At 70.3% G+C, this 45,970-nt stretch carries 43 protein-coding genes and 6 pseudogenes; 24 read left to right on the forward strand and 25 right to left on the reverse strand.

The genetic code is table 11. From position 1 onward, the window contains the following. Window positions 1–329: 329 nt before the first annotated feature. Window positions 330–872, forward strand: a complete 543-nt coding sequence (locus ASC56_RS31140; RefSeq protein WP_055494940.1) for an MBL fold metallo-hydrolase — start codon at window positions 330–332, stop codon at window positions 870–872. A 37-nt stretch (window positions 873–909) separates the two neighbouring features. Next, window positions 910–1,965: an LLM class oxidoreductase gene (locus ASC56_RS31145; RefSeq protein ID WP_234377126.1), complete on the forward strand. Its 1,056-nt coding sequence runs from the start codon at window positions 910–912 to the stop codon at window positions 1,963–1,965. Window positions 1,966–2,006: 41 nt separating this feature from the next. Here the strand turns inward: ASC56_RS31145 and ASC56_RS31150 are convergent, their stop codons facing one another. Next, the gene (locus ASC56_RS31150) at window positions 2,007–2,618 is read right to left on the reverse strand and encodes an NADPH-dependent FMN reductase (RefSeq protein WP_055494941.1); all 612 of its coding nucleotides are present in this window, start codon (window positions 2,616–2,618) and stop codon (window positions 2,007–2,009) included. Between the two features lie 13 nt (window positions 2,619–2,631). After that, window positions 2,632–2,982, reverse strand: a pseudogene (locus tag ASC56_RS31155) (aldo/keto reductase); the annotation flags it as partial. A 454-nt stretch (window positions 2,983–3,436) separates the two neighbouring features. Between ASC56_RS31155 and ASC56_RS42880 the strand changes: the two are divergent. Beyond that, window positions 3,437–3,568 carry a hypothetical protein gene (locus tag ASC56_RS42880; RefSeq protein ID WP_267887644.1) on the forward strand — a complete coding sequence of 44 codons (132 nt, stop codon included), beginning with the start codon at window positions 3,437–3,439 and terminating at the stop codon, window positions 3,566–3,568. A gap of 126 nt (window positions 3,569–3,694) precedes the next feature. On the opposite strand, the gene ASC56_RS40770 is transcribed toward ASC56_RS42880, so the two are convergent. After that, the gene (locus ASC56_RS40770; protein ID WP_159039736.1) at window positions 3,695–3,859 is read right to left on the reverse strand and encodes a hypothetical protein; all 165 of its coding nucleotides are present in this window, start codon (window positions 3,857–3,859) and stop codon (window positions 3,695–3,697) included. Between the two features lie 150 nt (window positions 3,860–4,009). Further along, window positions 4,010–4,300, reverse strand: coding sequence for a DUF2267 domain-containing protein (locus tag ASC56_RS31165; protein ID WP_234377127.1), 291 nt, complete (start codon window positions 4,298–4,300; stop codon window positions 4,010–4,012). 123 nt (window positions 4,301–4,423) lie between these two features. On the opposite strand from ASC56_RS31165, the gene ASC56_RS31170 reads away from it, so the two are divergent. Then, window positions 4,424–5,848 (forward strand): NAD-dependent succinate-semialdehyde dehydrogenase, encoded by a 1,425-nt coding sequence (locus ASC56_RS31170; protein WP_055494943.1) that lies wholly within the window; start codon window positions 4,424–4,426, stop codon window positions 5,846–5,848. 167 nt (window positions 5,849–6,015) lie between these two features. Further along, the gene (locus tag ASC56_RS43250) at window positions 6,016–6,276 is read left to right on the forward strand and encodes a hypothetical protein (RefSeq protein WP_159039737.1); all 261 of its coding nucleotides are present in this window, start codon (window positions 6,016–6,018) and stop codon (window positions 6,274–6,276) included. 39 nt (window positions 6,277–6,315) lie between these two features. On the opposite strand, the gene ASC56_RS31175 is transcribed toward ASC56_RS43250, so the two are convergent. Further along, on the reverse strand, window positions 6,316–7,386 hold the full coding sequence (locus ASC56_RS31175) for an NADH:flavin oxidoreductase/NADH oxidase (protein ID WP_055494944.1): 1,071 nt from the start codon (window positions 7,384–7,386) through the stop codon (window positions 6,316–6,318). 655 nt (window positions 7,387–8,041) lie between these two features. Between ASC56_RS31175 and ASC56_RS31180 the strand changes: the two genes are divergently transcribed. Then, window positions 8,042–8,539, forward strand: a complete 498-nt coding sequence (locus ASC56_RS31180; protein ID WP_055494945.1) for a hypothetical protein — start codon at window positions 8,042–8,044, stop codon at window positions 8,537–8,539. Window positions 8,540–8,547: 8 nt separating this feature from the next. Here the strand turns inward: ASC56_RS31180 and ASC56_RS42270 are convergent. The 3 genes and pseudogenes from ASC56_RS42270 to uvrA form a co-directional block, all read right to left on the reverse strand. After that, window positions 8,548–8,868 (reverse strand): annotated as a pseudogene (locus ASC56_RS42270) (transposase); the annotation flags it as partial. 38 nt (window positions 8,869–8,906) lie between these two features. Beyond that, window positions 8,907–9,311 carry a transposase family protein gene (locus ASC56_RS42275; RefSeq protein WP_234377136.1) on the reverse strand — a complete coding sequence of 135 codons (405 nt, stop codon included), beginning with the start codon at window positions 9,309–9,311 and terminating at the stop codon, window positions 8,907–8,909. A 297-nt stretch (window positions 9,312–9,608) separates the two neighbouring features. Beyond that, window positions 9,609–12,077 (reverse strand): excinuclease ABC subunit UvrA, encoded by a 2,469-nt coding sequence (gene uvrA, locus ASC56_RS31195; RefSeq protein WP_055494947.1) that lies wholly within the window; start codon window positions 12,075–12,077, stop codon window positions 9,609–9,611. Between the two features lie 620 nt (window positions 12,078–12,697). Here uvrA and ASC56_RS31200 point away from each other — a divergent pair. Next, window positions 12,698–12,973: pseudogene (locus ASC56_RS31200) on the forward strand (hypothetical protein); the annotation flags it as partial. A 300-nt stretch (window positions 12,974–13,273) separates the two neighbouring features. Here the strand turns inward: ASC56_RS31200 and ASC56_RS31205 are convergent. Together ASC56_RS31205 and ASC56_RS31210 are read right to left on the reverse strand one after the other, a co-directional pair. Next, complete coding sequence (locus tag ASC56_RS31205; protein ID WP_055494948.1) at window positions 13,274–13,573, reverse strand: hypothetical protein; 300 nt, start codon at window positions 13,571–13,573, stop codon at window positions 13,274–13,276. Window positions 13,574–13,931: 358 nt separating this feature from the next. Continuing rightward, window positions 13,932–14,762 (reverse strand): hypothetical protein, encoded by an 831-nt coding sequence (locus ASC56_RS31210; RefSeq protein WP_055494949.1) that lies wholly within the window; start codon window positions 14,760–14,762, stop codon window positions 13,932–13,934. A 311-nt stretch (window positions 14,763–15,073) separates the two neighbouring features. Here ASC56_RS31210 and ASC56_RS31215 point away from each other — a divergent pair, with 311 nt between their 5' ends. Then, entirely contained in the window at window positions 15,074–15,436 is a 363-nt protein-coding gene (locus ASC56_RS31215) for a hypothetical protein (RefSeq protein WP_234377129.1), read from the forward strand. Here the strand turns inward: ASC56_RS31215 and ASC56_RS31220 are convergent. Then, on the reverse strand, window positions 15,428–15,880 hold the full coding sequence (locus ASC56_RS31220) for a hypothetical protein (protein ID WP_055494950.1): 453 nt from the start codon (window positions 15,878–15,880) through the stop codon (window positions 15,428–15,430). The genes ASC56_RS31215 and ASC56_RS31220 overlap by 9 nt on opposite strands. Then, window positions 15,881–17,167, reverse strand: a complete 1,287-nt coding sequence (locus ASC56_RS31225; protein ID WP_079102811.1) for an FAD-dependent monooxygenase — start codon at window positions 17,165–17,167, stop codon at window positions 15,881–15,883. Window positions 17,168–17,431: 264 nt separating this feature from the next. Between ASC56_RS31225 and ASC56_RS42280 the strand changes: the two genes are divergently transcribed. The 7 genes and pseudogenes from ASC56_RS42280 (at window position 17,432) to ASC56_RS31245 (ending at window position 23,215) form a co-directional block, all read left to right on the forward strand. Next, window positions 17,432–17,665, forward strand: a complete 234-nt coding sequence (locus ASC56_RS42280; protein WP_234377130.1) for a hypothetical protein — start codon at window positions 17,432–17,434, stop codon at window positions 17,663–17,665. Then, a complete protein-coding gene (locus tag ASC56_RS42285; protein WP_234377131.1) occupies window positions 17,662–17,823 on the forward strand; it encodes a hypothetical protein in 162 nt (53 codons plus the stop codon). The genes ASC56_RS42280 and ASC56_RS42285 overlap by 4 nt, the downstream gene beginning before the upstream one ends. Continuing rightward, a complete protein-coding gene (locus ASC56_RS31230; protein ID WP_234377132.1) occupies window positions 17,808–18,866 on the forward strand; it encodes an amino acid permease in 1,059 nt (352 codons plus the stop codon). Before ASC56_RS42285 ends, ASC56_RS31230 begins: the two co-directional genes overlap by 16 nt. Window positions 18,867–19,145: 279 nt before the next feature. After that, window positions 19,146–20,825 (forward strand): chloride channel protein, encoded by a 1,680-nt coding sequence (locus tag ASC56_RS31235; RefSeq protein WP_199836113.1) that lies wholly within the window; start codon window positions 19,146–19,148, stop codon window positions 20,823–20,825. 313 nt (window positions 20,826–21,138) lie between these two features. Next, a pseudogene (locus tag ASC56_RS42290) lies at window positions 21,139–21,345 on the forward strand (DUF4396 domain-containing protein); the annotation flags it as partial. A 232-nt stretch (window positions 21,346–21,577) separates the two neighbouring features. Further along, window positions 21,578–22,360, forward strand: coding sequence for a DUF4142 domain-containing protein (locus ASC56_RS31240; RefSeq protein ID WP_055494952.1), 783 nt, complete (start codon window positions 21,578–21,580; stop codon window positions 22,358–22,360). Window positions 22,361–22,469: 109 nt separating this feature from the next. Further along, window positions 22,470–23,215: pseudogene (locus ASC56_RS31245) on the forward strand (DUF4142 domain-containing protein). 35 nt (window positions 23,216–23,250) lie between these two features. Here ASC56_RS31245 and ASC56_RS31250 read toward each other — a convergent pair. The 6 genes and pseudogenes from ASC56_RS31250 to ASC56_RS31270 form a co-directional block, all read right to left on the reverse strand. Then, on the reverse strand, window positions 23,251–23,742 hold the full coding sequence (locus tag ASC56_RS31250; RefSeq protein WP_234377133.1) for a hypothetical protein: 492 nt from the start codon (window positions 23,740–23,742) through the stop codon (window positions 23,251–23,253). 426 nt (window positions 23,743–24,168) lie between these two features. Next, complete coding sequence (locus ASC56_RS31255) at window positions 24,169–24,708, reverse strand: MarR family winged helix-turn-helix transcriptional regulator (protein ID WP_055494978.1); 540 nt, start codon at window positions 24,706–24,708, stop codon at window positions 24,169–24,171. 90 nt (window positions 24,709–24,798) lie between these two features. Then, window positions 24,799–25,215 (reverse strand): annotated as a pseudogene (locus ASC56_RS38625) (PP2C family protein-serine/threonine phosphatase); the annotation flags it as partial. A 628-nt stretch (window positions 25,216–25,843) separates the two neighbouring features. Beyond that, a complete protein-coding gene (locus ASC56_RS31260) occupies window positions 25,844–27,469 on the reverse strand; it encodes a multicopper oxidase family protein (RefSeq protein WP_234377134.1) in 1,626 nt (541 codons plus the stop codon). Window positions 27,470–27,634: 165 nt separating this feature from the next. After that, window positions 27,635–28,939: an MFS transporter gene (locus ASC56_RS31265; protein ID WP_055494953.1), complete on the reverse strand. Its 1,305-nt coding sequence runs from the start codon at window positions 28,937–28,939 to the stop codon at window positions 27,635–27,637. A 1-nt stretch (window position 28,940) separates the two neighbouring features. Next, a complete protein-coding gene (locus ASC56_RS31270) occupies window positions 28,941–30,026 on the reverse strand; it encodes a GNAT family N-acetyltransferase (RefSeq protein WP_055494954.1) in 1,086 nt (361 codons plus the stop codon). Window positions 30,027–30,328: 302 nt separating this feature from the next. Here ASC56_RS31270 and ASC56_RS31275 point away from each other — a divergent pair, with 302 nt between their 5' ends. Genes ASC56_RS31275 through ASC56_RS31310 form a run of 8 tightly spaced genes read left to right on the forward strand, consistent with a single transcriptional unit; the run spans window position 30,329 to window position 37,518 of the window. Next, window positions 30,329–31,684 carry a DegT/DnrJ/EryC1/StrS aminotransferase family protein gene (locus ASC56_RS31275; protein WP_055494955.1) on the forward strand — a complete coding sequence of 452 codons (1,356 nt, stop codon included), beginning with the start codon at window positions 30,329–30,331 and terminating at the stop codon, window positions 31,682–31,684. Next, complete coding sequence (locus ASC56_RS31280; protein ID WP_199836111.1) at window positions 31,681–32,532, forward strand: transketolase; 852 nt, start codon at window positions 31,681–31,683, stop codon at window positions 32,530–32,532. The genes ASC56_RS31275 and ASC56_RS31280 overlap by 4 nt, the downstream gene beginning before the upstream one ends. After that, window positions 32,529–33,566, forward strand: a complete 1,038-nt coding sequence (locus ASC56_RS31285; protein WP_055494956.1) for a transketolase family protein — start codon at window positions 32,529–32,531, stop codon at window positions 33,564–33,566. Before ASC56_RS31280 ends, ASC56_RS31285 begins: the two co-directional genes overlap by 4 nt. Continuing rightward, window positions 33,563–33,742, forward strand: coding sequence for a hypothetical protein (locus tag ASC56_RS31290; protein ID WP_055494957.1), 180 nt, complete (start codon window positions 33,563–33,565; stop codon window positions 33,740–33,742). The genes ASC56_RS31285 and ASC56_RS31290 overlap by 4 nt, the downstream gene beginning before the upstream one ends. Window positions 33,743–33,745: 3 nt before the next feature. Continuing rightward, complete coding sequence (gene lysX / locus ASC56_RS31295) at window positions 33,746–34,615, forward strand: lysine biosynthesis protein LysX (protein WP_079102812.1); 870 nt, start codon at window positions 33,746–33,748, stop codon at window positions 34,613–34,615. Further along, window positions 34,612–35,634 carry an N-acetyl-gamma-glutamyl-phosphate reductase gene (argC, locus tag ASC56_RS31300; RefSeq protein WP_055494958.1) on the forward strand — a complete coding sequence of 341 codons (1,023 nt, stop codon included), beginning with the start codon at window positions 34,612–34,614 and terminating at the stop codon, window positions 35,632–35,634. Before lysX ends, argC begins: the two co-directional genes overlap by 4 nt. Window positions 35,635–35,641: 7 nt before the next feature. Beyond that, on the forward strand, window positions 35,642–36,451 hold the full coding sequence (locus tag ASC56_RS31305; RefSeq protein ID WP_079102813.1) for a [LysW]-aminoadipate kinase: 810 nt from the start codon (window positions 35,642–35,644) through the stop codon (window positions 36,449–36,451). Further along, window positions 36,448–37,518, forward strand: a complete 1,071-nt coding sequence (locus ASC56_RS31310) for a M20/M25/M40 family metallo-hydrolase (protein ID WP_055494959.1) — start codon at window positions 36,448–36,450, stop codon at window positions 37,516–37,518. Before ASC56_RS31305 ends, ASC56_RS31310 begins: the two co-directional genes overlap by 4 nt. A gap of 76 nt (window positions 37,519–37,594) precedes the next feature. On the opposite strand, the gene ASC56_RS31315 is transcribed toward ASC56_RS31310, so the two are convergent. The 4 genes from ASC56_RS31315 to ASC56_RS31330 form a co-directional block, all read right to left on the reverse strand. Further along, a complete protein-coding gene (locus tag ASC56_RS31315) occupies window positions 37,595–38,440 on the reverse strand; it encodes an AfsR/SARP family transcriptional regulator (RefSeq protein WP_055494960.1) in 846 nt (281 codons plus the stop codon). 273 nt (window positions 38,441–38,713) lie between these two features. Beyond that, window positions 38,714–39,067 (reverse strand): cupin domain-containing protein, encoded by a 354-nt coding sequence (locus ASC56_RS31320; RefSeq protein ID WP_055494961.1) that lies wholly within the window; start codon window positions 39,065–39,067, stop codon window positions 38,714–38,716. 68 nt (window positions 39,068–39,135) lie between these two features. Further along, window positions 39,136–40,587 carry an MFS transporter gene (locus ASC56_RS31325; protein WP_055494962.1) on the reverse strand — a complete coding sequence of 484 codons (1,452 nt, stop codon included), beginning with the start codon at window positions 40,585–40,587 and terminating at the stop codon, window positions 39,136–39,138. A gap of 68 nt (window positions 40,588–40,655) precedes the next feature. Further along, window positions 40,656–41,066, reverse strand: coding sequence for a DUF3291 domain-containing protein (locus ASC56_RS31330; protein WP_055494963.1), 411 nt, complete (start codon window positions 41,064–41,066; stop codon window positions 40,656–40,658). Window positions 41,067–41,181: 115 nt separating this feature from the next. Between ASC56_RS31330 and ASC56_RS31335 the strand changes: the two genes are divergently transcribed. Then, window positions 41,182–41,799, forward strand: coding sequence for a MerR family transcriptional regulator (locus tag ASC56_RS31335; protein ID WP_055494964.1), 618 nt, complete (start codon window positions 41,182–41,184; stop codon window positions 41,797–41,799). Window positions 41,800–41,816: 17 nt separating this feature from the next. Here the strand turns inward: ASC56_RS31335 and ASC56_RS31340 are convergent, their stop codons facing one another. The 3 genes from ASC56_RS31340 to ASC56_RS31350 all read right to left on the reverse strand — a co-directional run bounded on the left by ASC56_RS31340 (window position 41,817) and on the right by ASC56_RS31350 (window position 45,858). Then, window positions 41,817–43,118 (reverse strand): NAD(P)/FAD-dependent oxidoreductase, encoded by a 1,302-nt coding sequence (locus ASC56_RS31340; protein WP_055494965.1) that lies wholly within the window; start codon window positions 43,116–43,118, stop codon window positions 41,817–41,819. 83 nt (window positions 43,119–43,201) lie between these two features. Continuing rightward, on the reverse strand, window positions 43,202–43,927 hold the full coding sequence (locus ASC56_RS31345; protein ID WP_055494966.1) for a 4'-phosphopantetheinyl transferase superfamily protein: 726 nt from the start codon (window positions 43,925–43,927) through the stop codon (window positions 43,202–43,204). Between the two features lie 134 nt (window positions 43,928–44,061). Next, window positions 44,062–45,858: an acyl-CoA dehydrogenase family protein gene (locus tag ASC56_RS31350; protein ID WP_055494967.1), complete on the reverse strand. Its 1,797-nt coding sequence runs from the start codon at window positions 45,856–45,858 to the stop codon at window positions 44,062–44,064. Window positions 45,859–45,970 lie beyond the last annotated feature (112 nt).

Raw genomic sequence — 45,970 nt, forward strand, 5'->3', positions numbered from 1 at the left:
GTGGCTGCACCTCCCTCAAGACTGCCAGTCCCCGCCCGGTGTGACAGCCGGCGCGGCGTTGATCTTGCCGGTCGAAGGGTTCCGCGTCAGCCGTCGCCGTCCAGCGGTCCCTCCAGGGCGTGCCGGACTTGCCGCACCGCGCCCTGCGAGGTCCACTGGCGTAGAGGGCTTCGCCGGGAAGGGGGCGTCCCATGAAACCGCCGGTACGCGATCCGATCACGCGCTTGGTGCGCCATGACGGCCGGCTCCCGGCGGTGACGTCCCGATGGCCGCCCACGTCGAACACCTGCTGACGGTCGGCAGCCTGACCGGGGGCGCACGGCGTCCCCGTGCAGCTGGAGAACAACGTGTGGATCGTCGGCGACGACGAACAGGTCCTCGTGATCGACGCCGCCCACGAGCCCGATCTCATCGCGGAGGCGGTCGGCGACCGCCGCCTTGTCGGGATCGTGTGCACGCGCGCGCACAGCGGCCACGTCGATGCGGCCGTGGAGCTGTCCGAACTGACCGCGGCACCCATCCTGCCGCACCGCGACGACCTCAGGCTGTGGCACGACATATACCCGGACCGCACCCCCGACGACGACCTCACCGACGGCCGGCAGATAGACGTCGCGGGAACGGAACTGACGGTAGGTCACACTCCCGGGCACACGCCGGGCTCCGTCACGCCGCGTCGAGCGCCGCCACACGTACCTGGACTCCGACGTGTGCGTCGGGACCATGCCGATCAGCCGCACCGTGCAGGCCGTCGTCCTCGTCGCGACGGCAGCGGTGACGGACGCTGGTCCGGCACCGCTGGCCCGGTGGGGGCTCAGGGGGCGGTGGTCCCGCCGCCCGCCTCCGGTTGGGCAACCTCAGCACGCGTCTGATGCGCCCGGACTCGGCATGAAATCGCCGGAGAATCGCATGACACAATCGACAGTTCCTTCAGCCGGCGCACCCGTGGACGTCGAAGGCGGAGCGCAGCGGCCGTTCTCCGAGCACGCCGCCATGGCCAGGGCGTATCCCGGCGGCAGGATGACCGTGGGCGCCATCACGCCCCTGGAGGGCTTCGACGGGCCCGTGCCGTCCCTGGCCGGGCACATCGAGCGGATCCAGCAGGCCGAGCGGGCCGGCTTCGCCTCGGTGTGGGTCCGGGACGTGCCACTGCTGGACCCGAGCTTCGGGGACGCCGGGCAGGTCTTCGACCCGTGGGTGTACCTGGGGCAGCTCAGCGCCCGCACCACCTCGATCACACTGGGGACCGCCAGCATCGTCATGCCGCTGCGGCATCCATTGCACACCGCCAAGGCGGCCGCCTCGGTGGACCAACTGTCAGGCGGACGGCTCCTGCTCGGGGTGGCCACCGGTGACCGGCCCGTGGAGTTCCCGGCCTTCGGTCAGGACCCGGGCGGCCGGGCCGAGAGGTTCCGGCAGTCGCTGGAGTACTTCCGTGTCGTCCTCGAGCACCGTTTCCCGCACGTGGAGTCGCCGCTCGGCCGGATGCACGGCACCGATCTGCTGCCCAAGCCGGTGTACCGGCGGATCCCCGTACTGATGACGGGACGCGGCAGGCAGGACGTCCGGTGGATCGCCGACAACATGGACGGCTGGCTGTACTACACCCCGCCGCTCCAGCAGCAGGCCGAGAACATCCAGCGGTGGCGGGAGCTGACCCGGGGCGATGGCGGTGGATTCAAGCCGTACGCCCAGGCCACCTATCTGGATCTGACCGAGGACCCGCTGGCCCTGCCCCGGCGCATCCACCAGGGCTTCTCGGTGGGCCGGGTGTCGTTCCTGGCGATGATGCGGGCCTGGCAGGACATCGGCATCGACCAGCTGATGATCAACTTCAAGCACAGTCGCCGTCCGGTCGCCGAGGTGATCGACGAACTGGCCGAACACGTGCTGCCGCACTTCCCACCCGGGCGCTCCGGGGCGCGCGGCGAGCACCGGCGGCCCGTGGGGCGGACCGGGCCCTGAGGAAGCACGACCCCGGCGCCCCCGGCGTGACATGGCCGGGCTCAGTCCCGGACGGCCCCGGACGGCCGCTCCTGCGCGTAGTCGCACGTGCCCTCCGCCCGGAACTGCAGGGCTGCCCTGGTCACCTCCGTGCCGAGGCCGCGCAATTGGTCCGCGACCGCCTGGTCGGTGAGGCGTCCGTCGCCATCGAAGATCCGGGAGGACCGCGGGACCGCGAACACCAGCGGCACGGCCCAGCCGCGCAGCGACCGCACGATGAACTCCATCGCGTTGATCGCCTGCAGGCCCTGCACCCCACCGGCGGTCGTCAGCATCCCCACGGGTTTGTTGCTGAGGTAGGGCGGGTCGTGGTCGGCCAGGAGGGCGAGCCAGTCCACTGCGTTCTTGAACGCGCCGCTGACCGACCCGTGGTATGTCGGGCTGCTCCACAGCAGGGCGTCGGCTGCCTGAACGGTGTCCGCAAGCCGACGGGCGGACGCAGGGAATCCGTGCTCGGACGTGTAGAACGGAAGGTCCAGCCGCTTGAGGTCGATCACCTGAGTGTCGGCGCCTGCATCGGCCGCCCCCTCGACCGCCACACACAGTGCGGTGAGGCTGGTCGACGGGGTGCGCAGCGAACCCCCCATTCCGACGACGAGCGGGGGGCGCGCCATCCTGTCAACTCCTTCACAGCATCTCCAGGGGCGTGGGCCCGCTGGGCGGCGGGAACGCCTCGTCGAGGGCGTCGAGCGCCCCGGTGGGAAGGTGGAGGTCCACTGCGCCGCGGTTCTCCCGAACGTGGTCGGGTGATCCGGAACGCGGGATCGCGGCCACCCCCTGCTCCAGCACCCAGGCGAGTGCGACCTGGGCCGGCGTGGTTCCGAGGGCCCGGGCCACGGCATCCAGTGCCTCGACCTTCAGGAGCCGCCCCTGCTCGATCGGGGAGTAGGCCATGACCGTGACCCCGGCCTCGCGGCACCAGGGGAAGAGATCCCACTCGATGCCGCGCCGGGAGAGGTTGTACAGCACCTGGTCGCGAACAGGGCCGTGGCCAGCACCACCACCGCGAGCGCGACGGTGACCAGGGTGACCAGGGTGACCAGGTTGTAGGGGTACAGGGGGTGGTGCCGTGCAGGGAGGTGGGCGCCGCGCTCCCAGGGCTGGTGGTCGACGATGATCCACAGGCTGAGCGCGACGGCGGACACAGCGGTGATGACGGCATGCTGCACGGCGCCGAGTGCGGTGGCGAGGTTCCAGGTGGCGCTGTTGATGAACAGGACCGTAGCCGTGGCGAAAACGCCCGCCAGGCCCCGGGAGAGGGAGCCGAACAGCCGCCAGGGGCGGTTGGCGTACACCATGCCGGCGACGAGTCGGGTGTGGCCGCGCAGGCCGGGCACGACGTAGCGCCGGGGCTGCTCGGGGCCGGGACGGGTGTCCGGTACCGGTTCGCGCGGCGGGCGGCCGATCACCTCCGGGTGCCTGGCGTCTCCTCGTGCCCGACCAGCTCTCGTACGACATCAACGACGGCCTGCCGCACCCGGCGCCGAAGGCGGCGGACCCCAAGGGCGGGAAGGAGATGAGCGCGGCACGGAGCGCGGTGTCGACCTCGACGCTGATCGGGTAAAGCCGGGCCCGCCGCGGAAGGTCGGTGAGAAGATCCCCACGTCCCATTCGGCACCGTCCAGGTGGTTTCTGACGGCCTCGGCGATGTCGGAGACGTCGGCCTGCTCGCTCACGCTGAGCAGGGCGGTCATCGTGTGGACCTGCCATCCGCCCCGAGCACGGACTGCCCGGCGGAGAGGGTCGGGCAACCGGGGGCGAGAGCCCGGGCGATCTCCGACGGCAGACCGGGGTCGGCCACCAGCACGACGCGCACGGATCTGCCGGAGGAGGTCTCGGGCACGTCAGCCGTCATGACCACACCTTCGTGTGCGCCTCGCGCCATGGCGGCCGCGAGGGACCAGCGGTTCGCGGGTGTCACCCACCGTGCCGCCCGTCCCCGGCGCACACGCAGCGTCCGGGGCCGCTTGCGCCGTGACACGGGCTCCGTGCCGAAGGCTCCGGGTCACCCGGCGGATTCGAGGGCCTGGGAGAAGTCCGTTCCGAGCTGCGACAACAGGTCGTCGAACTCCTTCTCGCTGATCGCCTCCCGGAGCACGGCCAGGACGGTCCGCACACCCCGGTCGGCTTCCTCCTCCTTGAGCATGGTGCGGTCGGCCACGCGCCGCACGCTGTCATAGTGGCCGAAGCGCTCGATGCGGTGGGTGGTTCCCCGGCGCACCGCCTCCGCGAGGCCCTCGGGGAGTTCGATGATCAGGTCCCTGGCCTCCCCGGAGCTCAGCCTGTGGGCACCCACAGCTTGACGCCTCCGTACACCGTGGTGTGCAGGGCCTCAGCTTGCCGTGGCATGGGACGCATCAGCAGGTGTGAGCGGGTCCGGGCGTGGGAACCCGAGGTGCCCCGACTCCAGGGAGGCGCCATGGACGCCCATGTCACTGGCCAGGGGAGCCCCATCGCCACGGTCAATCCCTACACCGGTGAAAGGGTTCGGGAGTTCTCGGCCCTGAGCGCGGAGGACGTAGGACGCGCGATCGACGCGGCGCACCGTAGCTTTCCGGACTGGCGTGCCCGGCCGACGGCCGACCGCGGGGCCCTGGTGCAACGCGCCGGCCGGCTCATGAGGGAGCGCAAGGAGGAACTGGCGCGGCTGCTGACCCTCGAGGTCGGCAAGCTGATCAACTCCAGCCGTGCAGAGGTCGACCTCGCGTCCGACATCCTCACCTACTACGGCGAGCACGGCCCCGAGCTGCTGGAAGAGCGACCCCTGCCGGTGCCCAAGGGCACGGCCGTGCTGGTGAACGAGCCGCTCGGCGTTCTTCTCGGTGTGATGCCCTGGAACTTCCCGCTGTACCAGGTGGTCCGATTCGCGGGTCCGAACCTCGTCCTCGGCAACACGATCCTGCTCAAGCACGCGAGCAGTTGCCCCCAGTCCGCACTGGCACTCGAGCAGCTGTTCAGGGATGCGGGTGTGCCGACCGGGGTCTATACCAATCTCTTCGTGCGGGGCAGGGACGTCGGGAAGATCATCGATGACTCTCGTGTGCAGGGAGCATCACTGACCGGAAGCGAGCGGGCGGGCGTGAGCTTGGGCGGGATCGCCGGCCGCAATGTCAAGAAGTCCGTCCTCGAGCTGGGTGGCAGTGATCCCTTCATCGTGCTGGACGGTCACAACCTCGAGCGCACCGTGTACGCCGCGTTCCTCGGCCGGATGGGCAACACAGGGCAGTGCTGCGTGGCGGCCAAGCGCTTCATCGCCCTTGCCGACGTCTACGACGCCTTCGTCACCGGGCTGCGCGACCGGATGAGCGAGGTGCGACCGGGAGATCCGGCCGACCCCGCCACCACGCTCGGCCCGCTGTCCTCCGAGGCCGCGGCCGAACTCCTGATGGAGCAGGTCCGCGACGCGGTGGACAAGGGAGCCACGGTGGTGCTGGGCGGTGGACGGCCCGACCTGCCGGGCGCCTTCGTCGAGCCGACCGTCCTCACCGACGTCACACCGGACATGCGGGCCTACCGGGAAGAGCTCTTCGGCCCCGTCGCCACGGTCTACCGGGTCGCCGACGAGGACGAGGCCGTGGCATTGGCCAACACCTCTCCCTACGGCCTGGGAGGCGCGGTCTTCGCCGCCGACCCGGAACGCGCTCGCGGGGTCGCGGACCGGCTGGAGGCGGGCATGGTGTGGATCAACCACCCGACCGCGTCCGGACCGGAGCTGCCCTTCGGCGGCATCAAGCGCTCCGGCTACGGGCGCGAACTCGGCGACGTGGGCATCGTGGAATTCGCGAACCGCAAGCTCGTGCGCTACGTGGACGCCGACGCCCCGATCGAAGAGGTGCTGGGCTGACCTACGAACGCTCTCGATGGCGAGCTGGTGGCGTGCCGAGCGGGACAGGCTGGCGTTCGAGCGGCTACACCAGCGGCTCGCCGGACGCGGGACGACTGCCGCCCAGGCACCGCGGCAGTGGCCGGCGCACAGCGCCCGTAGTCGCCTCTCTCCAATCGCTCCAGGGCGTGATCGAGATCGTTCAGATGCTCGCGCGCCGGGGGCAGCAGGGCGGCGACGTACGCCCGCTCGAAGGCCGTGCTCGCCCCCTCCGGGTCGTGCTCGTCGTCAATGGCCACCACTGCGTTCGCCTCGACGATCCCTTCGAACTCACGGCTCAGTGCGGATATCTGCTGCAGTGTGCCGACACGGTCGGCTGCCGGCACCCACGTATCGACTCGCTCGGAAGTACGGGAAAGGCGGCATTGCCGCATGGATCGCTCATATAGGAGGAGACCTCTTCGCCTTGGGTCCAATTCCCGGGTGCCTCAGCCGTGACGCGGGCGGCCACGCTCGTACTGCTTCGGCCACGGGACGTCGTCACGGAGCACGTGGGCCGCGCGGAGCGGCCAGGTCGGGTTGCGCAGCAGTTCGCGCGCGAGCATGATCGCGTCAGCCGAGCGGTCCACGAGGATCTGGTCGGCCTGCTCCGGTGCGGTGATCAGGCCGACCGCGGAGACGGGCAGGGCCGCGCCCTCGCGGACGGCTCGGGCGAAGGGCACCTGGTAGCCGGGCTCCACTTCGATGCGGGCGTTGTGGACGAGCCCGCCGCTGGTGACATCCACCAGATCGACGCCGTGGGCCACCAGGTGCCGCGACAGCTCGACCGTCTCCTCCGGGGTCCAGCCGCCGTCGGCCCAGTCCGTGGCGGAGAAGCGTACGAACAGCGGGCGGTCCTCCGGCCACTGCGCCCGTACGGCGTCGGTGACCTGGACCAGGAAACGGCTGCGCCCGTCGAGATCGCCTCCGTACTCGTCGCTGCGGTGGTTGGACAGCGGTGACAGGAACTGGTGCAGCAGATAGCCGTGCGCGGCGTGGATCTCCAGAACCTCGAAGCCGGCGGACAGCGCCCGCGCGGCGGCCTCGCCGAAGGCCCGGACCAGAGCGCGTATGTCGTCCGCGCCGAGCTCCCGCGGGGCCGGCCAGTCGCCGAATGGCAGCGGTGACGGTGCGACCGTCTGCCATCCTCCGGCCTCCGGTTCGACGTACACGTCACCCTCCCAGGGCGGTGCCGTCGACGCCTTGCGGCCGGCATGGGAGATCTGAATGCCGGCAATGGCTCCCTGCCCGTGGACGAAGTCGGTGATCCGCTTGTACGCGGCGGCCTGCCCGTCATCCCAGATGCCGGCGTCGGAAGGGGTGATCCGGCCCTCAGGTTCCACTGCCGTGGCCTCCTGCATGACCAGGCCGGACCCGCCGCGTGCCAGGGAACCGAGATGGACCAGATGCCAGTCCTGCGGATAGCCGTCGACCGAGCTGTACTGGCACATGGGGGCCACCCAGGCCCTGTTCGGAAAGGTCGTGCCGCGGAGGGTGAGCGGCGAGAAGAGACGGCTCATCGGAGGCCTCGCAGGGGGGACGTAGGACGCCGGGTGCCCCGCAGCCGTCGAGCCGTGACGGCCTGGGCTCCTGCGGGCGCCCCTCACGGTGGGGTGCACTCGAGTACCCGGCCGCTCGTGGCACAACCACGGCCAGGGGTGCTCACCCAAGCGGATGTCCCGGTACGTGGCGGTCCCGGGCCGTGGCCGGGTCAAGCGGCATACCGCCGACGACGTCGACGCGCGTCGACATCGCCGCGATCGTTCGGGAAGAGGGTCCGTCATCGGTGCGGTCACCGGGTCGCTTGCCACGCCCCGCACTTCTGATGAGCGTGGGCCGGCAGCGCGGCCTGGGACAGCGGGACGCTCAGCTTGGCCCCACAGCCGGCGCACCCGAAAACGAACAGACGTCCTCCGTAAGGAAGCAGGGCATCGTCGCAGCTCAGGGGTCGACCGGCCACCGTGTTCTTCATCCGCCGCACGAGACCGTGCAACGCGTCGGTGTGTACCCTCACCGTTCGAATTCGCGGTAGGCCGGGTGCCTCCCGAAGTGATGAACTCCTGCTGCCCGTTCTCGGGTTCCGGTCCAACTTCTGTGGAGCAGTCACGCTGTAATGTCTCAGGACTGGATGGCCCTTCGTGACCCGTTGACAGACCGGTTTGGGATCACGCCCGCATGGACTTCGACCTCGCCCCACCAAACGGCGTTGGCCCGTTGCGGATCGGTATGCCTCGGCAATCGGCCAACGCGGCGTTGGATTCGTTCCACGATCTCTCCGCGGTCTCGGAGTCCGACCGGCCGGGTCAGCACATCTTCCGTCCCAGTGGACTGATGATCAGCATCCACTGCATGCGAGACATGCTCGAAGCCATTGAGTTTGGGAGGCCGTCGACTCAGACAGACCGAGTCATCTTCCGGGGCCTGGACGTGTTCGCGATCCCGGCCCGCGAGCTGGTGCAACGTATGGGCGAGTACACCTCGATTGAGGCAGACCCCGACGACCCGGCGTCTTTCGTCGCCTCTGACCTGCTCCTGAGCTTCTGGCGCCCGTTCGCGGCCGACGACGAGCCAGAGGAAGAGCAGGGCTACTACTTCAGTTCGGTGCTGCTGGCACGGCCTGGCTACTACGACACCCCTGCTCGGGCCGCGGAGCGACTCCAGCAGAGCTCGTGACCGTCCCGTCAGGATGCCAGCAGGACTCGTTTCCGCAGAAGGCCGAAGCCGGCCCGGCCGTACTTCTGACGCTTGATCATTTTCATCCGGTCGACGTGGCCTTCGACGGCACCGGAGCTCCACGGCAGTGTGAGGCCGGCGGTGACGGCGGCGAGGTCTCGTTCGAGGCCGTTGGCGAAGGCGTGGAGGCTGGGCAGGTCGTCGGCGCGGACCGCCTTGATCCACTGCGGGAGTTGGCCGCCCTGGAGCTGGGTGAGCATGTTCCCGAACGCGCGGACGTGCCCGGTGAGGGCATCCAGTTCGGGACAGCCGGCGAGGACGGATTTCAGCTTCAGGCGCTCGCTCTCCGGCAGGGTGTCGGGGTGAGTCAGCATCCAGCCGGTGAGGCCTCGACCAGCCGCAGGACCGTGTTCCGGCTGGCCCTCGCACCGAAGACATCGGCCAGCCGGGCACCGGCGCGACCGGCCAGAGCGAAGCCGACCTCCGCCAGCACCGACCGCATTCGTTCGGTCCGTTGGCTGTACCGGCGGGTCAGGCCCGCGACCTGCTCGACGAACGTCCGTCGCCCGCAGGAGTCGTCTTCGCACGTGAAACGCCGGACACGAAGTCGTAGCACCACCTGCCGTCCTGCCACGGGGAGGTCAGCTGGAAACCGCAGGTAAGAGCCGTGCACCCGCCCGGACCAGCTTCCGCAGCCTGGGCACCGAGCCCCAACCGTCAGGCATCTGACACCGACTCGGATCACCTCGCCATCGTCCTGCACCGACTCCATCCTGATCCCCGGATCCGCCAGGAAGAGCAGCTCTTCCAGCCGGAGCAGTACCTCGCGCACAGGCCAGAACCATCCGCCCGAACGTGGTCGGCACCGTCAGTTTCCGGGCGATCTCGGGAGACCTACCAGCAAGACCAACAGTCACAGGGAGTAGCGCCCCACGGAAGTTGGACCAGAACCCGTTCTCGTGGACAAAGCCACGAGCGATGTCCGCCACAAGCTGGAACGACACTTGGCGCCGCGGGCGACCCTGCGCCCCGAACCCGGCTGACCGGTGCTCAGCCCCTCGCGCTGTCGTCAGGAGCGCGCGAGCCGGGCCGCGAGATAGGGCGCGGTGGCACTGTGGCGGGCCCTCGCCACCGTGGTCGGCGGGCCCGCCGCGACCACCCGCCCGCCCGCGTCGCCGCCGCCCGGCCCGAGGTCGATAACCCAGTCGGCGGTGGCGATCGTGTCCATGTCGTGCTCGACGAGGACGACCGTGTTGCCGGCGTCGACGAGCCGGTGCAGCTGTCGCAGCAGCAGCGCGATGTCCGAGGGGTGCAGCCCCGCCGTCGGCTCGTCGAGCAGGTAGAGCGCGTGCCCGCGGCGGGCTCGCTGCAGTTCGGTGGCCAGTTTGATGCGTTGCGCCTCACCGCCGCTGAGTTCCGTCGCGGGCTGGCCCAGCCGCAGGTACCCCAGTCCCACCTCGCGCAACGTGTCCAGACTGCGGGAGGCGGCCGGGACGGCGGACAGGAACTTGGCGGCGGCGTCGACGGACAGCGCCAGTACTTCCGCGATGTTCTTGCCTCGGTAGGTAACTTCCAGCGTTTCAGCGTTGTACCGGGCGCCTTCGCAGGTCGGGCACGGCGCGTAGGTGCCGGGCAGGAACAGCAGTTCCACCGCGACGAATCCTTCACCCTGGCAGGTCTCGCACCGCCCTTCGGGCACGTTGAAGGAGAACCGCCCGGCCGAGTAGCCGCGCGCCCTGGCTTCGTCCGTCGCCGCGTACAGCTTGCGCACCGCGTCGAACATCCCGGTGTACGTGGCCAGGTTGGACCGGGGCGTTCGGCCGATGGGCCGTTGGTCGACCCGGACCAGCCGGTCGAACGACTCAACCCCCGACGCGTCCTGGACGTCGACCTCCAGCTGCGCCTCGTCGGGTTCCTCGGGTACGAGTCCGAGGTGGCCGCGGACGACCTCGGCGAGCACCTGCGTCACCAGCGTCGACTTTCCGGAACCGGACACGCCCGTCACCGCCGTCAGCACGCAGAGCGGTACGTCCACGGACACGTCGTGCAGATTGTGGCGGGAGACGCCGCGCAGGTGCAGCCAGCCGTGGGGTGTGCGCGGGCGGTGATCGAGCGGCTGGGCGCGCCCGAACAGGTATTGGCTCGTGGCCGACTCCGCGACCCGCTCAAGACCGGCGACCGGGCCGCTGTACAGCACACGTCCGCCGCCCTCGCCCGCACCGGGGCCGATGTCGACCACCCAGTCCGCCCGCCGTACGACGTCCATGTCGTGCTCCACGACGAACAGCGAGTTGCCCGCCGCCTTGAGGCGGTCCAGCACGTCCAGCAGCGGTTCCGCGTCAGCCGGGTGCAGGCCCGCGGAGGGTTCGTCGAGGACGTAGACGACGCCGAACAGCCCCGAGCGCAGCTGGGTGGCGATCCGCAGGCGCTGCGCCTCGCCGGGCGACAGGGTCGTCGAGCGGCGCCCGAGGCTGAGATATCCGAGACCCAGGTCGAGCAGTACGTCGATCCGCGCGACCAGATCGCCGCAGATCCGGACCGCGACCTCGGTCGTCTCCCCGGATCGGGCGGTCGACGTGGTGGCGTCGGCCTCGGACCGCCCCGCGACGGGCCGCAGCAGCGCCACGACCTCGGTGAGCGGCATCGCGTTGATCTCGGCGATGGTACGTCCGGCGAAGGTCACGGCGAGCGCCTCGGGCCGCAGTCCGCTGCCGTGACAGGCGGGGCAGGGCACACTCCTGACGAACCGGAGCGCCCGTTCGCGCATCTTCTCGCTCTTGGAGTCGGCGAGGACGTGCATGACGTGCTTGCGGGCGCTCCAGAACCTGCCCTGGTAGCCGTAGTCGACGCGGTCCTCCTCCGGCTCGACGTACACGGAGGGCTGCTCGTCCGTGTACAGCAGCCAGTCCCGGTCCTTCTTCCTGAGCCTGCGCCACGGTCGGTCGATGTCGATCCCCAGGCCGCTCACGACACTGCGCAGGTTGGCTCCCTGCCAGGCGCCCGGCCAGGCGGCGATCGCTCCCTCGCGGATGCTCAGCGAGGGATCCGGGACGAGCAGGTCCTCGGTGACGTCGTGCACGACGCCCAGTCCGTGGCACTCCGGGCAGGCGCCGGCCGCGGTGTTGGGTGAGAACGACTCGGCTTCCAGCCGTGCGGCCCCGGGCGGATAGGTCCCGGCGCGGGAGTACAGCATGCGCAGCAGATTGGACAGCGTGGTGAGAGTGCCGACCGTCGAACGCGAGCTGGGCGACCCGCGTCGCTGCTGCAGGGCCACGGCCGGTGGCAGTCCGGTGATCTCCTGCACGTGCGGTGCGCCGACCTGTTGCAACAGCCTTCGGGCGTACGGTGCCACGGACTCGAAGTAGCGCCGCTGTGCCTCCGCGTAGAGCGTGCCGAACGCGAGCGAGGACTTGCCCGACCCGGAGACGCCGGTGAAGGCGACCATCGCGTCCCGCGGAACGTCGACATCGATGTTCCGCAGGTTGTTCTCACCGGCGCCCCGGACATGCACGAAGGGGTCGGTCGCGTCCTTGTTCACCGTTCCTGATTACCTGATCGCGCCGCGAACCGCGCGACAGACGTTGTCACCGGGCCCGCTCACAAGCAGCGTCGCCCTGTTGATGCCGCGCCGTCCAGGCCGCCGCGGATGGACTCCGGTGGATGCTGGCATCGTCGGTACGCACCGGCGTACGGGCTGTGCGGCATCGGGTGCATTCAGTGGCCCATCTCCCGGCCGTGGAGCGGTCCGGGCTGTTGGGGCGGTGCGCCTGCTGGGCTTCCTGGCCCACCAGGTGCGCTGCGTCGGCGCGGTCGAGTCCGGCGTAGCGGCCCGTACAGGCACGGGACTCCAACACGGTCACAGCCTGTCTCGACCATCGCACTGGCTGCAATGACAGATGAGGACGTAAACGGCCAGGGACCGCCCCTCGGGAGCCGGAGAGTCCCCTGACCAGGCAATTCGAGAGCCTGCTCCGGCAGCGATGGGTGAGGCGGCTCACAGGGGCCGGACGTCGCGGGCACCGGCCCAGTCAGGCGCTCCGCACTGATCCATCGGCGCCGTCGTTGCACCGGTGCCTCGCCGCCCGACGTCGACTTACACTCGGTCCCCGCGCGAGTAGCGTCGATCAAGGCGTATGGCACCCATGAAGGAGCGAGCGTATGGGCCTGGAGCGGTGGATCGGTCAGTGGCCCGTATACCGGCAGCTCACCGGCCCCGACCGGCTTGGCCGGGGCAAGGCGGCCGAGTCCCCGCGCTCGGCAGCTCTCGGACCCCGCACCGACCGCGCGGACCGAGTCGCGGACTCCGTCTGCCCCTATTGCGCCGTGGGCTGCGCGCAGCGTGTCTACGCCAAGGACGACCGGGTCATCCAGATCGAGGGCAACCCGGACAGCCCGATCTCGCGCGGCCGGCTGTGCCCGAAGGGAGAGACCAACTGACCACCCGGCCCAGCGACATCTTCCCGCACACCCACAGCTATCCGCCGGTCGCCGCTGTCAGCGGCGCCGAGCAGAAAGAGGAGCCCCCGATGGCAGCAGAGAGAGCCATGCCCGTCACATTCGCCGCCGGCCACCCGGGGGCCTGACTCTGCGCTGGTGATCTACCGTTCCAAGGACAAGCACGGAATCGGCTCAGACGGCCACCTCTACGGTGAGACCGGCCAGACCGACGCCGTCCAGCGGGAAGCAGACAGCCGGTACTGGAGCGTATCCCCGGCCCGAAGGCCGACCCTGCGCCTACTCATCGTGGTTACCGGCGGAGTGGTCTGCCGAATCTGGCCCGTCGACGCCGACGCCGACTGGTGTGAGGAGCCAGGCGAAACCGGAAAGGTCGCATTGCCCCTTGCCGACCATCCGCTCGACCCCGGCGAGGTTCAGGTTCTCTATCCGCACCTCGGCATAGCTGTCGGAGACGAACTGCCCGCACGCCGAGGCCCATACGCCACTACATGCCCATCGCCGCAGCACAGGACTGAGGTTGAGGCCCAGCTCACCGCTCGTGCTCGACGGATGGACCCAGGTGGGGCCGATCCTCATCGGTGGTCCGTTAGGCTGAATGCCGCGGAATGAGACACTCCTGCCAGCGTTCAAGGTGATGGCGTTACTCTGACTTGGGGCCCCGAATCAGCGCATCTACTTCTCAACCTGGCCAACCACGCACGCTGACCCTCTTCGTGGGAAGCATCAGGTAATCGGCCGTCGTGAGGTGTGCGGGACAGGGACACCTCGCGTCGTCGGGGGTACGCCGAGAAAACCGATCCGGTCCGCCCAAGCACACGGTCCGTCCGAATGGTCAGGCGTTCCAAAGCAGTCCCTCCGCGTCCGGAACGTCTGCGGTCTTTCGCCATGCTCCGGTCCACGACAGTGACACGAGCCGCGCACTAGTCGACGCAGTCTACTGAAACCCGCCGGGCTGGTCCTTGGCCCACCACAGGAACGCGGCGGAGTGCTGCTGGTTGGCGAAGCCCTCGCCGACGAGGGTGTGCAGGAGGTCGTTGCTCCAGAGGATGAGCCGGCCGAGGGTCCAGTTCACCGACTCGGGGGCTGGCAGTTCGAGTCCGTAGACCGCCCGGGCTATCTCGCGCTTGCCGCCCGCCGCCGTCGTGTACTTGAGGATCGACAGGAACCGCTCGGGCTGCACCACGCACAGCACCCTCGTGAGGAGCGCCTCCTTGAAGCCGGTCATGGCGAACGGCTTCGTACCGGCCAGCAGATGCTGGAGGCGGTCTTCCAACGGCACGTCGTCGGGTCCGTACAGGAGGTACTCGATCGTCTTGCGGGTCGACTCCCCGGCCTCCGCGTCTCCCATCGCGTTCCAGGCGGAGTTGAACGTGGCCTGGTTGCCGGGGTGGGCTCCGACATCGGAGTTGGCGAAGTCCTTGAGAAGCCTGGGGTCACAACTGCCCAGCCCGTCGGGGGAGAAGATCTCCTGGTACTTCGACCAGTAGGCGGCGACCTGGGCATCGAAGTCGGGCTGGGTGGCGAGGTACTTCGCCTTGAGCCGGGCCGCCCGTTCCAGCCGCGCGGAGTCGACGTCGTCGGGTGTCGGGAAGCGGGCCTTGAGGTCGCCGAAGGAGCGGTGCTGTTCCTTCTTCGCGAGAGCGGGCTCGCCGTGCTCCCATTCGTAGCCGCACCGGTGCTTCATGACCCTGCGGCCGTCGTCCAGGGTGCGGAGCAGTTCGATGTCCTCGTCGTCACTGCACAACGGGCACATGGCCAAACCCATGGTTCCCCCACTCCGTCGGTGTCCGTGCCGCCCGGCGGGCCGGCGTGTCCCCTGGCCCGAGAGGCGCATGGTGGCATCCGGCTCGGGCAGGCGGTAGCGGTGCCGGGGGCGGCGACCACCCCGACAACCGATATTGGCATACTGCAAAGATGACAGGCACAACCCCGCGTGTCCGCATTCCTCTCGCAGCATCCCTGGCCGTGGCACTCGCCGTCCTGGCAGCCGGGTGCGCGGGAAGTCCCTCCTCCTCTTCTCATGCCGACGCCTCCGCTCCCGTGTCAAGCAGCGGCCCGGGCCGTATCCATGTGGACGTGGCCGACGTCGACATGACGATCACGGATGCCGTCGCCCACCTCGATCGCTCGGGTGACGGCTCGCTCAGCATGGAGGTGCGCAACAACGACGGCGTCCCCGAGCACCTCGGCATGGTCGCGACCCCGGTCGGCGGACGGGGTGAGTTGGTCGGGGGGAAGTCGGCAGGGGGCGACGGTTCGCTGTCCACCGCCGGCATCCTGCTGCTGAGCGGCACCACCGTCACCTTCGGAAGCGGAAACGGGCCGCGCGTCCTGCTGCATCGGGTACACGGCGTCACGGCCGCGCACACGCTGCCGGTGTCCCTGCAGTTCGGCATCGCCGGACTGGTCAGGTTCGAGGTGCGAGTCGCCTCATCCTGACGCCCCTGTCCGGGGTCCGCGTACGGTTCCCCGCTCCCCCGCGTATCCCGCGGTGGCGCCGGTGAAGGCCGCTTCGAGCGCCCGGGCGCGGTCGGCGTAGCCGGCGATCCGGGTGATGAGGCCGCCGGTGACGTCGAAGACGTGGTAACTGACGCTTTCCGGGTCGGCCGGCGGCACCGTGCCGTGGATCCGCAGGCCGAGGACGACGGCCGCCGGATAGGTGAAGGTCTCCTCGGCTCTCGCCCGCAGTCCGAGTGCGTACAGACGGGAGCAGCGGCTCAGGACGTGGGAGCGGGCGTGGCAGCCTGTTGCGCCACCCTCCGGCGGGCTCCAGTGAACGTTCGGGTGCAGGAGGTCGGCGAGCAGTAGGCAGTCGGCGGTTTCCAGGGCCTCGCGCAGCCGAGCGGTGACAACGCGTTGGCCGGCACTGGGACTTGATGTCATCTAACTCTCCGCGCTTCGGGTCTGCTCCCCGGAACTCTTCGCCGCCTGCGCGTGTGTGCTGCGCGAGGGGCGCTGTGCGCTCGTGTCCGTTGTTCCCGCCCAGGCCGGTACCGAGGCGAGTTGGCGCAGGTATGGTCGTTGCCGGCCGGTGAGTGCCATGCCCGCGAGGCGGCTCGCTCCGGGCAGGCCGGCAGACCGCAGGCCCAGTCGGCGCAGGCGCAGTTGCCGGGCCGAGGCAGGAACGAACCAACGGGCGGTTCTGCGGGCGGATCGCTGCCTGCGCGTGATGACCGGCCGCCAGAGTCGTTCGTATCCGGCGAGCGCCTCCTCGATGCTGCTGGTTCCGGCGAGTTGGTCGGCGAGGACGTAGGCTCCGGCGATCGCCAGCGAGGCGCCCTGTGCGGCGAGCAGGGACACGGCGTGGCAGGCGTCGCCGACCAGGACGACCCGGCCACGGCTCCAGCACGGCAGGTCGGTCTGGGCGACCTGGTCGTAGTAGATCCGCGAGGGCGGCGGGCAGTTGGCGAGGGCTCGGGGTACCAGCCAGCCGACCGAGCCGTACTCGCGGCGGAGGGCGGCCCGGGTGTCGTCGGGCAGGCGGGGTTCGGTGGCGTGGTGCACGGCGAACGCGGCGACTTTGCCGTCCCGCAGGGCGTAGAGGCCCATCTGTCTGCCGATGGTGTCGGTGAGGCAGAACCGGTCTCCGAGTTCGGCGTGTGCGGCGGGGTCGTCGAAGGTGAACGCGGCCGTGTGGTAGCCCAGGTACCGCACGTACCGCTGTTCCTCGCCGAAGGCCAGGGCCCGCACGGTGGAGTGGATGCCGTCGGCCCCGACGAGGAGGTCGGCGTCTAGGCTGCTGCCGTCGGTGAGCGTGACGCGGACGCCGTAGGGACGCGCGTCGATGCGTGCCGGGCCGACACCGAAGCGCAGACCCACGGCGAAGGACAGGCGCTCCCGCAGGGCGAGTTCGAGGTCGGGCCGCATGACGCTCAGCAGTCGGCCGTTCAGGGCACGGGCGAACCGGTCGTACTCGAGCCGGGCACGGCACCGGCCGTCGTCGTCGACGAACGCCGCCCCGGAGACCGCATAGCTCAGTTCCTCCAGCCAGGGCAGCACACCCATGGCCTCGGCCGCTTCGTAGCCCGGGCCGAAGAAGTCGATCATGTAGCCCTCGGTGCGCGGTCCTGGCGCCTTCTCGACGACCACGACCTCCCAGCCGAGCACGTTGTGCAGGCGCCCGGCGAGCGACAGCCCGGCGATACCGGCTCCGCAGATCACTGCCTTCATCGGTGTGCATCGCCTCTTCCACGCCCGGGACACTCACGCACCTCTCCCCATACTTTTGCACTATGCAAACCTCGCGGCAAGAAGACCTCGGACGGCCGACCGCACGAACCCGTGGCCGTTTCCCTCGGTCGGGCCAGGGCACCCTCTCCGGCGGGCCGACGACCCGCCTGGGCATCTTGACGCTCCCTAACGCCTTTCTGACGACTCCTTGACGTACCGTCGAGAGCGGTGTTCCGGGAAGACGGGTCGGCGAAGTGTCCCCAGGTGAGTCCTCCGTTTCGGAGCATCGAGGAAGGTCTTCGCGTTACCCCGTCGAAGCCGGCCGCCGCCGTCTCGGCCGCCCCGCCCCGGGTCCTGCCCGGACGCGGCCCCTGCCGTTCCGTTCTCTTCTTCGCGTTCGCCTTCACGGTGATCGCCGACCCGGTCTCCTCGGTCGCCTACGCGATCGAGGCCCCGCTGCGCGCCCTGCACGGCGACCTCTGCTGCTGCCGACGATGAGCCTGGTCATCGGACTCGTCGTACTGGTCACCGCGAACTACTGGCAGCTCGTGCGGCGCTTCCCCAAGGGCGGCGGCGCGGCGGGCGCGGCCGGGCGGGCCTTGGGCGCGCGCTGGACGTTCCTGCCCGTCGGCGCCTGGTCGTGGACTTCGTCCTGACCATCGGCATCTCGATCGCCGCGGCGGCGAGTGCGGTGATCGCCCTGTTCCCGGGCCTGGCCCCGTTCCGGATCCCGCTCGCGCTGCTGCTTCTCGCGGTGGTGGCGGGGCTGACCTGGTTCGGGCACGGCAGGCGACTGCTGTTCGCCGTGATGACCGTCGCCTTCGTCCTCATCTCCGTGGCCGTTCTCGTCCTGGGCTTCACGTCCCGGCACGGCACCGGTAATGCCGTCGCCACGGCCGACCCGGGCCACCCCGCCGTGCTCGCGGCGGTGCTGGCCTTCCCGGTCGCCATGGCACTGGCCACCGGTATCGAGGCGCCCTCCACCGTGATCGCCCAGCTCGGCCAGCTCGACGACACCCACCGCCGGCGCTTCGGCCGCGGCACGCTCGCGCTGCTGCTGGTCATCGTCGGCGGCCTGACCCTCGCCCTGACCGCTCTCGCCGTGCGGCTGCACGTCGGCATCCCCAAGGCCGATTCCACCCAGATCGCCGACATCGCCCATGCCGCCGCCGGAGGGGGCTGGGTGTACGGCGCCTTCCAGCTGACCAGCTCGCTGCTGCTGCTCGCCGCGGCCAGCTCGTCCTTCCAGGCCGGACCGGGGCTGCTGAAGGCCCTCTCCGGTTCGGCCGAGCGGCCCGGCGTCCTGCCGCCGGTACTGGGCCGGACCAACCGGCACCACACCCCGTACTGGTCGGTCGTGGTCTACCTGGCCGCCGCCGCACTGATCATCATCGCCGCGGCCGGCCAGGAGCAGGAACTCGTGCTGTTCTACGCGGTCGCCGTCTTCGTCAGCTTCCTGATCGGGCTGCTGGCCATGGCCCGGTTCGCCCACCGGGAGCGGAAGACCACCCTGACCTGGCTGAGCGGTCTGGCCGCCGTGGCCGTCGCCTTCACCCTCGCGGTGAACCTGCTGCACGGCTGGCCGGCGCCGGCCCTTGCCGCGACCCTGCTCGTCGCGGGAGCCCTGTACGCCCGGTGGGCGCGGGCCGGGCGCCCCGCGGACATCGAGGATGTCGAGGCCCGCGCCGAAGCGGCGTGACACCGGCCGACGGCTGCGCCCAAGTGCTGGGCGCGGTCCGACTCCGGCGGAGCGGAATGCGCCGCCGCGGACGACAGGGCCGCCCTCTCCCACCACGACCGATACCCGATGCCCGCGACACGCCCCCTTGACTCGTTTTGCATAATGCAAAGGTATGAAAGGGAAACGATGAGTGCCATACGAGCGGCGATGGACGGCAAGCAAGTGACAGGCAGTACGACGACCGGCTTCAGACCGACACCGAGACTTCCGGCACTGCGCACCGCGCCATGGGGCCTGATGGCGCTGGCCGTCGTGGTCGGCGCCGGAGCCGGCGCGGGCTCGGTCGTCTTCCGCTGGTGCATCAAGACCTTCACGCGTCTCTTCTCCGGACACGCCGACTACGCGGCCTCCCCCGGCGCGGCCCATCCGCACGTGCCCTGGCTGGGCCCGTACTTCGTCCTCCTCGCCCCGGTGATCGGCGGCCTGCTGTACGGGCCGCTGGTGAACCGGTTCGCCAAGGAGGCGCGCGGGCACGGGGTGCCCGAGGTGATGCTGGCGGTCGCTCAGCGCGGCGGGCGGATCAGCCCGAAGGTCGCCGTCGTCAAGACGCTCGCCTCCGCCCTGACCATCGGCTCCGGGGGCTCGGTGGGCCGTGAGGGACCGATCGTGCAGATCGGCTCGGCGCTCGGCTCCACCCTGGGCCGGATGACGAAGGTGACCGAGGGCCGGATGAAACTTCTGGTCGCATGCGGTGCGGCGGGCGGCATAGCCGCGACCTTCAACGCTCCACTGGCCGGCGTCTTCTTCGCCATGGAGCTGATCCTCGGCACTTTCACCGCCGAAGCCTTCGGCGCCACCGTGCTGGCCAGCGTCACCGCGAGCGTCATCGGACGCGCCGCCTTCGGTGACACGGCGTTCCTGAACCTCCCCGGCTTCCACGTGGACCACCTCGCCCAGTACGGCCTGTTCGCGGTGCTCGGCCTGGTCGCGGCCGTGGTCGGCGTGGGCTTCGCCCATTTCCTGTACCTGGTCGAGGACGCCTGCGACTGGCTGTGGCGCGGCCCGGAGTGGCTGCGCCCGGCGGTCGGCGGGCTGGCGCTCGGCCTGGTACTGCTGGCCCTGCCCGAGATGTACGGCGTCGGCTACCCGGTGCTCCAGAAGGCGACCGCGGGCGGCTACGCGGTCGGCTTCCTGCTTCTGCTGCTGGTGGGGAAGATGCTGGCGACCAGCCTGACGATCGGCATCGGCGGCTCCGGCGGGGTGTTCGCCCCGAGCCTGTTCGTCGGGGCGATGCTCGGTTCGGCGTACGGCATCGGCGTCCACCACCTGCTGCCCGCCTCCGCCGGCGCGGTCGGCGCGTACGCGCTGGTCGGCATGGGCGCCGTCTTCGCCGGCGCGGCGCGGGCGCCGATCACCGCCGTGGTGATCCTGTTCGAGCTCACCGGCGAGTACTCGATCATCCTGCCGCTGATGCTGGCCATCGTGCTGGCCACCGCCACCAGCCAGCTGCTGACCAACGACACCATCTACACCCTCAAACTCCGCCGCCGCGGCATCGACCTCGAAGGCCCGGCCCAGGGCGCGAGGATCGGAGGACAGTCGGTCGGTTCCGTGATGGAACCCCTGCCGTCCCCGCTGCCCGCGTCGACGACGCTCGCGGACTCCGCCGACCTGCTGAGCCTGTCGGGCCACGGCGCGCTCCCGGTCATCGACGACGCCGGCGAGTACGTCGGCGTGGTGACCGCCCAGGCGGTCGCCGAGGCCCTGGCGGAGGAACCGGAGACGGCCCCGGTCCAGGTCGGCGAGCTGGCTGAACCACCCGACCAGGTCACCGCCGACCAGCCCCTCGCCCAGGTCCTGCACACCCTGCTGGCAGCCACGGGCACCGGTGTACCGGTCCTCGACTCCGAGCGGGGCAAGCCGGTCGGCTGGCTCAGCCATCAGAGCGCTCTGCGCGCGGTGCACGCGACGGCCTGAGGGCACGGTTGCAAGCGTTCCGGCCGCCATCCCCTCTCATTTTGCAGTGTGCAAAAATGGGTACCGGGACCTCGAAGGGTGACATCACTCCAGGGAGGTGCCATGCACAGCGAGCACACCCGGCGCTCCTACTCGTTCGTCTGCCTTGACTGCGGACACGGCTGGGAAGCCACGTCGCCACGGTGAGTGTCCTCGGCCAAGGCCATCAGCCACTGCGGCGCGGGGTGCGTCCTCGGTGACATCGTCGGCGAGTGGCTGGTGCGGGCGACCGGCATGACCGTCGCCTGGCCAGCCGCTGTACGCCGACTTCCTGATGGACTTCACCCTCGCCTGGCTGTTCGGCATCGGTTTCCAGTACTTCACCATCGCCCCCATGCGCGACATCGGCGTCGCCCAGGGGCTGTGGGCCGCCATGAAGGCCGACACGTTCTCCATCGTGTCGTTCCAGATCGGTCTGTTCGCGGGCATGTGGTTCTACCAGGAGGCGCTCTTCGCGCCGGGACTGGCGAAGACCACGGCCGCGTACTGGCCGCTGATGCAGCTCGCCATGAACGTCGGCTTCTTCACGGCCTGGCCTGTCAAGGATGGCTGGTGCGCGCCGGCTGGAAAGAGCGGATGTGACCGTGGCGGCCCGGGCCGGAGCGACACTTCAGCATTCATGGCATCATGCAATCTTTACCTAGCGCAAAGGATCTCTTTCCGTATCGCCTTCGTACGACGGGACAGCCACGCCGCCAGCACCAGGAGGCACCATGCCCGTCTCGCGCAGCACGATCGGATCCCTCGCCGTCGGCGGGGCACTCGCCGCCACACTCGCCGCCCTCGTCTACCCGAGCATGCTCGGCATCCAGGCCACCTCCTCGAACGCGTCGAGGATCATCGCCAACACCCAGTGGGGACCGCTCACCGAGTCCGACCGCAACTTCGTCGTCTTCGTGCGCTCCGCCGGGCTGTGGGAGGGCCCCTCGGGGGACCTGGCCATGAAGAAGGGGACGACCGCGGCCGTGCGGGAGGCCGGGCGGCATTTGGTCATCGGGCACGCCGCGCTCGACGCCAGCTGCCGGAAGATCGCCCCCGAGCTGAACATCACCATCCCCAACCAGCCGACACCTCAGCAGGCGGGCTTTCTTGCGACGTTCCAGTCGGACACGGGCAAGCAGTTCGACACTGACTTCGCCAACATCCTGCGCGTCACCCACGGCTCGATCTTCAACACCATCGCCAAGGTCCGCTCCACGACCGAGAACACACTCGTACGCGCTCTGGCCGACCAGGCCAACGACGTGGTCCTGGACCACATCACGCAGATGGAGAAGACCGGACTGGTCAACTACGACCAGGTCAACTTCCAGATAACGACCCCTCCGAAGCTCCCGTCCGCGCAGGTGACGCCGCCGGTGCCGCAGGCGGGAGCGCCCCAGGTCGTCCTCACGGCGCCTCCCGGCCTGTCGACCGAGGGAGTGCCGACGGGTCCGGCCGTCACCTCGGAGGGCTCCTCCGGGGCGTCCCCGACGCCGTCGCCGACCGCGGGATGACGCGGCCCCATCGGCCGCCGTGTGGCAGCGTGCAAGTTTTACCTTGCGCAATGATTGGTCGGACTCCGCGTACCTCTTGACGAACACTTTGCTCGCGTCAGGAGGCATCATGCCCATTGCCCGCACCACGCTCGGAACCCTCGTCGTCGGCTATGCGCTCACCGCCACATTGGCCGCCCTCGTCTACCCGAGCATGCTCGGTGTGCAGACCACGCCGTCCGATCCGTCCCGGATCATCGCCAACACCCAGTGGGGTCCGCTGACCGAGGGCGACCGCGACTTCGTCGTGAAGGTCCGCTCCGCCGGGCTCTGGGAGTACCCGCTGGGCGAACTCGCTCTGCAGAAGGGCTCGACTCCGGAGATGAAGGAAGCGGGCAAGCACCTGATCGTCGGGCACGCCGGGCTGGACGACCTGTGCCGCAAGATCGCGCCCATGCTGAACATCACGCTGCCCAACCAGGCCACCCCGCACAGCAGCAGTTCGTCGCGACGTCCGCGGCCCAGTCCGGCCTGCAGTTCGACAGCACCGCCACGAACATCATGCGCGTCACCCACGGGCAGATCTTCCCGACCATCGCCAAGATCCGCGCCAGCACCACCAACACCCTGGTGCGTCAGCTCGCCGACCTCGCCAACGACACCGTCCTGGACCACATCACGGTCCTGGAGAAGACCGGCGTGGTCAACTTCGACCAGGTCAACTTACAGCAGACCACGCCGCCGAGGCTGCCCAAGGACCAGCTGACCCCGCCCGCACCGCAGCCCGGGGCACCCATGGTCGCGCTCACACCGCGTCCCGACCTGAACATCAACACCGCCTCACCCGCCCCGACGCCCACCCCGGCGGCCGAGTGACCGACGGCAGACCGCGCGGGTTCGGCCGGGACACCTCAGCGCTTCGCGCCGGCGGGACGGGAAAGCCGGTAGGAGCGGACGACCGCGACCAGGCTTCCGGCGACAAGAGCGGCCGCCCACGGCGCCAGACCGCGCAGGGGCTCCCATCCGCTCGACCCCGGCTCCACACCGCGCGGGGCCACCCGCCCCTCGGGGTCGTAGACGAGCGCGATCGCGTCCCCGGGGCGGGTCGTTCGTCCCCGCGCAGCCGCGCCAGATCCGGACCTTGAGCGGCATGCCGTCCGCGTCCCGCACCGAGCACAGATACCGGCCCGTCCGCCGCCCGTGGCCCAGCCGTCCTCGACCGACGTCACGGTCACGGACTGCACCCGTCCCCGTTCCGTCAGCACGACTCCGGCGGCCGCCTGCGGGGCGTGCAGCGCGAGGCACACGCCGAGCAACGCGACGACACCGACCAGCGCACGCCCGGCTCCGACGGACACGAGGTACAGCACGAGCGCCGCCGCGCAGGCCAGGTCCCCTTTCACCGTCGGCGAGCGACGGGCGGCCCGTCCGGGTGCCGTAGAGGGTCGTGCCGACGACAGCCCCGGTTGTGAGGAACCTCGCAAGGAAGCCCTCCGCGACCAGCCACCGCGGCGGAGGTCCGACGAACTCGGCGGGGTCCCAGACCGTGGCGCGCAGATGCGTCATGAGGCGGAAGTCGGCGGACGGCGAGGCCCGGTGCGTCCGGCGCACGAGTGCCATCCCCCGCGTCCCTCCTCAATTCCCCGGCGTCCGTGCCGTCCCGCGGCGCTGTCACGGCCGGACACACTCGCTCCACACATGCACCGGAGCAGGCGGCGAAGCCCACCTTCACATTTTCCTTGCATTATGCAAGACAAGTGAGGTCCAGAGAAGAGGCGCCCGAAGGCGGATCCGGACCGGCCCCGCACGCCGGTCCGGCCGGGCGCGGCTCACACGTCGCGGACCATCGCCTCGTCCACGACCCAGCCGAGCGGGTGCGGATCCGGGCTGTCGGCGGCGGGGGTCGCCGGGGGCTCACCGCCAGCCCTGTTGAAGGCGCCCAGGGCCTCGATCAGCGCGAGCCGCTGTGTGGGGCCGAGCCGGGCGACGATCGCCGCGATCTCGGAACGGCGCCGGGCGGTGACGTCCTCGACGGTGCGCCGGCCCTCCTCGGTGAGCTGCAGCAGGGTCTCGCGGCGGTTGTCGGGGTTGGTCTGGCGGTCGGCGAGCCCAGCGGCGATGAGCCGGTCGACCATGCGCATCGCGGTGGACGGGGCCACCTGGAGCAGGTCGGCGAGCGCCACCAGCTTGGTGGCGCCCCGGGTGGCCAGCACGACCAGCATCCGGAACTGCGGGAGGGTGACCCGCTCCTCGACCTCGGCGAGTGAACGGGCGGAGACCGCCACCAGCAGGCGCGAGGCGGTCAGCACCGCACGGGTGACCGCATCGACATCTTCCATGGCCCCCGCTGGGGTCGCGTGCTCCGGCATAGGTCCTTTGTACCGTGCCGAAGTCGCCGCCCTCTCAGGCGATGGGTACAGAACAGATTTTCCTTCCCCATGACCGTGGTACCGCAGGAGCAGCATCGCGGCGTCGTCGTGCAGCGGTCCGTCGGCACGTCTGACCAAGTCTTCCCGCAGAACCTCCAGAGCATGGTCGACTTCGGGCTCCTTGAGCAGGTCGGCCCGTTCGTCGAGGGGGTAGAAGGAGCCTTCGGCGTCCCGGGTCTCGGTGACGCCGTCGGTGTACAGCAGGAGCTGGTCGCCGGGCTCGAAGGCCCCTCGGCCCCGTGGGTGCCAAGACCGAGCGGGAGGGCGTGCGGGCGGCTGCGGGAAGTCGGCGCTGCCGTCCTGCCGCACGACCATCGGTGCCGGATGGCCGAAGTCGAGGAAGACGACCTCGCGAGCGGAGCCGATCCCGGCGAGCACCGCCGTGACGAACTTCTCGCCCTCCAGCTCCCGGGCCACACTGCGCTCCAGCCGCTCCCCCAGCCCCACCAGGTCGGGTCCTCGGAAGGGCCGGCCGGAGCGATCCAGGTGACCCAGGCCGGATGGACGGCGAACCCGGCCCGCCGCAGTTGCGGTCGGCTGCGCGGCTCGGGGTCGACGACGCGGACCACGTCGAACTCACCTCGCAACGAAGCCCAGTCCGTGTTCAGGGCTTCGTCGGCCGTCACCACTGCCGTGGTCAGTCCGTACGCGGTCTCGACAACCATCCATGCCTCCTGGCCCTGGGGGTTCGGGGCGGAGCCCCGCGTGTTCTTGTTCCGTTCGGCACACCGGGCGTCGCGCCGCGTGCCGCGATCACATCGGCACCGCGTCACACGGACGCCGTCCTCGCACGAGCGTGGTGTCGGATCGCGACCGGGCGGCAGCCCCCGGTGGCTGTCGCCGCTTCGGCCGATCCGGCGACAGCCCCGGAGCACTCCCGTCCTCGCCGCACCCGAAACGGCCCCGACCATGGAGCCGACCACAGCAGGTCGGTTCGGCGATGTGGTCGAGACCGCTCGGCATCGCAGTCGGCTCCTGCGCGCAGCCGCACGGCGTGCAGGCCGCGAGGAGCGCCAGGAGCCTTCTGCCGGTTGATCAGCCTGGCGGTGTGCGTGCGCAGGTCAACCGGGCGAATCTAGTCGACGACGTCGATGTAGCTCATCATGCCGTTGTCCTCATGGGCCGCGATGTGGCAGTGGAACATGACCTTGCCGGTGAAGTCGGAGAACGGGACGCGGATGACCACCTTGCCGGGCACGCCGTTGACCGCGTGGGGCACCGGGATGATGTCCTGACGGCCGACGTAGGGCTGGGGCACGCCGTTGATCGACATGACCTGGAAGGAGTCGGTGTGGATGTGGAAGGGGTGGTCCTCACCGGCCTCGTTGGTGAGGCTCCACTCCTCGACGGTGTTCAGCTTCGCGGGGGTGCTGAACACCGAGGAGTCCATACGGAACTGCCGGCCGTTGATGAGGAAGCCTTGCGAGTCGTCCCCGCTGAGGGTCACGCTGCGGTGCTGCGCGATGGTGGCGTCGGACAGGTCGGGAGGCGAGGTGGGCAGCGCGCCGGAGACGGTGGGCAGTTGGGCCTGCGTGCTGCCGGCGATGTTGACGTTGAACAGCGGGGTGTCCGGGTAGCTGTCACCGTCCGGACCGTTGCTGAAAGCGAGCGTGCGCAGGGTGGTCCTGCCGGTCCGGCCGCCGGCGGTGACCAGCACGTCGTAGCGCTTGCCGGGGGGCAACAGCAGGGTGTCGGCCGTGGTCGCCTCGGAGGCCGGAACGCCGTCCTGGCCGATCACGGTGAACCGGTAGCCGTCGAGCTGCAGGTGATACCAGATGTCAGCACCGACGTTGGCCAGGCGCCACAGCTGGGTCTCACCGGGCTTGATGGTGAGCACGGGCAGCAGCTGCCCGTTGACCAGCCGCACCGTCGGGGCGTTGGAGTCGATCGACGTGGTGTCGGTGTTCTGGATGATGTGGCCGGACTTGTCGAGCTGAACGTCCTTCAGATCCACGGTGTGCGTGGTGATGTTCCGCGGGGCGGGCGGCAGCAGGGCCCGGTCGTCGCCGACGACCATGGCACCCGAGAGGCCGGCGAAGATCTGGTTCTCCACGTCGCCAGGGGAGAGGGAGGCGCTGGGCGAAGGGGGCATGTCCATGCCCGCCATGCCGGAGCCGTCCGGCGGGCAGGTCGTGCCCATGGCGTGGCTGTGGTACCAGTACGTGCCGACCGGATGGTTGGCGGGCAGGTCCAGGTGGTACTGGAGCGTGCTGCCCGGGGCGACGCACAGAAACGAATCGTCCGAGTCGTTCGACGGCGAGACGTGCAGGCCGTGAAAGTGCAGATTGGTCGCAACCGCAAGGTTGTTGACCAAGGTGATCGTGGCGTGCTCACCCGGCAGGAAGTGCAGAGTGGGGGCGATGAACGAGCCGTTGTAGGACTGGCCCCACACCTGCTTGCCGGCCACCGCGAAACGCGTGTCGTGCGCGTTCAGGGTGATGGTCATGTTCGGGCTGGTGACGGTGTCGAGGACCGGCGGGTCGGCGAAAGGCTGTCCGGAGGTCATGCCCGTCTGCTGCTGGGCCGTCGAGAGCGGCTGATCCGTCGTCGACGCCGAGGTCGGCGCGGCCGAGGCGCCCCGGGAATACACGACCGCGGCGGCAAGGACCAGGAGCGCGGCTGCCAGCGTCTGGATCGTCAGGACGTGCCGTCGTCTCTGTCGGCGGCCTGCATCCGGCACAGTGCCGGTGGTGTTGGACATCGGTTCCCCTGTTTATTCGAAACGGTGATGAGATCGGCTGGTGAACAACTCCCGTTCAGCACAAGCGAGGCAGCCCGTTCGGACACAGCGCTGACACAGGAGGTCTCGGTGGGCCGTGGCTGATCTGCCGTGGCCTCATTGGTTGTCGTCCGACGCGTACGGACGTCATCGGCTGTCCGGCTCTCCTGCCGCCGCGGCGGGTACCACTGCCGACCTGCCGGCGTCGTGTGCCGCTCCCGCCGCCCGCTGCGCCGCCGTCTCGCGCTCCGCGGGAGCACTGCCGGGCAGCGTGCCCCTGCGCCGGCCAACGGCGGCGAGGGCCAGCAGCACCAGGCCGCTCACGGCGCCCAGCACGAGGAACGGCAGGCGGTCGGTCACCTCGTAGAGGGCGACGCCGATGACGGGGCCGAGGACGTTGCCGATGTCCGAGACCAGGCCGAACAGGCCGAAGGCCTTGCCGTCGTGCGCAGTGGCGGCCCTCAGCTCGACAATCCCGCGCCGCGCGGCGAGGAAGAGCGTCGCATAACCGAACATGTAGACCATGAAGCTTCCGCCGACGGCGACGAAGTGGGCACTGGCAGCCATGGCGCACAGGCCGACGGCCGTGAGACCCAGCCCTACCGCCGCCAGGGTCCGCAGTGGCGGCGTGTACCGGCCGAGCAGCCACATGGCCAGGCCCGAGACGGCCAGTCCGGCGACGAAGACCGCCGAGATCGCCGTTCGTGCCGACGTGTGCGCTCCGGTACTGAGGTAGACCGGCAGGACCGGTTCGAGCGCCGAGTACACCAGGAAGGTGAACATGTCGAGCCCGCCGAGCAGGAGGGCCCACACCCACCACCGGACCGGTGCGGGCCCCGCCGCCGCGGCAGCCGGGGCGGGCACGGACTCCGGCTCTTCCCCGGACCCCTCGGGTTCCGGCCCGGGAATGGCCCGTAGGAGTCCGAGAGCCGTCGCTGCGGTCACCGTGGCGCCCGCGACGAAGAGCGCCGTCAAGCCGGCAGGCACGGCCACTCCGGCGACCAGCGGCCCCAAGAGGAAACCGGCCACCGCGGCCGACCCGAAGTTCCCCATCATCCGGCTGGTGGGGATCCCGTGCCGCCGGCACAGCGCCGTCATGCCGGCGTAGAGAGCCGGGGACACCAGTCCCTCACCGATCCCCCAGCACACCCGGGCGGCCAGCAGGGTGAGACTGTCCCGGGCCAGGGCCGTGAGGGCGATGCCGACCGCGGCGGTGAGCATGGACAGCATGGCGACGCGGTCCGCCCGCCACTTGTCGACCCACCATCCGCCCACCGGCTGGGCGAGCGCCTTGGCGGCGGCGAACAGCGCGAAGGCCAGCGCGACGACGACCGGCCCGGCCCCGACCCGGTGCTCCAGGTCCGGCACGAACGGGATCATCACCGTGTACGACGCGTTGACGCTGACGACGGCTGCCAGCAGCAGCGCGGCAGGGCGTCGGCCTGGACCCATCTCATTCTCCCCTGATGTAGGCGGACAGCACCTGGTGCATGTGGGCGAGCGCCGGTTCCAGGTCGGGGCGGCGCTCGGGGGCGTAGACCAGGGCCCACAGGTCGGTGCCGGTCAGGGCGTGCCGCTCCTTGAACCGGTAGTTGTCGCGGCCCCACTCGATGCGGCGCATGCCGTGCCCGTACGCCCACTCGGTGCTGCGGTACATGAGCGCCACGTAGGTGCTCAGGTCGTGGAGCGTGGCGTAGTCGACACCACCGCACATGAAGGTCACTTCGGGCCCGCGCCGGAACGCGAAGAAGGCCCCGACCAGCCGGTCGTCCACCTCCGCGGCGACCATCATGGCGCCGGGCACCCGGAGCATGCCGTGCAGCGCGTCCTCGTCGAACAGGGCCGGCCAGTCGTTCTTGTCGCTGGTGTCGACGGTCAGCGGGAACGCGGCCGGCACCAGACTGTGCGCCTGCGGCCCCTCGACCATCCGGATCCTCAGGCCGCGCTCGTCGGCCCGGCGCAGCCGCCTCTGCACATCCCGCCTGATCTTGTTGGTGACGCGGTACATGTGGTCGTCGAAGTCGCCGGACAGGTCGCAGCTGTAGGTGCGTTCGAGCAGTACGCGGCCGACCGGAGGCCCGGCCACCGCCAGCCAGTCGGCCACGCCCTCCTCGGTGAGGTTAGGCACGACGAGCAGCTCGGCCGGGCCGCTCTCGATCCATTCCATCGCGGTGGCGTACGCGCCCCGGACCAGGGCAGCGGGCACGTGCCCGCGCTTGCCGTACATGGAGTACGGGGAGCCGGCGAAGATCACCGGGTTGCCGAACCGGCCCACGAGGCCGACCTGCCGCTCGTATCCGTCCCAGAACGGGGACTCGTGCACGGCGTAGAGCGGGAGAACCGACGCGCCGTCCGGGTGCGCCGGGTCGGTGCGGACGTAGGCATGCCGAGCGCGCTTCTCGATGCCGATCCCCTCCCAGACGCGCAGCCAGTTCGCGGAGTCGTACAGGCAACTGGCGACCACCCGCTCCGGCACGTCGTTGGACAGCCGCCAGTCGGACGCGGTCACCAAGCACTGGCCGGTCTGTGTGGTATCCACCCCGCACACCTCCCGCTTGAGCCATCGGTCGAGACTGGGACACGGTAGGGACGGCGTCTCTCGCGGTGGTCTCACGCTGATCCCGCCTCACGCCGCCCCGATCCCCGTCATCCGGCGGCACTGCCGTGCCCGGGAGCGCTCGCCCGGGGAATCGGGTGGCCGGATATCGCCGTGAGAACGCGACAAGAGCGGCGAGCCCTAGCGTCCACCACAGGGCCGGGGCCCACGGCATCGTGGACGGCTCTCCCCGTATCCCGGCGATACGGAACAGACGCGTCCTGTTTGGCTCACAAGGGGGAGACATGAAGGCGCAGCTGGCGATGTTCGGCAGCAAGCCCGTGGTGCGTCAGGAACACCGGCGGCTGGAGTGGCCGGTGGTGACGCAGGCGGACAGGGACGCCGTCCTGCGGGTCCTTGACAGCCGCAAGTTCACGGTCGGTGCGAAGGACGAACAGGAGATCAGCGGGCTCGAGAGGGAATGGGCCGAGTTTTGCGACACTCGTTACGCGGTCGCCGTCAACAGCGGCACGGTGGCGCTGGAGCTGGCGCTGACCGCCCTGGGCCTCCAGCCCGGCGACGAGGTGATCGTCCCGGCGCTCAGCTACGTGGCGACCGCGATGGCGCCGCTGTACCAGTTGGCGATTCCTGTCTTCGTGGACATCGACCCGGTCACGTTCAACATCGACGTGAAGCAGATCGAGGCGAAGATCACCGACCGTACCCGGGCGATCGTCCCGGTCCACCTCGGTGGTCTGCCCGCCGACATGGACGAGATCCGGGGCCTGGCCCGCGAGTACGACCTGCTGGTGATCGAGGACGCCGTACAGGCGCAGGGCGGGACGTACCGCGGTGAGACCGCGGGCTCCATGGGCGCTGCCGCGGTGTTCAGCCTCAACGTGGAGAAGAGCATCCCGACGTGCGGCGAGGGCGGACTGATCGTCACGGACGACGAGAACGTCGCCGAGCGCTGCCGGAGCCTGCGGATCCTCGGCGAGGACCTCAGCACGGAGGAACGGCTGTACGTGTCCGCCACCCGCGGCTCGAACCTCAAGCTCAGCTCGGTGCTGGCCGCCTTCACCAGGGCCCAGCTCGCCAGGTTCTGGGACTACCAGGTGCGCCGCGACCAGAACATCCCCGTCTTCCTGTCGCGACTGGCGGCGCTGCCGGGCATCGTCGTCCCGCCCGCCCCGACCGACCGCACCCACATGTGGCACATGCTGCGCTTCCGCTTCGACCCGCGGGCGGCCGGCATGGACGGGGTCACGCCGGGCCGTTTCCGCCAGGCGCTGCGCCGGGCGCTGCTCGCGGAGGGCGTGCCGCTGACGCACTACCAGATCATTCCGCTGCCCGGTCAGCCGGTGTTCCAGGAGCAGAACGCCTATGGCAAGGGCTATCCGTGGTCGCTGCCGGGGGCCAATCCGCAGCGCTACGACCTGGCCGACTACCCGGTGACCTGCCAGGTCATCGAGGACTCCCTCTGCCTGCGGCGCATGCACCTCAACCCCGACGCCGGTCCTGCTCTGGACGAGTACGCGACCGCCTTCGAACGGGTCTGGGAGAACCTCGACGTCATCGCCCGCTTCGCTCGGGCCCTCGACTACGAGCCGCCGTGGGCAGCCGTCAAGGGGTACCAGCAGAAGGCTGGTGTGCCGGCGTGAGCGTCCAGATCGCCGAGCCGGTCACGGGCGAGGACGCGGCCTGGGACGACCTGCGGTGCCGGGCGACGGCGGTCCGCGAGCACGTGCTCAGGATCGGGGCCGGGGCGATCGGCACGCACGTGGGCGGGTCCCTGTCGGCGGCCGACATCCTCGTGGCCCTCTATTTCAGGGTCCTGCGGGTGCGGCCGCACGAGCCCGGCTGGGCCGGGCGTGACCAATTCGTCCTCAGCAAGGGGCACGCCAGCGCGGCACTGTACGCGACGCTCGCCGAGCGGGGGTTCCTGGCCCTCTCGGAGCTGGACACCTACGGGTGCGCCACCGGGCGGTTGATGGCGCACCCCACACCCGCGGTGCCGGGCGTGGAGTTCGCGACCGGATCGCTGGGCCACGGCCTGTCGCTGGCCACCGGACTGGCTCTGGCGGCTCGCCGCGCCGGACGCCCCAACCGGGTCTTCACCCTGATGGGCGACGGCGAGTTGCAGGAGGGGTCGGTCTGGGAGGCGGCCATGGCGGCCGCACACCTGGAACTGGACAACCTCACCGCCGTGGTGGACCGCAACCGTCTGCAGATCAGTGGTCCGACCGAGGACCGGATGCGGCTGGAGCCCCTCGCCGACAAGTGGAGGGCCTTCGGCTGGCAGGTGGCGGAGGTGAACGGCCACGACTTCGGCGAACTGGTGCCGGCACTGCAGTCCGCGCCGGTTCCGGGGCGCCCGACCGTACTGATCGCCGACACGGTCAAGGGACGCGGTGTGCGCCATCTTGAGCACCGCAAGCAGAGCCACTTCGCCAAGCTCGGCGAGGCAGCCTACGAGCGGGCACTCGCCGCCCTGCGAGCCGCGACATGAGTGGCCCGCAGAGCGCGCACGGTACGGCGCGGCGGGCCGTCGAGGACCGGCAGGACGGCTCCGACCGGGCCGCCTACCGCGCCACGCTGCTCGAACTGGCGCGAGCGGACCGCCGGATCTGGTGCCTTGATTCGGACATGGGCGGGCTGGAGAAGCAGTTCGAGGCCGTGCTGCCACAGCAGTACGTGGACCTCGGTATCGCCGAGGCCAACCTGATGTCCGTCGCAGCCGCGCTCGCCAGCACCGGCATCCTGCCCTTCGTCAACACGATGGCCGCGTTCGCCTCGGCTCGAGCCCTGGAACAAGTCAAGATCGATATCGCCTACCACAGGCTGCCGGTGCGCATCGTCGCCACACATTCCGGCTTGTCCGCAGGCCACCTCGGCCCGACCCACCACGCCCAGCAGGACCTCGCGGTGATGCGGTCGCTGCCCAACATGACGGTGATGACGCCCGCGGACGCCGCCGAGACGGTGCGGATGGTCAACGCGGCGGCGTACCTGCCCGGCCCGGTGTACATCCGTCTCGGCCGCGGCCCGACCGGCCCGGTCCACCACGGCGACGCCTGCTTCACCGTCGGCGAGGCGGTGGAGTTGCGCATCGGCGGTGACGTGACGATCATCGCGGCCGGCTCCTACCCCGTCCTGTTCGCGCTGGAGGCGGCCGAGCAGCTCGCTGAGCAAGGCATCGAAGCCGCAGTGCTGAACATGCACACCATCAAGCCCCTTGATGTCGCGACGGTGGTGAGGGCGGCCGGCGGCACCGCCGGCATCGTGACCGTCGAGGACCACGCGCTGCTCGGCGGGCTGGGCGGCGCGGTCGCCGAGGCCGTCGCGGAACACGAGCCGACCCGGGTACTGCGGGTCGGCGTGCGCGACGCCTTCTCTTCCCAGCCGGGCAGCCACCGCGCCCAGCTCATCGCCGGCGGCGTCAGCCCGCACCACGTCGTCGCCGCCGCCAAGGCCGTCCTGAGCGGCCGTTCCTGCACAACAACCGTTCACAACAGTTACACCACAAAGGAGAGTGCGTCATGACCACCGCCACGGCGAGCACCTGCCCGGAATGCGCCGAGATCGTACCGACGGCGCCGGACATGCACGTGACGTCGATCGTCGTGTGCCCGACGTGCAAGGTCGAGTTGGAGCTCATCTCCCTCGACCCGGCCGAGTTCGCGCTCGCCCCTGAGATCGAGGAAGACTTCGGGGAGTAACGGGTGATCACGAGCGCGTCGCAGGACGGCCTCCTGGCCGTCCTGACCACCCGCGTCCGCCTGGAGGAGCGGCAGATCTTCGCCGCTCTCGAGCGGCGCGGCATCCCATACGCCTCTATCGACGACCGGACCCTGGTCAGTGACCTCCAATCGCCGCCGCCGGTGCGGTACCGGGGCGTGCTGAACCGGATCATGTCGCACACGCGGAGCCTCTACGCCGCGCACCTGTTGGAGTCGACAGGCCATCAGGTGCTCAACCCGAGCAGCGTCATCGAGGTCTGCGGCGACAAGATCCTCACGTCGCTGGCCCTGGTACGCGCCGGGTTGCCGACCCCGCGGACCGTCGTGGCGGTGACCCCCGAGGCGGCGTTGCAGGCCATCGAGGAGATCGGGTACCCGGCGGTGGTCAAGCCCGCCGTCGGGTCCTGGGGGCGGCTGCTGTCGAAGGTCAACGACCGGGACGCGGCCGAGACGCTCGTCGAGCACAAGCAGGCGATGCGTTCACCGGTGCACTCGGTGTTCTACGTCCAGGAACTCATCGACAAGCCGGACCGCGACATACGGGCCATCGTGCTCGGCGACCGGGTCGTCGCGGCCGTCTACCGCAGGTCGGAACACTGGATCACCAACACCGCGCGCGGTGCCACCACGGAGCCTTGCGAGGTTACGCCGGACCTGGCCAAGCTCGCCCTGCGGGCCGCGGAGGCGGTCGGCGGCGGCATGCTCGCGGTGGACCTGATCGAACGCCCCGACGGCGAGGTGCTGGTCACCGAGGTCAACCACACCATGGAGTTCCACGGACTCGCCTCGGCCACCGGGCTGGACATCGCCGATCTCCTCGTCAGCCACGTCCTGGAGGTGGTGGCGCGGTGAAGGCCTCGGTGATCGGCGCCGGCGGATACATAGGCGGCGAACTGGTCAGGCTGCTGCTTCAGCATCCGCACGTGGAGCTCAGCCAGGCCACCTCGACACGCCACCGCGGACGCCCCCTCAGCGCCGCGCACCCGAACCTGCGCGGCCAGAGCGACTTGTCCTTCGTGGCCGAGGAGGACCTGTCGGAGTCCGACGTCGTCTTCCTGGCGACGCCGCACGGGGCATCGACGAAGAGCATCGGCACCTGGTCCGCGCTCGCGCCGATGGTGGTGGACCTGAGCGCCGACTTCCGGCTCCACACCCCCGGCCGGCGGGAACGCTACTACTCCGGTGCCGCGCCGGAGGCGTCCTGGCTCTCCCGTTTCCAGCCGGGGATACCCGAACTGCACCGGGAGCAGCTGCGCGAGGCGAGTCACATCGCGGTGCCGGGCTGCATGGCCAACGCCGCGATCCTGGCCCTGCACCCGCTCGCCACGGCGGGGCTGGTTGCTGGCCCGGTCCTGGTCGACGCCCGTACCGGCTCCAGCGGCGGGGGCAGGACTCCCGACGAGGGCAGCCACCACCCCGAGCGCAGCGGCGCCCTGCGCATGGCCAAGCCGCATGGTCACAGGCACACCGCGGAGATCGAGCAGGCATGCGGAGTGCGGGTGCACATGACGGTGACCGGCATCGAGGCCGTGCGCGGCATCCAGGTGGCCTGCCACATCACTCCGGCACGGACGGTCACCGAGCGCGAGCTGTGGGCGCTCTACCGTACGGCCTACCAGGACGAGCCCTTCGTGCGGCTGGTCAGGGAGCGGTCGGCTCTGCGCCGGATGCCGGAGCCGAAGATCCTCAGCGGCACCAACTACTGCGACATCGGTCTGTCGCTCAACGCGGAGGGAGACCACCTGATCGTCGTGTCGGCCATCGACAACCTGGTGAAAGGAGGTGCCGGCAATGCCGTCCAGTGCTTCAACATCGCCTCTGGCCACGACGAGACCGCGGGCCTGCGGTTCGCCGGGCTCCACCCGGCCTGAGCGCTTCGTGATCAAGGTCGGTGGTTCGCTCGGCGCCGAGATGACCGGCGCATGCGCCGACATCGCCGAGCTCGCCGAGCAGGGCGGCGAGGTGGTCGTCGTGCACGGCGGTGGCACGGAAGCCGACCGGCTCGCCGCCGAACTCGACCGGCCCACCCGCACCATGACCGCACCCAACGGCCGGCACAGCCGCTACACCGACGCACCCGCGCTCGACGCGCTCGCCATGGCGATGCTCGGCCGTGTCAAACCGGCGCTGGTCACGGCGCTGACCGGGGCCGGACTCCGCGCTGTCGGCCTGTCCGGGATCGACGGTTCCCAGGTCACCGCCCGCCGAACGCCGCCGGCCAGGGCCGTGGTCGACGGCGTCGAGCAGGTGGTCCGGGACGACTTCTCCGGGCGGATCCATCAGGTCGATCCGGATCTCGTGCTGACCCTGCTGGGCGGTGGCTACGTTCCCGTGGTGTCGCCTCCCGCACTGGATCCGGCCCTCGGCATGCTCAACGTCGACGCCGACCGGTTCGCCGCCCGGCTCTCGCTCGCCCTGGCAGCCGACTGGCTGATCATCCTCTCCAACGTTCCCGGGCTGCTGCGCGACCCCGCGGATCCCACGAGCCTGGTGACCGAGGTGCCCTGCGAGGAGTTGTCCCGCTACCTGGACGGCGCGGGAGGGCGCATGAAGGTGAAACTGCAAAGCGCCGGTGAGGCCTTCGTGGCCGGGGTGCCTCACGTCGTCCTCGCCGACGGCCGGCTGGACTCCCCCGTGCTCGCCGCACGGGCAGGGGCCGGCACGACATTCGTGAGAGGAACCCGATGAGTACACGTGCCGAGTCGTTGCTTCGGCGAATGGTCGAGATCCCTTCGCCGTCGGGCGGAGAGGCGGAGCTGGCCGCCTTCCTGGCCGGCGAGCTGCGGGACTGGGGCTTCGCGACGCGCATCGACGAGGTCGGCAACGTCATCGCCAGGCGCGGTCCGGTCGCCGGCCCGACGATCATGCTGATCGGCCACATGGACACCGTGCCGAGCCGGCTGGAGGTGCGGCAGCAAGGCACCGTCCTGCACGGGCGCGGCACGGTGGACGCCAAGGGGCCGCTGGCCACCATGATCTGCGCGGCCGCGGCCGCCGAGGTCGGCCACGCACAACTGGTGGTCGCAGGAGTGGTCGAGGAAGAGACATTCGGACGGGGTGCGACACACCTTCTCGAGGGGCACCGGCCCGACGCCGCCTTCGTCGGGGAACCCAACGGGTGGTCCGGCGTCGGCATCGGCTACAAGGGGCGCGTCGTGGTGCGGTACGCCGTGTGCCGTCCCGCCGTGCACACGGCGAGCCCCGAGGAGAAGGCCACCGAGGCGGCCATCGCCTTCTGGAACAAGGTGGTCGGCTACTGCGACGCCCACGCGGCGGGAAGCCGCGCCTTCGACCGGCCCATCCCGACGCTGGTGGACATGGGCGGCACGATCGAACAGGCCCGGATGACCGTCGCCTGCCGCACTCCCCCGGGATTCGACCTGGAGGAGTTCGAGCGGTTCCTGGCCGATGCCGCCGGAGACGGTGTACTGACGATCGACGACCGGACCCCGCCCGTGCGCGTCGACACCCGTGGCGCCGCGGTGCGCGCCCTCTGCTCCGGGATACGCGCTCAGGGAGCGCGTCCCACGCTGAAGCTCAAGACGGGCACGGCCGACCTCAACATCCTCGAGCCATCCTGGAACGTGCCGATGGCCGTCTATGGCCCGGGCGACTCCAGCCTTGACCATACCGACCGGGAGCACATCGACCTCGTCGAATACGTGAGGGCCATCGACGTGCTCCGGCATGCGCTGGAGACGCTTGCCGACGAACTCGTACAGGCAGAGGAGGCGGCAGCGGCCGGTGCCCGGTGATGACGCCGCACGTGCTGTGCGGCTGCCGGGTGCCGGCCTGTGCCTTCATCTGCGCGTCCCTCGTCGAAAGGTGCCGTCAGCCGACCGCTCGGGAAACGCCCCGCAGGGCGGGGCCCGGGCGCGAGCCGGCCTCGGTCGGGAAGACGGGGTGACCTGCGATGATCCGCTGGTGCAGCTCCTGGAGGCGGGCGCATGGGTCGAGGCCGACATGGCTGATCAGTGCGGCCCGGCCCGCGTGGTAGACCGCGAGGGCGTCGGCCCGGCGGTCGGACAGGTACAGCGCCGTCATCAGGTGCCAGCGGAGCTGTTCGCGCAACGGGTGCTCGTCGACCAGCAGGCTGAGTTCACCGACCAGTTCCCGATGGCGGCCGAGGGCGAGTTCCACGTCGAAGCACTCCTCCAGCAAGGCGAGCCGGCGCTCCGCCCAGTACGCCGCGACCGGCTCGAGTGCCCGGCCCGCCAACCCGGCCAACGGCTCTCCGCGGAAGAGCGCCAGCGCCGCGCGGTAGTCGTCGACGGCGCCTTTCGGATCACCGGCCTGAGCCCGGACGCGGCCGCGCTCCCTGAGCTCCTCGAAGAGCTGGGTGTCCAAAGACCCGTCGGGCAGACGCAGCAAGTAGCCGCCGCGGACGGTCTCGATGAGATCAGCGCAGGCCCCGGCAGCGACCAATGCCTTGCGTACCCGCCACACACAGGTCTGTATCTGTTTGTCCGCGGTGACCGGCGGCGTGTCGCCCCACACCGCGTCAACAAGCCTGCCGAGCGGCACAGCCTTGTTGACCTCGGTCAACAGGACGGCCAGGACGGTGAGTTGACGGCTTTCGGGGAGGGGAACCTCCCGGTCCCCGAAACAGATCCGCAGCGGCCCCAGGACGCGGAAGAAGGTCTTGTGGGCACTGTCGGAGGACGATTCGACATGCATGAGAACCCTCGGCTCTGTGATGGTGATGCCCACGACTTGACACTGATCAGGACGAGTCGGCTGCCGCAGACATCCGCCATCCGGGTCTGCGGGAGGGGCGTACGCTCCAGGCAGATGAGGCCGCCACCCCGGCGACGCGCCGATGAAGGCCAGGCGGTCGGTGGCATGTCCAGCTCCTGTTCGGCCGGCCCTCTTGGATCGCCCAGTTCCCGGAAATCCACACGGGCCGGCGCCACGGCCTGCGGCGGCGTCGATTGTGCCGAACGCGCGGCGTCAAGCCTTCTCTTCGCTGCTCTCGATTTTGAAGATCGACACGTATCTGAGGGGTGTTTCGGCAATGAAGTGGGTGTGCGCGGAGCCTGCAGCGGCGGCGAAGACGTCGCCGGTGGTCATGGTGCGACCCTGGTTGCTGAGCGTGCCCTCGATGACGTACAGGAACTCGGCGTGCTCGTGCACGTGTGGGTCCGTCTGGTAGCCCGGCTCGGCCTCGACGATGGCCACGTGGTAGCCGTCCGCGCGGGCGGCGATCCTGGCCCGCGCCTTGCCCTGGGAGCCCCAGGGGATCCACGGGAGTTCGTCATTGCCGTCGAGGCGGGGGATGTCCCAGCCCTCGAGTGAGGGGTCCATGGTTCCTCCTGGCACGGGGGCGCGGGTGCCCGCGGGGGATCGGGCACCCGCGCCGGTCGGGGGGACGGTCAGGCGGTGGCTGCTGCGGTGCGGTCCGCGTCGGCGACGGCTGCCTCGGACTCGGCGGTCGGGGCGCCGGCGGACTGCGGCCGACGCGGGATGCCCAGTGCGCACAGCGCGCCGGCGAGCACCACACCGACCCCCGCCCACACCGCGGGGTGCATGCCGTCGACGAAGGACATGGGCGACGCGGTGCTGCCGTGGCCGGCGAAGACGGTGCTCAGCACGGCGATACCAAGCGCGCCGCCCACCTCGCGGACGGTGGTGTTGGCACCGGAGGCCTTGCCCGCGTGCTCCTGACTGACCGAACCGAGCACCACGGCCGCGGTGGGCGCGAAGACGAAGCCCATGCCGATGCCCGAGACCACCATCGGCGCGACCAGGGTCGCGTAGGAGGTGTCGGTGCCGGCGACCAGGTTGATCCAGGCCAGTCCGGCGCCCTGCAGGAAGAGGCCGAGGGCCATCAGCCGCCCGCCGCCGACCTTGTTGGTCAGCATCCCGGCGACGGGGGCGACGAACATCGGCATCAGAGTCCAGGCCAGGGTCCGCACACCGGCCTCCAGCGGGGTGCGCGGCGGGGCGATCTGCAGGTACTGGGCGAGCAGGAAGAGCGAGCCGAAGACGCCGAAGTACATGCTGGCGGAGACGACGTTGGTGAGGGTGAAGGCGCGCACCCGGTAGAAGGAGAGCGGCAGCATCGGCTGCGCGGTGCGGCGTTCCCAGAACAGGAAGAGGACGAGCAGCACAGCTCCGGCGGCGAACGCGCCGAGCACGGTGCCGGAGGTCCAGCCGTCGGTGGAGGCGTGCACGATGCCCCAGACCACGGCGAACAGCGCTGCGGCGGCCAGGAGCATGCCCAACAGGTCCAGGCCCGCGCCCTCCAGCCGGCTCTCCTGCAGCACGAAGCGGATCAGCGGCACGGCCACGATGCCCACCGGCACGTTGACCCAGAAGATCCACTGCCAGTCCAGGCCGTCCACGACCGCGCCGCCGACCACCGGGCCCATGGCCACGGCCAGGCCGCTGATGCCGGACCACAGGCCCAGCGCCAGGCCGCGTTTGCGGGCCGGGACGGCCTGGGAGAGCAGGGTGAGCGAGAGCGGCATGACGGCGGAGGCCCCGATGCCCTGCACGGCGCGGGCGGCGATCAGCTCACCGCTGGTGGTCGCGAGGCCGCAGGCGATGGAGGCGAGGGTGAAGAGGGTGATGCCGAGTATGAAGACCCGGCGGCGGCCGAAGCGGTCACCGAGCGCGGCCGCGGTGAGCAGCAGGCAGGCGAAGCTGAGCACGTAGGCGTTGACGAACCACTGCAGGTCCTGGGTGGAGGCGTTGAGCTTCACGGCCAGCGTGTGCAGCGCGGTCGAGACGACCAGGTTGTCCAGCGCGACCATGAACATCGGGACGCTGGAGGCCACGATCGACAGCCACAGCGGTACCGACCGGGTATCGGGCTTGGTCATGGAGGGTCTCTCCTCGGCGGGTTCGCCAGGGGAGGCGAACGGGATGGACAGTCTGTGCTGACGGCTGTTCAGGAACGGGACTCGGCGGCCTGCTGCTCGGCGAGGCGGCGCTTGGCGTCGCTCCAGGTGATCGGCAGCTCGCCCACCGGGACCTCCCAGAAGGTGAAGACCGAGTGGCGCATGGTGGGCCGCAGGCCCTTCATGATCGAGTTGTGGGGTTCTGTCTTGGCGTAGGCGTAGAGCTGCTCGCGGCTCTCCCAGGCGGAGAGGGTCCAGAAGGTACGGCGCAGCGGATCCGCGATGAGCGAAGCGCCGAGGGCCCCCTGGGCGCCGCGGACCTGCTTCCAGGCCACGAGGGAGCGGAGGAAGAACCGCGGCACGTCTTTCAGCGAACGCACCTCCAGGCGGGAGGCCATGACCAGCGCGGTGGTGAGGCCGGGCCGCGGTGCGTTCGGGGTGGTCCAGGGAAGTGTGGGCATGACGGTGTCTTCCTGGGAGGGGCCTTCCGCGGACGCCGCCCGCGGCCATATTGGACAGTGTCGCTATCGATGATAGACAGTAGAGCTATCGAATGGCCAGAAGGAAGCGAGCCCGATGCGAATCTCGGAACTCAGCCGGAAGAGCGGGGTCTCCGTGCCCACGATCAAGTTCTACATCCGCGAGGAGCTGCTGCCCGCCGGCCGCCTGACCTCGGCCACCCAGGCCGAGTACGACGAGCAGCACCTACGCCGGCTGCGTCTGATCCGGGCGCTGATCGGGATGCGCGGGCTCTCCGTGGAGGCCACCCGGCAGGTGCTGAAAGCCCTTTCCGAGGAACAGTCCTCCCCGCACCTCGTGCTCGGCCTGGCCCTCGGCGCGATCCGGCTCTCGGAGGAGCCCACCGAGGAGTCCGAGCAACTGGCCGCGGTGGACGCGCTGATCCATGAGCTGGGCTGGCAGGTGCACAAGGACGCCCCCGCCCGCGGCGTGCTGGCCGAGACCCTGGCCAGCCTGCAGCAGTTCGGGATGGCTCCCGACTGGCAGGCCCTGCTCCCCTACGCCCGACTGGCCGAGGACACCGCCCGCCTGGATCTCGACCAACTGGACGGTGTGACGGACCCCTTGGAGCTGGCCGAGCGCGCCGTCGTCCTCACCACCCTGCTGGAGCCCGCCCTGATGGCACTGCGCAGGCTCGCCCAGGAACACGAGTCCGCGCAGCGCCACAAGGAGTAGTGCACCGCGGCGTGCGGTCAGCCATCCAGCTCGGCCAGCAGCTGGACCGCCGCCTCCTTGCCGGAGGCCCATGCGGCCTCGTGCGAGCCGATCTGGTCCACGCCCAGCTTCCTGGAGTGGAAGTAGGAGCCGCACAGCTTGACGCGCGTGCCCTCGTTCACGCGGTAGATGTCCTGCTGCAAGGCTCGTACCGCGCCGTCCAGGATGGGGTGGGTGTAACGGAAGCGGGCGATCACCTTCTCCGGGTCGAGGTCGCGTGGGTAGTCCAGGGTGACGAAGTAGTCCCGCCGGGAGCTGAAGTGGTGCAGCTTGTTGAGGTAGTAGACGACGTAGGTGTGGGCCTCGCCATCCACCTCGGCCTTACCGTAGTTCCAGGACTCCCAGCGCTCGCGGTTCCCGGAGATGACCGAGGCGTCGGTGTGCAGCGCCACGTCGGAGGGGTTGTAGCGCACAGTGGAGAGCACGGTGCGCTGGTGCTCGGTGGGGTGGCGCAGCACCGTCAGAGACTCGTCGGCGTGCGCGCCGAGCACCGCGTAGTCGTAGCGCTCGCTGCCGCGCGCCGTGGTGACCGTGACTCCGTCCGCCTCCTGGACGACCGAGGTGACCGGCTCCCCGCTGCGGATCTCCGGGCCAATGGCGGCGATCGCCTTGCGCACATAGCTGATCGAACCGCCGCCCACGGTACGCCAGTCGACCCGGCGGCCGCCGAGCCCGCCCTCGTCGTGGCCCATGAAGAAAGCGATCACGGTGGCGGCCGGCATCTCCCAGATCCGCTCGGCGGGAACCGACCACACCGCCGAGCAGAGCAGGATGAGGTAGGAGCGGCGGAACTCCGCGCTGTAGCCGCCCCGGTCGAGGTACTCCCCCATCGGGATTTCGGCGCGGCCGCGCAGGAAGTCCTTCCGGCCCTCGGTGTGGAAGCGCCGGACCTCGCGCCACACCGGCAGGAACTCCGGGGTCGCCGCGTAGCGGGCGGCCACTTCCTCCTCGGTGAGGTCCAGTTCGCGCGTGCCGTACTCGAGACCGGAGTCCAGGTCGAAGAAGTTGAACCCGCCGGGGTGGACGACCATCTCCACACCGAGTTCGTCGAAGACCGGCGTCATGGTCGGGTAGGCCAGGCGGTTGAAGACGATGAATGCGGTGTCCAGGCCCAGGATGCGGCCGTCGTCCTCCACTTCGACGGTGTTGGCGTGACCGCCCAGGCGGTCCTCACGCTCATAGAGGGTGATCTGCGCGCGCTCGCGCAGGTGGTAGGCGGCGGAGATGCCGGACGGGCCGGCGCCGATGACGGCGACGCGGGGGCTGTGTGCAAGCGGCATGGTGGTTCCTCCACGGTCGGCGAAGCGGTCGGCAGAACGGTGTGCGGATGCCAGGTCGGCGGACGGCGGGCCGCCGACGGCGGTCAGGCTGCGGGCAGGTCGGAAAGGTCGGCGAGGTCGATACGGCACAGGTCTCCCGGGCGGCCGTCCTCGGTGGCCACGGCGAGCACGTGCCCCGGGGCGGGGCGGAGGAGCTCGAACCACCAAGCGTCTCCCGCCCAGGACGGTCGGCGGGGGTCGTGGACGGTGATCGGCCCGGCGGGCGGGGCGGCGAAGGCGAAGCCGGCCATGTCCCGGGTGATCCCGGTACCGAGGGCTTTGAGGTACGCCTCCTTGAGCACCCATATCTCGCTGAGCCGGTCGGCACGGGCAGCCGGCGGCAAGGCGGCCAGTTCGGCGCGCTCAGCGTCGGCGAGGTGCGGGATGAGGTGGGTGACCGCGTCCGGTGAGGCGGGGGCGCACTCGACGTCCACCCCGCAGCCGCGGCCGTGAGTGGTCACGCAGGCGACCAGTCCCTCGGTGTGCGAGAGATTGAACCGCAGCTCCTCGTAGGGCGGTTCGGGCTCGGGTCGGCCCCAGGGGCCGGGCCGGAAGCGCCAGGTGTGCGGCGGCCGCCCACTGCGCGCGCTGAGCGCGTAGCGGGCCAGCAGCCGGGCCCCCAGGAAGCGCCGGCGCGCGCCCTCGCCGCGCAGGCGCTCCAGGCGGGCCCGCTCCTCCTCGGTGAGCAGCCGCCGGCCGCCGAGCGCGGTGACGAAGCTCTCCACGGCCCGCTCGGGCAACAGCCAGAGCACGGCCGGGTCGGCGCTCATCGCCGGCGTCCTTCTGCCGGGAGTGCCGGGAGCGGTGTCCAGGAAGGCGGTTGCGCTCCCAGGCGACGACGGGTCCTGGGGTGAAACGGGCGGCGTCTGCGAGACGGGGCTCACGCCGGTGTCCTCCTCTGGGGTCAATGGCGGACGGCGTCCTGGTCGACGGCGCGCGTGGCGAGCGGGAACTGCCAGTGCGAGAAGAGCCGGTCCTCGTGGTGGAAGTGCCGCAGCACCCGCATCACCTCATCCACCACGGCCTGGTCGGTGACGGCCTCGTGCGGCCGCAGGTGCCGACGCAGCCGCTCCAGCTGGAGCAGCAGCACGGCGCCGTTGGGCAGCGGCTCCTCCAGGGCTTCGTGCGAGTGGACGAAGGTGAGCACGCATGCGGCGGCGGCGTGCACCAGGCAGTACTCCTTGGCCAGGTCGAAGAGTTCGGCGGACTGACCGTAGGCACGGCCCAGTTCGGCGCGCAGCCGCTCGCAGCGCTCAGCCAGCGAGGCGGTGTGGCCGAGCAGTTCCTCGGCGGTGTCGGCGGCACGGCGCAGCCAGTCGCGCCGGTCGTCCTCCTTGGCCTCCTCGGCGAGGGCGCGCAGCCGGGCGATGCCATCCGGCGCGGCGAGCACGGTGTCGTCCCGGCCGCGGCTGAACAGCTCCTGCAGCCAGGGCCGGTAGCAGGGCAGCGAACGCTCCAGGCCGTAGAGCACCGCGGCGTTGCCCACCGCATCGGTGCGCAGCGCCTCGTCGGCGGCGCGGGCGGTGCTGAGCAGGAGCGGCATCTGGCTGGCCAGGTTGCGCAGGTTCACCACGGTGTTGCCGTCGGCGAAATTGGCCACCGGCAGGTCGCGCAGCATCTTCTGGAAGACGCCGTAGTGCGGGTGGGCGCGCAGGAAGTAGCGGGCGCCGAGCACCACGGCCAGCTGGGACATGCTGCGCTCCATCAGCGTCGGCACCAGGTACTTGGCCACCGAGGAGGAGATGCTGACCTGTTCCGGCGTCTGTTGGAGCCCGCGCACCGCGCCCAGGCTGACCGCGTCCGCCACCATGAGGTCGGCGAAGACCTCGGTGAGCTGGCGGCGGCTGTAGGGGATGTCGCTGACCAGCTTGCCCAGGATGACCCGGTTCTCGGTGAAGTCCAGGGTGAGCCGCAGCCCGGTGTCCACCGACGAGATGGCCATGCCGCTGATCTGGGCGCGGGCCGCCTGTGCGGCCTTGAGCGCGATCTCCAGACCCTGGCCCTCGGCGCCGATGCGCGCGGATTCGGGCACGAAGACCTGCTCCACTCGGATGCCGCTGATGTCCATGCCGCGCAGCCCCTGCAGTCGCTCGCCGGGCAGCTCGACCACGGAGCCGGCTGGGGCGTTGCGCTTGTCCAGGATGAGCACCGAGAACCCGCCGGTGCCGCCGCGCTCGCCGGTACGGGCGAAGACGACCATGGCGTCGGCGCGAGTGGCGTTGCCGATCAGCCATTTCTCACCGGTGAGCAGGTAGCCGCCCTCAACCTTTTCCGCGCGCATGGCGTTGGCCAGCAGGTCACTGCCGAAGGCGCGTTCGGACAGCCCCCAGGAGAGCCGGTAGCCGTTCTTCACCGCAGTGACCAGCTCGGCCTTCTGCTCCTCGCTGCCCCCGATCCAGACCGTCATGAAGGCGAGGTTGGTGATGATCAGCGCGGTGGCGGTGGTGGAGTCGCGGCGGGCGATCAGCCGAACGAGGTTGAACTCGGCCTCCACGTCTCCGGCCCGGCCGCCCTGCTCGCCGGGGAGCGCGTACTCCGGGACGCCCCACAGCCGCAGAAGGTTGACGAACTCGTAGGGGTAGGACTCCCGCTCGTCCAGCTCCATGATCCGCGAGTACGGCATCCGGCCGGCGGGATCGTGCGGGCAGCCGAGGAACTCCTCCAGCCGGGCGGCCAGTGCGGACAGATCAGCCTTGGGCATCAGCGGCCTCCCGAGGCGTCGCGGCGAGGCGGACGGGGGTGGCGGACTGCTCGCCGACGAGGACGGACTCCGGTACAGCCCAGCCGCGCAGCAAGTGGAGAAGCTCGTCCGA

It is taken from the genome of Streptomyces sp. TP-A0356, assembly GCF_001417775.1.
GTDB lineage: Bacteria > Actinomycetota > Actinomycetes > Streptomycetales > Streptomycetaceae > Streptomyces.

Bases quoted from the DNA above. Each gene is read 5' to 3' on its own strand.
- ASC56_RS31150 (WP_055494941.1), bottom strand. From the start codon at position 2,618: ATGGCGCGCCCCCCGCTCGTCGTCGGAATGGGGGGTTCGCTGCGCACC.
- ASC56_RS31225 (WP_079102811.1), bottom strand. From the start codon at position 17,167: ATGAAGGCAGTGATCTGCGGAGCCGGTATCGCCGGGCTGTCGCTCGCC.
- ASC56_RS31255 (WP_055494978.1), bottom strand. From the start codon at position 24,708: ATGCCGGAGCACGCGACCCCAGCGGGGGCCATGGAAGATGTCGATGCG.
- ASC56_RS31145 (WP_234377126.1), top strand. From the start codon at position 910: ATGACACAATCGACAGTTCCTTCAGCCGGCGCACCCGTGGACGTCGAA.
- ASC56_RS31265 (WP_055494953.1), bottom strand. From the start codon at position 28,939: ATGGGTCCAGGCCGACGCCCTGCCGCGCTGCTGCTGGCAGCCGTCGTC.
- ASC56_RS42275 (WP_234377136.1), bottom strand. From the start codon at position 9,311: ATGGAGTCGGTGCAGGACGATGGCGAGGTGATCCGAGTCGGTGTCAGA.
- ASC56_RS31350 (WP_055494967.1), bottom strand. From the start codon at position 45,858: ATGCCCAAGGCTGATCTGTCCGCACTGGCCGCCCGGCTGGAGGAGTTC.
- ASC56_RS31220 (WP_055494950.1), bottom strand. From the start codon at position 15,880: ATGACATCAAGTCCCAGTGCCGGCCAACGCGTTGTCACCGCTCGGCTG.
- ASC56_RS31285 (WP_055494956.1), top strand. From the start codon at position 32,529: ATGAGTGGCCCGCAGAGCGCGCACGGTACGGCGCGGCGGGCCGTCGAG.
- ASC56_RS31170 (WP_055494943.1), top strand. From the start codon at position 4,424: ATGGACGCCCATGTCACTGGCCAGGGGAGCCCCATCGCCACGGTCAAT.
- ASC56_RS31330 (WP_055494963.1), bottom strand. From the start codon at position 41,066: ATGCCCACACTTCCCTGGACCACCCCGAACGCACCGCGGCCCGGCCTC.
- ASC56_RS31260 (WP_234377134.1), bottom strand. From the start codon at position 27,469: ATGTCCAACACCACCGGCACTGTGCCGGATGCAGGCCGCCGACAGAGA.
- ASC56_RS31205 (WP_055494948.1), bottom strand. From the start codon at position 13,573: ATGAGGATCGGCCCCACCTGGGTCCATCCGTCGAGCACGAGCGGTGAG.
- ASC56_RS31290 (WP_055494957.1), top strand. From the start codon at position 33,563: ATGACCACCGCCACGGCGAGCACCTGCCCGGAATGCGCCGAGATCGTA.
- ASC56_RS31310 (WP_055494959.1), top strand. From the start codon at position 36,448: ATGAGTACACGTGCCGAGTCGTTGCTTCGGCGAATGGTCGAGATCCCT.
- ASC56_RS31275 (WP_055494955.1), top strand. From the start codon at position 30,329: ATGAAGGCGCAGCTGGCGATGTTCGGCAGCAAGCCCGTGGTGCGTCAG.
- ASC56_RS42285 (WP_234377131.1), top strand. From the start codon at position 17,662: ATGAGCCTGGTCATCGGACTCGTCGTACTGGTCACCGCGAACTACTGG.
- ASC56_RS40770 (WP_159039736.1), bottom strand. From the start codon at position 3,859: ATGACGGCTGACGTGCCCGAGACCTCCTCCGGCAGATCCGTGCGCGTC.
- ASC56_RS31240 (WP_055494952.1), top strand. From the start codon at position 21,578: ATGCCCGTCTCGCGCAGCACGATCGGATCCCTCGCCGTCGGCGGGGCA.
- ASC56_RS31315 (WP_055494960.1), bottom strand. From the start codon at position 38,440: ATGCATGTCGAATCGTCCTCCGACAGTGCCCACAAGACCTTCTTCCGC.
- ASC56_RS31175 (WP_055494944.1), bottom strand. From the start codon at position 7,386: ATGAGCCGTCTCTTCTCGCCGCTCACCCTCCGCGGCACGACCTTTCCG.
- ASC56_RS31340 (WP_055494965.1), bottom strand. From the start codon at position 43,118: ATGCCGCTTGCACACAGCCCCCGCGTCGCCGTCATCGGCGCCGGCCCG.
- ASC56_RS31210 (WP_055494949.1), bottom strand. From the start codon at position 14,762: ATGGGTTTGGCCATGTGCCCGTTGTGCAGTGACGACGAGGACATCGAA.
- ASC56_RS31335 (WP_055494964.1), top strand. From the start codon at position 41,182: ATGCGAATCTCGGAACTCAGCCGGAAGAGCGGGGTCTCCGTGCCCACG.
- ASC56_RS31180 (WP_055494945.1), top strand. From the start codon at position 8,042: ATGGACTTCGACCTCGCCCCACCAAACGGCGTTGGCCCGTTGCGGATC.
- ASC56_RS31345 (WP_055494966.1), bottom strand. From the start codon at position 43,927: ATGAGCGCCGACCCGGCCGTGCTCTGGCTGTTGCCCGAGCGGGCCGTG.
- ASC56_RS31325 (WP_055494962.1), bottom strand. From the start codon at position 40,587: ATGACCAAGCCCGATACCCGGTCGGTACCGCTGTGGCTGTCGATCGTG.
- ASC56_RS31320 (WP_055494961.1), bottom strand. From the start codon at position 39,067: ATGGACCCCTCACTCGAGGGCTGGGACATCCCCCGCCTCGACGGCAAT.
- ASC56_RS31235 (WP_199836113.1), top strand. From the start codon at position 19,146: ATGGCGCTGGCCGTCGTGGTCGGCGCCGGAGCCGGCGCGGGCTCGGTC.